The following is a 57,671-nucleotide window of genomic DNA, read 5'->3' on the forward strand; positions in this document are numbered from 1 at the left end:
AACGATCTGTTTAACGAAATTTGGGGAGAGCTTGATGACTCCGGAGGAAAGGGGTGATCACGCATAATGGAAGCAAAACCGTGGGAAGCAACTCATGAAAAGGCTCAGGAAGAGCAATGGATTCAAAATATTCATCTTCAGCACAAGAAGCGGAGAAGAAGATGGAGAAGATATGTCAGCCTAACGCAGATTGCGATTCTTATCATGATGTTTTTGTATTGGGAAATAGCGGGCAGATTAAAATGGATTGACGTGCTCCTGTTCAGCTATCCTTCCAAGATTGGTGCACAGCTGTGGAAGGATATGGTCAGCGGCGAAATTTGGCTTCATACCTCAGTTACTGTGTTTGAAACCATTGTCGGCTTCCTGCTGGGCACACTGCTTGGTACGCTCATCGCTGTGCTTATCTGGTGGTCCTCTTTCTTATCGAAGGTGCTTGACCCTTATTTGGTAGTACTTAACAGTATGCCGAAGGTGGCACTTGGACCGATATTTATCGTAATGTTTGGTGCTGGCTTCACAGCGATTGTTATGACGACCATATCGATTACCGTTATTATTACAACGCTTGTTGTGTATAACAGCTTCAATGAAGTGGACGCTAACTATATAAAGGTTGTACGCACATTTGGAGGAAACCGGAAGCATATTTTTCGCAAAGTGATCTTTCCTGCATCCTTCCCTGCGATTGTCTCCACACTTAAGGTGAATGTAGGTTTGGCTTGGATCGGGGTCATTGTGGGAGAATTTCTGGTCGCGAAGGAAGGCCTGGGATATTTAATAATATATGGTTTTCAAGTGTTTAATTTCACACTCGTTATGTCGAGTCTCATTGTCATTGCTGTAGTGGCGACGGTGATGTATCAGCTGGTTGCCTGGCTCGAGCGTAAGCTGATGAGTGGCAGGGAGCATTAATTCATTCTTATTTGAACTATTAGTGTATCCCGGCACAAAACAATATGTCTGTGACATGTCACATTGTTCCAGAAGGAAAAATCGTGTACGATTGATACCTACGATCTGATTGGGCACTAATATAATGTAATTGTTATTTATTGTACTCGCCTTATAGAGAGAAGAGAGGGTTATCATACATGGGTTTCCGCGTTATTAAAACAGCTATTGCTGCCTTAATGGCCGTGCTAATAGCTGATGCTATGCACTTGAAAGGTCCGACGTCGGCAGGGTTGCTTGCTATTCTGGGTGTCGATGTTACACGTAAAAGAAGCCTTAAGACGATCTCGGCGCGATTTTTTGCGTCCGTAGTAGGGCTTCTTTTTGCTTCCGTACTTTTTTTTCTCTTTGGATTTCATTACTGGGTGCTTGCGATTTATATTCTGACGGCATTTCCAGCCATTGTTCGGTTTGGCTTTAAGGAAGGTATTGTCACAGGGTCTGTCGTCGTATTCCGCGTGTTTAGCGGAGGAGAGATGAGCCTTGAAGTGATTTGGACACAAATATTGCTGCTCATTGTTGGGCTTGGTTCGGCCATGGTTGTCAATTTAGCCTATATGCCTAAATCGGATAACATGCTCTCGAACATCCGTCATGAGATTGATGAGCTGTTTTCGGTTATTTTCACACAGTTTGGACGAACGCTGAGGGATCCCTCTTTCGTGTGGACCGGTGCTGAATTGATGGAAGCTGAGAAGTCAATTGATAAGGGAGTCGCGGCCTCTAAGCTGTATCTTGAGAATCAAGTGATCCATCCGAATGAGGAGTGGACTGCGTATTTTTATATGCGCAAAACCCAGCTGGATTCTATTCAGCATATGATGCATCTGATATCTCAGGTATATACGACCATGCCGCATGCGGAAATGGTGGCCGATTTGTTCGAGCAGCTAAGTGATGATGTACGCAATGAATTCTATACTGGACGGACCGAGAAACTTCTAAGCATGGTAGAGCAAGAGTTTAGAACAATGGATCTGCCCACAACAAGAGAAGAATTCGAGATTCGTTCTTCGATCCGGCAGCTGTGCCGAGAACTCGCTTTGTACTTGAAGATAGCGAAAAAGGACAAGGCTCCGTTCCCTGTCCCTGCTAAAGGAAATTAGCTTGATTAACATCTAAGCCGTCTTAAATTAAAAGTTATCTTTTTCAATTATATTTATCTTTAAATTGGTAACAAACGCCCATGTCCTGCATACATATAAATGGAATGATTGTATGGAGGAGGTTCAAAGATGTCATTGAGTCATAAACATCAATGTAGAGAGATTATAACAAAGGCGATCTGCGGCAAGGGTCGTAAGTTCTCTACCGTAACACATACCGTGACTCCGCCACATAATCCTACCAGTATTTTGGGGGCATGGATTATTAACCACGAGTACGAATCGGTCCCGGCAGGAGACGGAATTGAAGTTATTGGTACTTACGATATCAACATTTGGTATTCCTATGACCAAAACTCTCAAACCGATGTTGCAAAGAAGACGATATCCTATGTAGAGAACATTCCACTATCTTATCTGGATCCTAAGCATCGTGCCTCCACTGTAGAGGTCTCTGCGGATGCAACGCAGGAGCCGAGCTGTGTAGAGGCGACGGTAGCTTCGGGCGGAGGCAGTGTTGTCATCCGCGTGGAACGTGAATTTGCAGCTGAAATGGTTGCCGAAACCAAGGTTCGTGTCGTCGTGTGCACGAACAACTGCAGTGAAGATGCAGACAAAGATTATGATTTCGGCTCGCTTGACGGTGATTTTGATGAGCTTGATCCTGACTTGCTGGATGACGAGATCTAAATGGTGAGCTTCACTTATATGGCAATATATGCGCCGAACCCTTCGGCGTAGAGGGCGGCAGCCCTCCTTTTTTTTATTTCTTTTTTGGCGGAAGGACGGTCTAGATGCCATGGTTATAATTCGAAATCCAGAGCATTATGAGTCGATGACAATGGAGGAGCGTGAGGCAAGATTGACCCGCTCAGGACTTCGTTCTTCCCTAATTCGTCCTAAGGAGAACATGCTTCAGTTCCATGTGACTTACGAAGTCTTGATAAGCCAGCTACGTGCGTTAAGAATCGTCAAAAAAAGCTTTACCGGAATTCGGGAAGGCAACAGGACTGTACTGCATAGAGAGGACAACACTTCGCTCTACAATCGGATTGAACGAGCTGCAGTTCGTGCGGCATATGCACTGAATCTGGAGCATGCGGAGGTTGTGCTGCAGGCAGGCGGGCAGGAAGGAATTAACGTAAGCAGCGTTCATACACAGCCATGGTTAATTAGAGAAGGAGTAGCTGATTTGTACGAACAGGCGATGATGGAGAAGCATCTTGCACTCGAGGCGGAGAGAAATTTGCACACGTCTCCCGTACTCGGTATGGATCCCGAATTTCTGCTTGTGAGTCAACAGGAGGACAGAGTTGTTCCTGCTTCCTTATTTCTGGAACGAACAGGCGAGGCGGGGTGTGACGCCATAACGCGAGGCGGTAGAAGATCTTATCCTGTCGCGGAACTTAGACCCATGCCAAGCTCAGAACCTCGTGAGCTGCTTGCTCATTTGATGCACGCATTCTTAACCGCTTCAACGCTTATTACCGATCACACGCTGTTATGGAGAGCAGGCGGACTTCCTGTGAAGGGGCTTCCGCTGGGCGGACATGTCCATTTCAGCAGAGTGGTGCTGACCTTTGATCTCTTACGTGCACTGGATAACTACTTGGCGCTCCCGATTGCCATATTGGAAGATCCTCGCAGCAGTGGACGAAGACCGAAATACGGCTACTTGGGTGACTTTAGAATTCAGCCCTATGGCGGATTCGAATATAGAACACTTCCGAGCTTCTTGGTATCCCCAATGATCGCCAAAGGGGTGGTCTCCATTGCTTATCTCGTAGCTGCAAATTACCGGCTGCTCCGACGTAGACCGCTTGATCTCACCGAGAATCATGAAGCATTCTATAAGGGGAACAAAGAAATTCTTCGCGGACTGGTTCATCCCTTGCTGCAGGAATTGACAGCTCTGCCTGATTACAACCGGCATCATAAATATGTGAATCCCTTGATCAGGGCGCTTTATCAAGGGAAGACGTGGGATGAATCCAAGGATATAAGACCTCTATGGAATATTCAGCAAAAGCCATGAATATGAGGTCTCTTTTTGATATAATAAGCGGATGAATCCATTACATTTGCAATAATGAGTTAAGACATGGATTCGGTTAAACTTAATATATGTTTTACTCGAAGTAAAATGTGTGGCAGGAGTGGTATAATTCATGGCTCAATACACGCCAATGATTGAACAATATTTGAAGGTAAAAGAACAGGCGCAGGATGCGTTTCTTTTTTTTAGACTTGGTGACTTTTATGAAATGTTTTTTGAGGATGCAACCCTTGCTGCAAAGGAACTGGAAATTACGTTAACCGGCCGTGAAGGCGGTGGCGGAGAACGTATTCCGATGTGCGGCGTGCCTTATCATTCCGCCGATAACTACATCCAGCGATTGATTGAGAAAGGGTATAAGGTTGCGGTATGTGAACAAATGGAGGATCCGGCCGCAACCAAAGGAATGGTACGCCGTGAGATCGTGAGGGTGATTACGCCTGGCACCGTGATGGAAGGCAAGACGATTGGCGAGAAGACGAACAATTATATGATCTGCTTGACGCAAACAAGCGGTATTTTGGCTATTGCTGCCTGTGATTTATCCACAGGAGAGCTGTATATTACCTCTGCTCCATATTCAGAAAAGTGGCTGAAGGATGAAATCGGGATCTATGAGCCTTCCGAGCTGCTCGGAGATGCTGATCTCCTTCAAACGGTGCAGTCCGAAAAGCTGGCAGGCAACCGAAAGATAACCTATACGGCTTTTGATAAGAGCAAAGCTGAGCTTGTTATAACCCAATTTGGTGAAGCTGCATGGGCGCGTCTAGGGGAAGAGCGCAGACATTGTCTCGCGACGCTGTTTGCCTATCTGCATGAGACCCAGAAGCGTTCTTTGTGGCAATTGACACAAATCCAGACGTATGAGCCGGATCATTATATGATTCTGGATCCTTTCACCAGAAGAAATCTGGAGCTTGTGGAAACCGTACGTGACCGCTCCAAGAGGGGCTCTCTTCTATCTCTCATAGATAAGACAGAGACCTCCATGGGTGCGAGAATGCTTAGACGCTGGATTGATAAGCCTCTGCTCCAACGACAGAAAATTGAAGAACGTCTTGAAGCGGTAGACAAGCTGTACAATCAGTTTATTCTGCGAAGCGACATTCGTGAGCAGCTGAAAGAAATTTATGATCTGGAACGACTCGTTGGTCGGATTGCATTCGGCAATGCCAATGGACGAGATTTAAATGCGCTCAAGGTGTCCCTTGATATGATCCCTGCGCTTGCCAAGCTGTGTGCAGATTCTCCATCAAGTACCTTGCGCCATATTGCAGAATCGATGGATGATTGTCGTGATTTACGCGATATGATTCAGCATGCCATCGTGGACGAACCGCCTGTATCCGTCAGGGAAGGTGGAATGATACGTGAAGGATATCATGAGCACTTGGATGAGCTGCGTTATGCAAGTGTGAATGGTAAACGCTGGATCGCGGAGCTGGAAGCACAGGAACGCGAAATTACGGGGATCCGCTCTCTCAAGATCGGTTATAACAAAGTGTTTGGCTACTATATTGAGGTGACCAAATCCAATATTTCCTCCCTTCCTGAGGGCAGATATGAGCGCAAACAAACTTTGGCTAATGCAGAGAGGTATATTACTCCTGAACTGAAAGAGAAAGAGTCTCTTATTCTGGAAGCTGAAGATAAAATGGTGGGGCTTGAATATTCATTGTTTATCGAGATTCGTGATCAGCTTGGCAAGGAAATTAAAAGATTGCAGAAATTGGCTGAGCAGGTCGCAGAGATTGATGTGTACCATTCGCTTGCAGCTGTCAGTGCAGAACGCGGTTTTATCAAACCAAGCATCACTGATGGATTTGACATGAGGGTTATTGAAGGGCGGCACCCCGTTGTAGAATCAGTTATGCGTGATGGTGCATTCATGGCAAATGATACGGTGTTAACACAGGAGGATCCGAGAATTCTTTTGATTACCGGGCCGAATATGGCGGGTAAGAGCACGTACATGCGTCAAGTGGCGCTAATATCCATTCTGGCTCAAATTGGCTGCTTCGTTCCAGCAGTGGAGGCAGAGGTTCCGATCATGGATCGAATATTTACGAGAATTGGTGCCGGTGATGATTTGATCGGCGGTCAGAGTACATTTATGGTAGAAATGGCTGACATTCAGGTCATGACGGAAAAAGCAACCCCGCGAAGCCTGATTATTATTGACGAGCTGGGGCGCGGAACCTCAACGAGTGAAGGCATGGCGATTGCTCAGTCTGTCATTGAATATGTGCACGATCATATCGGATGCAAAGCTCTGGTCTCCACTCATTTTCATGAGCTTGCCCATCTGGAGGATAGTCTTCCTTCCCTTCGAAATTATTCGATGGCAGTGCAGGAGAAGGAAAATGAAGTGCAGTTTCTGCGCAAACTGATCCCTGGCGCGGCAAGCAGCAGCTATGGTATTTATGTCGCAAGACTAGCTGGACTGCCGAGCTCCATCATTGACCGTGCCAGCAGGCTGATCCATACCATTGAGGAGCACTCGATTGACATGGTTGCTGAAGGACATAAGGAGCCGTTCAAGGCAGATTATCATCAGGCCGAGAAGGAAGCAGCAGCTGCGTCAGATGAAATGATCACGAAGGATAAAAAGCTGGCTGAGATGTCGTTTGAAGAAGCACAAGCGGATGGGACAGCAGCTTCTTCTAATGAAGTTGTGCAGCTATCAATATTTGGTGATGAAGTACCTGAGCCGAAGAAGAAAGGGATTCAGGAAGGTCGTGAATTGGACCCTGTTGTCAAACAGCTGATTAAACGGCTTAAGAGTGCGGATTTAATGAATATGACGCCTCTTCAAGCGATGCAGCTTGTCAATGAACTGAAAATGAAAGTAACGGATATGTAATATGATCTGAACCTATATAAAGGGAGGGGTAAAAGGTGGCTAGAATTCATGTGCTGGACGAGCATATTGCCAATCAGATCGCTGCCGGTGAAGTGGTGGAGAGACCCGCTTCTGTCGTTAAGGAGCTTGTGGAGAATTCCATTGATGCAGGAAGCACTCGAATCGATGTATCCATACATGAAGGAGGACTTCATAGCATCCGGATCACCGATAATGGAGGCGGAATTGATGCAGAGGATATGGAAACCGCCTTTTACCGCCATGCTACGAGTAAAATTGCAAATGGTCGAGATTTATTTGAAATCACTAGTCTTGGTTTTCGGGGAGAGGCATTACCGAGTATTGCTGCCGTATCCAAAGTAAGGTTGATCAGTGCAACCGAATCCGATGGACGTGGCCGTGAGATTGTCATTGAGGGCGGCAAGCTGATTAAGCATGACGATATTACTGCCTCTCGTGGGACTGATTTTTTGGTTGAGGAGTTGTTCTACAATACCCCGGCCAGATTGAAATATATGAAGACGATCCAGACCGAGCTGGGGCATATTTCTGATGTCCTGTACAGAATGGCGTTATCCCACGCAGATATCGCGTTTACGTTAAGGCATAATGGCAACCTGATCTTGCAAACCCTTGGCAATGGAGACTTGCTTCAGGTCATTGCTGCGATTTACGGAACATCAGCTGCCAAATCAATGCTTCCCATCAGCGGTGAAAGCCTGGACTACCGAATCAGCGGTTATGTAAGCAGGCCTGATCTTACCAGAGCTAATCGCAATGGTATTTCCACCATCATTAATGGCCGTTATATTAAAAATTATGGGCTGAACCAAGCGCTGTTTAAGGCTTACCATACGCTGCTTCCTATCAACCGGTTTCCACTTGCCGTATTGCAGCTGGACATGCATCCGTCATTAGTGGATGTTAACGTCCACCCGGCAAAATTGGAGGTTCGATTCAGCAAGGAGCCTGAGCTGTATACTTTTGTGGAGGAGCACACTCGCGCTGCACTTAAGCAGGAAGTGCTCATTCCCCAAGTAATTAAACAGAGCATTGGGAAGCCGGAGAGCAAATCGTTTATTCAGGAGCAATTCCATTTTTCGAAATCGAAGTCGCATGAGGAGCAGGTCGGTTCAGCGAATTCGGGAGTCGCTGAAACTGCAGGAACGGTGCAAACTTCATCGTTATCGAGCCCTGTAAAGAACGTGCATTATTCAGGGGACAAGCAGGGGGGTGACCGGCCAGAATATGGGATGAATAGCTCCAAGATGCAGCCCCGGCCATCCGGTGCCGAGAATTGGAATACTTCAGTTACAGGGAAAACGGGAGGAAGTTCTTCCACTGTTCCAATTGAAGATTTGGATGAAAATTACACTGCGCTCGATTCTTCCAAGAATTATGGAGCGGATCAGCGAAATGTTAATCGTACTCAGGACAGTCGTACTTATGTGCCTAGTGAGAAGGACAAGCAGCAGGTTATTCGAGAAACGAGATCGAACCTTGCAAATGGGGATTATTACCGGGACAGCGCTGCGCTTAAGGCAAGGAATGCACAAGGAATGAGCAGAGATCATTATGCACAGCTTGCTGGTACAAAGGCGGAGCTGCCACAGTTCCCTGAACTGGAGCTGATTGGTCAGCATCACGGGACTTATTTGATCGCACAAAATGAGAACGGGCTGTATCTGATTGACCAACACGCTGCTCACGAGAGAATTAATTATGAATTTTACTACAACCAATTCGGAAATCCGGTTGAAGCTTCTCAGGAGCTGCTGCTCCCTATCACTCTGGAGTTTACACCTTCAGAGACAGAGCAGCTGAAGAACAAGCTTCATTGGTTTGAACAAGCGGGGGTCTATCTGGAGCATTTCGGTGGACAAACCTTCCGTGTTACATCGTATCCTTATTGGCTACCTAAGGGCGATGAAGAGTCAATTATTCTGGAAATGGCCGAATGGGTGCTTTCAGAGCGGGGGATTGACTTGTCCAAGCTGCGAGAAGCATCATCCATTATGTGCTCATGCAAGGCATCAATCAAAGCCAATCAGAAACTGACAGAGCAGGAAGCGGTCGTGCTATTGCAGCGGCTTGCGAGCTGCAAGCAGCCTTACACCTGTCCACATGGAAGACCTATTGTCGTCTCCTTCTCAACCTATGATCTTGAAAAAATGTTTAAAAGAGTGATGTAATGTGGAAAAACTTGAAGTAGTTGAACGAAATCAGATGCTTATGATTAGGAGAAATTAAATGATAATTACAACTGGCGATACGAATGCAAAGACGCTTGCGGAGCGTGCTGTTCGTCTCGCCGAGCTTACCAATTCAAGCTATGTCCAGAGAAATAAAGCTTCCCTGACCAAGCTATCGGAACAATATGGCGATGAAGACATTATCGTGGTAGTGACAAATGGCGTTCGTTTGATTAGTCCAGGGGAGCCTGTGCTTGAATTTCATCCAAGCATGGGGTTCGTTCGGGCTAAGCGCGTATTAAAAGGAGAAAGCGATCCTATGCTGGAAGCTGCGAATTTCCAAAAGGGCGACTCTGTGCTGGACTGCACTGCAGGTCTTGGTACGGATTCGCTGGTCTTCGCAGTAGCTGCAGGAGGAGAAGGACATGTCACTGCTTGCGAGAGCTCTCATGCTTTGTACACCGTATTGCTAGAAGGTATGCGGTATTACCAGAGCGGGAACAGCTGTGTGGATGAGGCACTCAGATCAATTCAGGTGAAGCACAGTAACCATTTAGAGCTGCTTCGCAGCATGAACGACAATAGTGTCGATATCGTATATTTTGACCCGATGTTCCGTGAGCCTGTTATGGATTCGAACGCGATTCGTCCTTTGCGCAGATACGCGAATAGTGCGCCCTTGGCACTGGAGAGCATCACAGAGGCCAAGAGAGTAGCTAGAAAGACAGTCATCTTGAAAGAAAAAAGGGACAGTGGCGAATTTGCCAGACTCGGTTTTAGTGCCGTGAATCGTGCCCATTCAAAAACAGTGTACGGAGTGATTGAACTTGACAGAAATTCAAAAGTCTAAGCTGCTTGTACTGGTGGGACCTACCGCCGTAGGCAAGACAAAAATGAGCATTGAACTGGCGAAGACCTTTCAATGCGAAATTATCTCGGGAGATTCCATGCAGGTCTACAGACGGATGGACATTGGGACGGCAAAGATCAAGCCAGAGGAAATGGAAGGCATCCCTCACCATCTTATCGACATTCATGAGCCGGATTACCCATATTCTGTTGCGGAATTCCAAGAGGAGAGCCGCAGGCTGATTCGAGAGATCCATGGGCGAGGCAAGCTGCCATTTATTGTAGGAGGGACCGGTCTTTATGTAGAATCGGTATGCTATGATTTTCAATTTTCTGAAGCAGGCTCCGATGAACAATTTAGAAAAGCCCAGTTCGATTATGCGGAAGCAAATGGAGCGGAGGCGCTGCACAATAAGCTGCTTGAAGTAGATGCTGAAAGTGCAGCAAGACTTCATCCAAACGACGTACGCAGAGTGGTGCGATCCCTTGAAATATTTCACATGACCGGAGTCAAACAATCAGAGCAGCTGGCTGCTCAGAATAAGCAGTCTCCCTATGATCTCTGTATCGTCGGTTTGACAATGGATAGAGAAATGCTATATAACCGTATTGAAGACCGAATTGACGAAATGATGAGGGAAGGGCTGGTAGAGGAGGTTGCTTCACTTCTTAGCCAAGGGGTGGGTCCCGGCTCTATTTCCATGCAAGGCCTCGGTTATAAAGAGATTGCTGCATACCTGCGTGGAGAGGCACCACTGGATACAGCAGTAAGTGAACTAAAGAGGGATACGCGTCGCTTCGCCAAACGACAGCTGTCCTGGTTCCGTCATATGAAGGATATTCAATGGGTGGATATGACGGACACAGCAAATTTTTCTACGAACTTCGCTACTATACGTGATATAATAGCAGATAAGCTGAATTTGGAGCATGATTATTCTTCAAATCAATCTAATTGAACTTATTGGGGGTACGGCTAATGACCAAGTCCATCAACATCCAAGATACGTTCTTGAATCAAATGCGCAAAGAAAATATTCCAGCCACCATTTTTCTCGTCAACGGTTTTCAAATTCGCGGGACTGTCAAGGCATTTGATAATTATACCATTGTTGTCGACAGTGACGGACGCCAGCAAATGATTTACAAACATGCCATATCCACCTTTACACCACAACGGAATATTTCTCTTATGCAAAATGGCAGTGGTGAAGAATAAATTATCAATGAAACTTTTAAAGAGTCCATTTCGTTAAATACGTATAGGATTGAGGCGGAGCAACCTGTAAAGGTTGTTCTTTTACTTCTCAGGAGAAAAGTTTACAAATTGGTTTCAAATCTACTAAAAAAGACTTAAAGACTAGCATAAAGATGCTACACCTAAAAGGGAGTCAGGAGGTACCATGTCAAACGATACACTATCTAGGTCTGGGAATCGTAAGAATAATCAAAAAGAGAAGAAACCAGGACCTAAGAAAAAGAAAAAAATATCGGGTAAACGTTTAGCCTGGACATTATTTTTTACAGCGGCTTTTGCCATCTTTGTTGCGCTTGCCGGCTATCTGTTTATTATGGTCAGCGGTGAACGGATCTTACAGGCCAACTTTGACAAAATGTCAGTAAATGAAACATCCAAGGTATATGACCGAAATGGTGAGGAGATCAGTGAGCTGTCGATTGAGAAGCGTGATCCTGTCGACGAAGAGGATATTCCTCAAATATTAAAGGATGCGTTTATAGCGACAGAGGATAAGAGGTTCTACGAACACAATGGTGTAGACCTGTGGGCGATCGGCCGGGCAGCAGTAACGGATATTATGGCCCGTTCTCTGGTTGAAGGCGGAAGTACCATCTCTCAGCAGCTTGCCAAGAACGTCTTCCTGACACGGGACAAAACGTTCTTCCGCAAAGCGACAGAGATGTCTATCGCGCTCGCGATTGAACGGAACTATTCAAAAGATGAAATTTTGACGATGTATTTAAACCGTACTTGGTTCGGGTACCAGAACTATGGTATTCAAACCGCTTCGGAGTTTTATTTCGGCAAGAGTGATCTGAATGAGCTGGAATTATGGGAAGTTGCTACGCTAGCCGCGATTCCTAAGGGCCCATCTGCTTACAATCCGGCTGGTAATCCCAACGACTCCAAGGAAAGAAGAGGGGTTGTCCTTCAGTTAATGTATGATCAAGGATACATTTCGAAGGAAGAGATGGATGAGGCGAAAGCCGTGGATTACGCTTATGAACGCCCGGAAGAGGAGAAGAAATACGTTGCTTATGTCGATTACGTGCTGAAAGAGGCGGAGCGTGTAACAGGCAAAACGACGGACGATCTGAACATCGGTGGTTATAAGATCTTTACAACGATGGCTCCTGAAGCACAAGAAGCTGTAGAAGCAGCCTTTAAGAATGATGAATTGTTCGAAGAAAGCGCATCTGATCAGAAGGTACAGGGTTCGATGGTTATCATGGATCATGCAACAGGCGGTATCGTTGCGATGCAGGGAGGCCGTGACTATCAGCGTCAAGGCTGGAACCGGGCGACAAGCAGTTATCGTCAGCCGGGCTCCGCGTTTAAGCCGATTGCTTCCTATGCACCAGCTCTTGAAACCGGTGAATTTACGGCGAATACACCGCTTAGCAATTCACAGCAGTGCTTTGGTGATTACTGTCCTCGAAATCTGCATGGTTATTCGAATACGATTGGGATGGCTGATGCCATTACGACGTCTGAGAATATTCCTGCCGTGTGGCTTCTGAATGAAATCGGTGTAAATACGGGATATGAATTTGCCGAGAAGCTGGGTATTTCGATGACGGATGGTGACCGAAATCTGTCCATGGCGCTTGGTGGCTTGGATAAAGGCACCAATACGCTTGAGATGGCTGCGGCATACAGTGCTTTTGCCAATCGTGGTCAATATCAGGAAGGTCACGCCATTACGCGAATTGAGAACAGCGATGGCAAGGTAATTTATGAGTACGAGTCAGATGCTGAGCAAGTAATGAGCGAGCAGACTGCATATCAAATGACAGAGATGATGAAGGAAGTTGTCAATAGCGGTACAGGTACAAGTGCCAGTCTGGATCGTCCTGTGGCAGGTAAAACAGGAACGACACAGAGTGGTTACGAAGGAAACAGCGCAAACCGTGATGTGTGGTTTGTGGGCTACACACCTGAATATACCGCCGCAGTCTGGATGGGATATGATAATCCGGATCAGCAGCATCTGCTGAAGAACAGTAGTCGTCTTGCAGCCACATTCTTTAAGACGGTTATGGAAAAGGCGCTTGAAGGAGTGGAGCGCAAGGAATTCTTTGTGCCGGATAGTGAAATTCCAGAAGTGACCGAACCGCCAGTAGAAGAAGAGGAACCGGAAACGGATCTGACCGTTAGTGGCCTAAGTGTCTCTTATGATAAAGAGGCTCAGGCGGTATCACTTAGCTGGAGTGGTTCATCCACCGAAGGCGTGCAATACCGAATCTATCGTAAGGAGACGTCGGAAGGAAGCTTCAGTCGAATCCAGGATCAGATCTCGGGCACATCGGCAACGGATACGGGTGCGTTGCCGGGTCTGACCTATGAATATTATGTTACCGTTATTAATCCGGAGAATGGGGAAGACGCAAGTGAGTCCAACCATGTGTCACTGTTCATCGAACCGGAAGAGGAAGCCCCAGAACCTCCTGAGCAGCCGGAAGTTCCTGAGGAACCTGGTACAGATCCGGGTCAAGGCGAAGAGAATCCGGACAACAGCGGCAGCGGTAACGGAGAAGGGAACGGATCTGGTACCGGTGAAGGTAACGGCTCCGGTAATGAAGGTAATGGTGAAAATGGCTCTGGCAATGGAAATGGAAATGGCGAGGGTCAAGGAGGTAACGACACTGGCAATGGTGGTAATGGTACGGAACCTCCTTCAAGCGGAGGGGAAGGTAATAACGAAGGTGGAGAAACTCCGCCTGAGGAGACCACACCTCCAACTGGTGAAATCTCACCTCCAGGTGAAGAAAGCCCTCCGACTACAACAGTTCCAGGTACAACTTCACCCTGATGTATTTTAATGAAAGGCCTGCTGTCACAACTATGGCAGCAGGTCTTTTTTTGCGTACTGGTAATGATTTATTTTGTATATACGTAAATTTTGAGTGTATAACTTAAATATGGTAAGCTGTTTTTAATAAAGCGGATATTGGATGAGTAAAGAGGGATGAGGATGAAGAGAAAATTTGGAGATAGGGCGAACTGGCGACGGATTACGAACCGGCAATTCACCTGTCGATATGTTGAGAGCGAGGAGTTTACTGGCTATTTATCCCTTTATACCATCCATGAGTTAAAGGAACCACTATGGAAAACCTATGGAGGGTATACATTCTGCACAGCGGATAAAGGGTATTCCTGGCTTCAGTATTTTCCAAAAGATGAACACTTTGTGGTGACGGCGATGTTTGATGACCAGGAACGGATAATTGAGTGGTATATTGATACTTGCCGCAGTCAGGGAGTCACAGACCAGGGGGTCCCGTGGTTTGATGACTTATACTTGGATGTAATTGTTCTCAAGGATGGAGAAGTATTTTTGCTGGACGAGGATGAACTCGACGACGCTTTGGATAAGGGGCATATTACGACCACTGATTACGAATTGTCCATGCGGACAGCACAATACTTATTGCATTCGATTGATGCACATTCGTTCCCTTATTTCCAAATGTCATTGGAACAACGTTCCACTTTGTTCGAGAATGGAGAATTCAAGGAGTGAGCTATGACATTTGAGCAAGCAAAACCTATGAATAAAAGACCAAGGGAAACGAATTTTTTTCGATATGCATTTAGAATATTAGCAGCAGTAGTGATTATTGGGTTGATCTGGGTCGTTTATGTACAGTGGAAGATTTTCAATCCGAATGAGACAACTGAAATAGCTGATCCTGTTGACGTGGGCATTGTACTGGGGGCGTCGCTGTGGGGCGACGAGCCCAGCCCGGGTCTCGCTGAACGATTGGACAAGGCACTTGAGTTATACAACGCCGGAAGCTTTCGATACTTTATCGTCACAGGTGGATTGGACAGTCCTCAGCATCGACTTACCGAGGCCGAAGGAATGCAGCGCTATCTTGTAGAGCACGGTGTGGAGGCCTCTCGTATTTTTTTGGAGAACGAAGCTACCAGTACTTACGAGAATTTGCTGTTCAGTCAGAAAATTATGACAGATGAGGGCTTAACCTCATCCATCATTATAACGCATGATTTTCACGGAATGCGATCACTTGAAATCGCCGAGTTTCTTGACTATGAAGCACCCGCAGTCTCACTTGCTGAATCCGTGGTGATGCCTTTTTTGCCAAGCCAAATTCGGGAAACGCTTGCTTATACCAAATGGAAGTTGGACGCCGCACTCCTGTTCCTTCAGTAATATTTTTTAAGGGAAACTTCTAATAACATTGAACTAACTAGAATACTTTAGATAGAGAAGTTAGCCCCTTATGGAGTTGAGGTGAGCGTTTATATGAACGGAAGAGCGATGGCAGCAGGAGAGCGGCCGGAAGGTAGACCTTCCAGGCAAATTAATGTTGTTTTGCGTAATCAGACAGAAGGCTATGGTCTGAATAAAGAGTCCATATCAGATCCGGAAGAGACTGCTGCCTCTTTGAAGAACAATCCCCAGTTTGCGATGTATCTGGATATTCAGAAGGAATTGGATCAGCTGGTGGGCCTGGAGAGTATTAAGGATTTTGTATTTGAAATTTATGCATTTCTGCAAATTGCACAGATGAGATCTGATGCGGGACTCATGAGCGGTTCTCATGTGTATCATATGGTGTTCAAAGGCAATCCCGGTACTGGCAAGACAACGGTTGCTCGTATCGTCGCCAAGCTGTTCCAGAAGATGGGGGTCTTGGCTAAAGGTCATCTCATTGAGGTGGAGAGAGCTGATCTGGTTGGCGAATATATTGGTCATACTGCTCAAAAAACAAGGGATTTGGTTAAGAAGTCATTAGGCGGCATTCTGTTTATTGATGAAGCCTACAGCCTGGCACGCGGCGGTGAGAAGGATTTTGGCAAAGAAGCAATCGATACGCTGGTTAAAGCGATGGAAGACCACAAAAATCAATTTATATTGATACTTGCCGGCTATTCAGACGAGATCGATTTCTTTATGCAGACCAATCCTGGTCTGCCGTCCAGGTTTCCGATCCAAATCGAATTTCCTGACTATTCAATTGATCAGTTGATTCAGATTTCAGAGCTTATGGCGAAGGATCGAGATTATATTTTGATGCCTCAGACCATACTCAAGTTAAAGCAGCATCTGCTTGATGAGAAGAACGAAACGTCACAAGCCTTCAGCAATGCAAGGTATGTTCGAAATTTGATTGAGAAATCAATTAGACATCAAGCGGTCCGGCTGCTAAATCAGTACTCCTCAGGAAACCCTGGCAAATTGGAACTGATGACGCTTCGGGTCGAGGATTTGAAGCTAGACAAGAAATAAGCGATAATAGATATTCACTTACAATCCATAGGGACTGAAATTGTAGACGATACCTATATTTGAAGGAGCTTAAGAAATGACGAACTCCACACACGAGACATCCACGGAGATGAAAGATAAGGCTGTATTAGTCAGCTTAGTGACAGATGAAGTTAAGCGGTCAGGCTTAAATCCTGAGTATTCGTTAGAAGAGCTCGTTAAGCTTGCTGAAACAGCAGGTGTTGAAGTGCTCAGCGTGATATCTCAGAATCGGGAGACACCGGACTCCAAATGGTTCATTGGTAAAGGAAAGGTGGAAGAGCTTCGAGCAGCAGCAGAAGAGCTTGGCGCGACTACCGCTATATTTGACCAAGAGCTGTCTGGAGCACAGGTTCGTAATCTCGAAGAAAGCCTTGATCTGAAAATTATAGATCGAACCCAGCTGATCTTGGATATTTTTGCACAGCGTGCTCATACGAGAGAGGGTATCATTCAGGTTGAGCTGGCACAGCATTCTTATCTTCTGCCAAGACTGTCTGGACACGGCAAGAACCTGTCACGTCTTGGCGGGGGAATTGGTACAAGGGGGCCCGGTGAGAGCAAGCTGGAGACGGACCGCAGACATATTCGCGGACGGATTAACGACTTGAAGCGGCAATTAGAAGAGGTAACCCGTCACCGCAAGCTACACCGGGAACGCCGTAAGAAAAGCGGAGTTATTCAAGTGGCGCTGGTTGGTTATACAAATGCCGGCAAGTCTACACTGCTTAAACAGCTGACTTATGCTGATGTTTACATTGAGAATCAGTTGTTTGCAACGCTTGACCCCACTTCCCGAACGATGGAACTGCCAAGTGGAAAAGAAATTGTGTTAACAGATACGGTTGGTTTTATACAAAACCTTCCGCATGAGCTGGTCGCTGCTTTTAGAGCGACGCTCGAAGAGGTGAATGAGGCAGATCTGATCCTGCATGTCGTTGACGCTTCTTCTACGATGAGAGAGGAACAAATGAATGTCGTTGAAGAGCTGCTGCAGGAGCTGGGTGCTTCCGATAAACCACAAATCGTGCTGTTTAATAAGAAAGACGCTTGTTCTCCGGAACAGCTGCAAATGCTTCCTACAGGCAAGGGATACAGAAAAGTCAGTGCCTTTGATGAGCAGGATTTGCTAAGTATCCGTGAATTGATACAGGAGGAACTGACAGGAGATACGGTTAAGTTTAGAATTCCTGCCGATCGCGGTGATATCACCTCTGTCGTTTATCGAATCGGCGATGTGATCGAAACGGCATATGATGAGAACGATGTTATCTATGAAGTACAGGTCCAAAAAGGTGAATATGAGAAGCATGGATATTTGTTAAACGATTTTATTGATTCGTCAGATTGATGTGATTTTGTATACTAATAATGTAACGCACTAAAGTAATGTTGGTGTTAGTTTTGTGAGGAGAGAAAAACGAGAAATGGGTGTTTTTTCATCAGACATTGTTAAGCTTCAGCATATGATCGAGCACAAGATTGAATCACGGCTGCGAGAAGTAGACCTAGTCATTGACAGCAACCAATGGAAGGTAATTAATGCGTTTCAGAGACATCAAGTAAGCGACTTCCATTTTGCTGGATCTACAGGCTATGCATATAATGATCGCGGCCGAGAAGTGTTAGATGAAGTGTATGCCGACGTTTTTGGAGCGGAGGCGGCTTTGGTGCGTCCACATTTTGCATCGGGAACGCATACGATTGCCACCGCTCTTTTTGGTGTGCTAAGACCTGGAGATGAGCTCCTGTACATTACAGGCAGGCCTTACGACACGCTTCATAAGGTGATTGGCAAGCCGGATGATGGAACGGGATCATTGTACGATTTTGGTATTACATATCGTGAAACGGATTTGAGTCCTGAAGGACTGGTGGACTTTGCAGCGGTAGAACAGGCCATTCATTCCAATACCAAGGTTATCGGCATTCAGCGTTCAAGAGGATATGACTGGCGCTCATCCTTTACAGTGCAGCAGATCAAAGAAATGATTGAAAAAGTAAAAGCAATCAAGCCGGATGTGATTGTATTCGTAGACAATTGTTATGGGGAATTTACGGAGGAGCAGGAGCCAACTGAGGTAGGGGCAGACCTGATTGCAGGCTCTCTGATCAAAAATCCTGGTGGAGGTATTGCTGAAACAGGGGGCTACATTTGTGGTAAAGCAAAATATGTCCAGCTGGCTGCATACCGCTTAACTGCACCCGGTATTGGGGGAGAAGTAGGTGCAATGCTGGGTACGACAAGAGGGATATATCAGGGTTTGTATCTTGCTCCATCTACCGTGGGACAAGCCATAAAGGGTAGCATTTTTGCTTCAGCTATGTTTGAAGCAGTCGGTTTTGAAACGAAGCCGGCGTGGAATGAAATACGAACAGATCTGATTCAGGCTGTTTCCTTTAGCGGACCAGAACATCTGATTGCGTTCGTACAAGGTATTCAGCGTGCCGCCGCTGTGGACAGTCATGTCGTGCCGGAGCCATGGGATATGCCGGGTTATGAACATCCGGTTATTATGGCAGCAGGAACCTTTATTCAAGGAGGCAGTCTGGAGCTCTCCGCCGATGCGCCGATTCGTGAGCCTTATATTGGATATATGCAAGGCGGACTTACTTATTCTCATGTGAAATACGGTGTGCTCATGGCGTTACAAACGATGAAAAATCGTAATTTACTGTAAGTTTACCTAACACATCATTGACACTTAGTATCATAAAAATGTACAATGATGATATCTTAGAATACTTGGAAGGTAGATGAACGAGATGGGTGACGAAATACGCAGAAATATGGCCTTATTTCCAATTGGTATTGTGATGAAGCTTACTGATTTGTCTGCACGCCAGATCCGCTACTATGAACAGCATAATTTGATCGTACCTGCACGTACTTCGGGCAATCAAAGAATGTTTTCTTTTAATGATGTCGAACGATTGCTCGAGATTAAAGCCCTCATTGAGAAGGGTGTAAACATAGCTGGAATCAAACAAGTAATGAATCCTGTCACGAAAGAGTCAGAGGAAGCAACGATCATTACGGCGGACACAGAAGTGAAGCGCAGAGAGCTGTCAGATTCACAGCTCCACCGTTTACTTAAGCAGCAGCTGGTATCTGGCGGCAAACGCCCAGGACAGGTTTCTCTGATCCAAGGGGAGCTGTCGAGGTTCTTTAACAAGAAGTAATGTTAGTTAACGAAGGGGAGCGGGTATAAGAAAAACAGGATAGGAATGCCTTAAGAGCTCGTAATCGCTTTCTTGACATCTTATCCTTTGCCTGTGACAATGAATGAGACCCATCATTTCTTGCAGCTCTGTAGTGGCGTTATCTGCGGTATACGATTAACCTGCAATAGCAATACTTGTTGAAGCTGATACTTTTAAGAAGAAGAGGGAGAGGATATAGTGAGTTATACAAAAGATGACATTCTCCGCATAGCGAAAGAAGAAAATGTACGTTTCATTCGTTTGCAATTTACAGATTTGCTTGGAACAATCAAAAACGTTGAAATTCCCGTAAGCCAGCTGGAAAAAGCACTCGACAACAAGATGATGTTTGACGGCTCTTCCATCGAAGGCTATGTTCGTATTGAAGAATCAGATATGTACTTGTACCCGGATCTGGACACATGGGTTATTTTCCCATGGGTAACAGAGAATCGTGTTGCGCGTCTTATTTGTGATGTGTATATGCCAGATGGAACTCCGTTTGCTGGGGACCCGCGTGGCATCCTGAAGCGTGTGCTTACAGAAGCAGAGCAAATGGGCTACACTTCTATGAACGTAGGACCAGAACCCGAATTCTTCCTGTTCCGTACGGATGCCAATGGTAACCCAACGGAAGAACTGAACGACCAAGGTGGTTATTTTGACCTTGCTCCAACGGATCTTGGAGAGAACTGCCGTCGTGAGATCGTACTGACGCTCGAGGAAATGGGCTTCGAGATTGAAGCCTCTCACCATGAGGTTGCTCCAGGGCAGCATGAAATTGACTTTAAATATGCAGACGCAATCAAGGCTGCTGACCAGATCCAGACATTTAAACTGGTTGTCAAAACGATTGCTCGTCAGCATGGACTGCATGCGACCTTTATGCCTAAGCCGCTCTTCGGTATGAATGGTTCAGGCATGCACTGTCACCAATCTCTATTCAAAGACAATGTGAATACATTCTATGATGGATCCGATACTTTGGGTCTCAGCAAAACAGCACGCCAATACATGGCTGGTATTCTCAAGCATGCACGCGCTATGGCGGCAATTACGAATCCGACAGTGAACTCTTACAAACGTTTGGTTCCTGGTTATGAAGCGCCTTGCTATGTTGCATGGTCTGCAAGTAACCGTAGTCCGATGATCCGTATTCCGGCTTCCCGTGGGCTAAGTACTCGTGTAGAAGTACGTAATCCGGACCCTGCTGCGAATCCATATCTGGCACTGGCTGTGATGCTCAAAGCCGGACTGGACGGAATTAACCGTGAGCTGAGTCTTCCTGCTCCGATTGACCGCAATATTTACATCATGTCCGAAGAAGAGCGTATTGAAGAAGGTATTCCTTCACTCCCAGCCGACCTGAAGGAAGCATTGCATGAGCTGATCCGCAGCGAAGTTATTACTGAGGCGCTTGGTGATCATGCGCTGGCTCACTTCTATGAGCTGAAAGAGATCGAGTGGGACATGTATCGTACACAAGTACATCAATGGGAACGCGATCAATATTTGACGCTTTACTAAAACCGGAAACCCTTGGCGCTCTAAGAGCTCAAGGGTTTTTCTTTATGGGAGCATATTGTAGGATTATGAGCATACACATCTAAAGTAATACTGATGCTATGATGACCTATTCTTTCTTGTACGTATCTCAGCACCAGCTTTAAAAAGGAGTACTGCATGTGTGTTGCAAAGCATGAATGGCTATTACCAGTAAATTCGCTTTTGACTTTAATCGCGAACAATTCGGAAGATATTGCTAAATTTGATTAAAGACAAAGACTATCAAAGATCGAAGCAGCTGACTAAATGAAAGAGCCCTGTTCTCATGGACAGGGCTTTATTTCTAATTCATCCTCTTTTTAATTATTTTGAATATATAATATCTTCGTTCTTATTCTAAATTATCAATAGCGTATTGTGCTTCTTCCTCGGTGAATTTTTCCCCGTATTCTGAAATCAATTGATCATAAATAGCCGAATTTGACATACTCATAGTTTCTGCATATGTTTGTGCCTTTTTTAATGCATTTTCTTTCCAATCAAATACAATGTTATCAATAGCATATCGAGCGGCTTCTTCTGGGAAGTTTTCTCCATATTCAGAAGTCAACTGATCGTAAATTCCTGCCTTTGACATATTCATAGTTTCTGCGTATGATTCCGCTTTTATTAATGCCGCTTTATGTTCTCTAGGTATACTTTCCTCTTTTGCCGCTGCTTCTTTTTTGGCTGCTTCTTCAGTAGCTTTTGCTTCTGCTTCCTTTTTAGCTGTATCTTCAGCAGCATTTGCTTCAGCCTCTTGTGCGGCCTTCTCTTGTTCGTCTGGTTCTTCTGCTTCTTCAGTAGGAGCGTTTGAAGACGCTGTCGTAACATTTGTTTCTACGACTTCAGTAGATGTTTCATCTGATTCAGCTGTCTCGGTTTGAGTGCTTGGATCTGCAGATACCGCAACAACTACTATTATGAAAAGCACCAAGCAAGTTAAGAATCTTTTCTTAGCAAATCCATTCTTTTTGGCAACCGAAATCAAGCCTAACACTAGGTAAATAATAAATCCTACAAAACTAAACAAGCCTATAACTGCCCACATGTAGATATACCCTCCTAAAGTATCAATTCCAAACAAAACATAGTCTAACAGATATAGGAATATATATCCATATAGTTTTGCAAAATAATGCACAAAAGAAGATTACTGACTATGGAAAAGCCCTATTTTCTTGGACAGGTCTTCATTTCTATTTCATCATCTATTATCTCGGAAATAGCGGGTTACGCTTCTCACGGCCTTGGTCAGCTTAGCCACCGCAATAGTCAACCTCCTCGTAGCCCTTTAACGATAGGTAGGACTTGAGAGCCACACGGTCAGTTAATCTCAACGACCGACCGTGTGAGTTCCTTAATCTTTCTCTTCAATTTATAGCATACCGCGAAAAGGGCATGTTAATCATGAGTATGTCAAAAAAAACTAAAGCAACTTTGATAATTAGCTTACTTTCATTGGATTCAGCATTGTACAATCGTAATATTAATTATGGGGTGATTTGATGGAACGGGATGAAACTGATCCGTATTATTAACGAAAATGTGCTGACATCGGCTGAAGCAGTGGAAATGCTTGGAGGTTCAAAACAGAATCTTTCTTCCTTGATGAAGCGTCAAAAGCTTTTGCCGATTAAGGAATCTGGGTCAGTTTGTCTCTTCCTTAAATCATATGTTGAAGCGAGAAAAAAGGAAGCTGGGAATTACGTGAAAAGTATCGACCATACGAATAGTTTTAAATAGTGGGCTCTCTTGCAATTTGATATTGCATAACGTGGTAAAATTCTAACTAAAACGAAAAAGGCTTTTCTACAGGGGACAGCAACGGTTTATGCAATCGCTGAATTCTTACGTCCTTCTTTATACCGCAAAGATAGAGAAGACCCTATCTTGGTGTTTATTGATAAGGAGCTTGTTTGTAGTTGTGCGATTGAAGGATATAACAGAGTTAAGCGTTAAAGTAAAAGGAGGACATTATGTGCGCGAAGTCTGTATGTTTAAGTATGCAAATTAAGTTAGGGTTTAAAATAAAGGCCAGATTACATAATTAGAGTCTAAGTTCTAAGTTCTAAGTTCGAAAGAGTGCTTACCAGTTTATCTGCAGGTAAGGCACTCTCTTTATACCAACGTGCCCCGAAACAGGATACAAACCTCAGTTGAGTAAGAGATTGTTGCAACAAAATATAAGTCAGTTGACTACAAAAAAGCAGAGGTCTTCTCGCGAAGATCTCTGCTTATTACTTACTATACAAAAAATAAAAAAATGGCTAATTAATGAAGGAAGTCACGGAACAAGCCTATGACCTTACCTAGAATTGTTACTTTCGTAAGCCGGAGAGGTTCATATGTAGGATTCTCTGGCTGCAGGCGAATATGGTCTTTCTCTTTATAGAAAGTCTTAACGGTAGCTTCGTCATCTTCAGTCATCGCGACGACGATATCTCCGTTATTCGCAGTTTGCTGCTGGCGGACGATGACATAGTCACCATTCGAAATTCCCGCTTCAATCATACTATCTCCGACAACGGACAACATAAACACTTTCTCATCACCAACATACTGCATCGGCAGTGGGAAATAATCTTCAATATTCTCTGTAGCTGTGATCGGAATACCTGCAGTAACTTTACCCACTACAGGGACGCGAGCAACCGTCTGAGTAAATTGAACTACATTATCATCATCATCTTGACCGAGCAATTCAATAGCCCGTGGCTTGGTAGGGTCTCTACGAATTAACCCCTTCTTCTCCAGACGATCCAGGTGTCCGTGAACGGTTGAACTGGAGGCTAGGCCAACAGCTTCACCAATCTCTCTTACGGACGGAGGATATCCTTTCAATCGGACTTCATTGCGTATAAACTCCAGAATGGCTAACTGTCTGCTGGATACCTTCGACATACCGTATCAACTCCACATAATAACGTTTGGGAAAATTATAGCATAGAACCTCCGTTCGTACAAACATTAGTTCTAAAAAAATGCAGAACAATTGTTCTCAAAAACTATTGCCCAAAACACATGTTCGTGTTATAGTGAGTTTATAAGAAATGAGAACAAACGTTTGGAGGTTGGAATAATGCTTAGATACAGCACTTATAACAGCATACATCCTAGAACAGATGAATCGACTAACAATACCTTGGGTGAAACGATACATATTATAATGAAGAAGAACAAACAGAGAACAATCCGCTTGATATTGATCGTGGCGATTCTGTTTCTGAGCTTGACTGGGTTCATGACTGTTTTTGCAGATGCGGGACAAGAGATGACATATGAGAAGGTTGTTGTAAATCCGGGCGATACCTTATGGGCAATCGGCACAGAATACAAACCAGAAGGTATGGATATAAGAGATTATGTGAATCAAATTCAGCGAATTAATGGGTTATCAAGCAGCGACATACAAGTGGGCCAGATGCTGAATCTCCCTTATTTTGATTGATATGTATAATTCATTCATATTATTTAACATGCTGAGGACGCGGCTTGATCTGCGTCTTTTTTCTGTTCTGTATTAAATACAGGCTATACAGGTATTTACCTTGACAACCCTTTCTAATCATGTCAAAGTTAAAGAGACTATGCATTTTGGAGGGGAACAACAGTTGGATATTGAACGTCTAGTTGCGAGGATTAATGAGCTTGCACGCAAGCAGAAGGAATCCGGGCTTACTGAAGAAGAATTGGCTGAACGGGCTGAGCTTAGAGAGATCTATTTGAACAACATCCGCAGCAACTTCCGTCAGCAGCTGGAATCCATTGAAATTGTGGATGATGTAAGCGGCGACACTTATTCAAAAGGAAAATGATTTATTAAATAGGTTAATGCTTTTGTTATAGATTGAAGGAGGATACTCATGGCGAGTTCATTTGAAAGATCGGTAAAGAAAAACCAGCAGAAAATTAATAAAGATCGTAGAAAGAGAGGCCAGCCATCCATCGGATCTGGTGTTGAACAAGAAGATGTGTTTAAAGGAAGAGCCTTTTTGTTCCCATTTGTACTTGTTGTGCTTTCATTTATGTTCCTGACCCTTAGTGGTTTGACGACAGATGGAGTAGGTACATTTGACTGGGTCGTATTCGCGCTTTATCTTGGACTGGCAATAATGTATTTTATGCGTCGACCTTATCTGAAAGTCGGCAAGAAGCGTATCAAGACGATTAAGCTAAGCAGAGAACGTTCCATGGGTGTAGAGGATATTAAGAAAATTGTGTTGGAAAAGGGATCTGTCATTGTTGAGCGCAATGGTAAAGGTGGTCCTTGGGTGTTCAGCAAATTGCTTAACCTATATGATGTAGAAGCGATGGGAGCACGACTTGTACAGTTTGCCCAAAATCATCAAATACCTGTCGAAGATAAGAGAGTAAAGTAAGAAGTCTAACATACGATACCATACATTCGGGGGAGAGAGAGAAGTATGTCAATCAAAGCAGTGCTATTCGATTTGGATGATACACTCTTATGGGATGAACGGAGTGTAGAGGAAGCTTTTTATGAAACATGTCTAATTGCATCAAATCAAACAGGAGTTGATCCTCATGAGCTGGAGACTTCTGTTCGCAATGAAGCAAGGAAGCTGTATGAATCGTATGAAACGTTTGCTTTTACAAAAATGATTGGCATTAACCCTTTTGAAGGATTATGGGCTAATTTTAACGGGAGTGACAGGGCTGAATTTAAGCAGCTCGAACAGATTGCTCCTGCGTACCGCCGAGATGCTTGGACCAAGGGTCTTCTTGCTCTAGGTATTGATCAGCCGTCACTCGGAGCGGAACTTGCAGAACATTTCGGTAAAGAGCGCCGAAGCCGTCCCTACATGTACGATGAAACAATTGAGACACTAGCTGAATTGCAAGGTAAGGTGAAGCTTCTATTACTGACAAATGGTTGTCCTTCTCTGCAGCAAGAGAAGCTAGATGGGGTTCCTGATCTTGTTCCTTTCTTTGACCACATCGTAATCTCAGGTACATTTGGCAAAGGGAAGCCGGATCCTTCAATCTTCAAGCATGCTCTGGATTTGCTGGATGTATCTCCAAATGAAGCACTGATGGTTGGTGATAAGCTGACCACTGACATTAAGGGAGCCCTTGCAGCAGGAATCAGAGCGGTTTGGATTAACCGAAATAATAAGCTGAACGAGGAAGCTTACGCTCCTGACGTAGAAATTAAGCATTTATCTGAAATCAAAAAAATGTTATAATCTTCCATGTAACCGCATCTGCTGCAGAGCAGCGGCGGTTTTCTTTTTACACAGAGTTAAGGGAGGAAGCTGAAGATCTTGAAACCCTTCTTACAATTGAACGGAGCAAATCCTTACCGGCAGCGGATCTCGATGGGCTTCATTATAATAACTTTATGTATTCTAATATCAGGCTGCTCATCTGATGCTTCTTCAGAGCCGGTAGTTCTCATGGAACCGATTGAAGTCAAGCTTAGTGCTTCAAGTGAAGAGATAAACCTGAACGAAACCGTACATATGGAGGCTGTGGTGACTCAACAAGCAGATGTCGTAGATGATGCAGATGAAGTGATGTTCGAGATTGCTACATTGGACGGTGTCGGCATGCAGTTTGAGGCGACACACCAAGGAGAGGGGGTATACGTATTTGACTATCAGTTTAAAGCTGCAGGAAAATACAAAGTCACTTCCCATGTCTCAGCAAGAGGTTTCCACTCGATGCCATCAGTACAAATAGTGGTGAAAGAGTAGAGTCAATTATGAATATCAGACAAGCTAGGACAACCTCATCGAGGTTGTCCATTTTTAATGTATTCCGGGTCGGGGTAGGGAGATACGGTCCAACCGTTTTCTTTAATAGTTAGCCGAACGGCTATGACCTCCTTGTTCTTCATTAGAGCAAAGGAATGTGGGGTATTCTCAGGAATAGCAATGACATCTCCTGCTGTTAGCTCTATATCAATATAGCCTGTTTCTTCATCAGCCTTCATGCTGAGAATACCGTTTCCTGACAGAATTGCATGCGCACCTTCATCTCCATGTGTATGCATTTCTTCAAGTTCAGCCAGCTCGGCTTCAAGGTCGGCAGTGGCATTTGACAGTGAAATGACTTCCCATTGTTGATAGCCATGACGTCCTGCCATATCAGAAATTTCTTCTTTATAGAGGTTCAAGACCTGCTGTTGTTCTTCGTCAGACAGCAGATTGTTTTTATTAAGCTCTGCCGGCAGCTTGGTTGAATCCCATTGCTCATAGAGCACATTATAGTCTTTTAGAAAATTACGAACATTCTCCATTCCGCTAATTCTTTCATTCGTGTTTCTGATCAAAATTTCTGGCATGATTATTCCCTCTTTTCTAATTGGTTTAATGAATGAATTACCTTCCCAATAGGGCTCCTTTCTGCTAAACTAAGACTTAACGTTTTGCGGGAGGTATGACAGTGATCAAGAGTGACTTAAAGGATACGTTGAATAAACGAATATTAATTCTAGATGGCGCTATGGGCACCATGATCCAGCAAGAGAATCTGACTGCCGAGGATTTCGGCGGTGAAGAGCTGGATGGCTGTAACGAAATACTTGTGCTTACGAAACCGGAATTGATTCAAAATATACATGAACGTTATCTCGAAGCTGGCGCTCATCTTATTGAAACGAACACCTTTGGGGCCACTTCTGTCGTGCTAGCAGAATACGATATCCAAGATCGAGCAAGAGAGATTAATCTCGCTGCAGCGAAACTGGCTAGAGCAGCTGTGGATAAATATAACTCACCGGAATCTCCACGATATGTCGTAGGAGCTATGGGACCGACGACGAAGACCTTGTCAGTTACAGGAGGCGTTACTTTTCAGGAGCTGATTGACAGCTATGAAGAGCAAGTTCTGGCTTTGATCGACGGTGGTGTTGATGTACTACTGCTAGAAACTTCTCAGGATACACTCAATGTCAAAGCTGGCAGCATCGGGATCAGACAAGCATTCTCCAAACGCAGCATCGAGCTCCCCATCATGATTTCTGGGACGATTGAGCCGATGGGAACAATGCTAGCAGGTCAGAACATTGAGGCGTTTTATGTTTCCTTAGAACACCTTAACCCGATATCGGTCGGGCTAAACTGTGCAACAGGTCCAGAATTTATGAGAGATCATATTCGTTCCTTGTCCTCCATGGCAGGAACGGCGGTCAGCTGTTATCCCAACGCAGGTTTACCGGATGAGAATGGTCAATATCATGAATCACCAGATTCTCTGGCGACCAAGATTGCTGCTTTTGCTGAACAAGGCTGGATCAATATTGCAGGGGGATGCTGCGGGACTACACCGGATCATATCAGGGCTCTTGCTGAAAAGCTGGGTACAATGAAGCCTCGTCCGCTTACTGGGGAACATCCTCCGGCTATTTCGGGTATTGACCCTGTGTATGTAGAACAGGATAACCGCCCTTATATGGTTGGTGAACGAACCAACGTGCTGGGTTCCCGTAAATTTAAACGTCTTATTGTGGAAGGCAAGTATGAAGAGGCTTCTGAAATTGCTCGTGCTCAGGTCAAGAACGGTGCTCAAGTTGTTGACATTTGCGTACAAGACCCTGATCGGGATGAAGCTGAGGATATGCGCAAGTTCCTGGAGCTCGTAGCTAAGAAAGTTAAAGTACCGTTAATGATAGATACAACAGATAGTGAAGTCATTGATCTTGCCCTGCAATATTCTCAAGGAAAAGCGATAATCAACTCCATCAATTTGGAAGATGGCGAAGATAAATTTGAGAACGTAACGCCGATCATTCACAAATATGGAGCAGCTGTCGTTGTCGGAACGATAGATGAACGAGGCCAAGCTATCAGCAGGGAGGACAAGCTTGAGGTCGCCAAACGATCCTATGATCTTCTCGTGAATAAATACGGTCTTAAGCCCGAAGATATTATTTTCGATACGCTTGTATTTCCCGTCGGTACAGGTGATGAGCAGTATATTGGATCTGCTGCCGAAACGATAGAAGCCATTCGGATGATCAAGTCGGCATTACCAGGGACACATACGATACTAGGAGTCAGTAATGTTTCGTTTGGTCTGCCTGAGGCAGGACGTGAAGTGCTTAATTCAGTCTTTTTATATGAGAGTACCAAGGCAGGACTAGATTACGCGATCGTTAATACGGAAAAAGTAGAGCGTTACGCCTCAATACCGCTTGAAGAACGGAAACTTGCCGAAGATTTAATCTATCGAACAAATGATGAAACCTTAGCTGCTTTTGTGGCAGCATTCCGTAATAAAAAAGTGGAGAAAAAAGTCCAAATCTCAACTCTGACCTTGGAAGAACGTTTAGCTGCTTACGTTGTTGAGGGCAGCAAGGAAGGACTCATCCCTGATCTGGAGCTGGCGAGAGAGAAATACAGTCCACTTGAAATTATTAACGGACCGCTAATGAAAGGGATGGAAGAGGTTGGAAGACTATTCAACAACAATGAACTCATTGTTGCTGAGGTACTGCAAAGTGCAGAGGTAATGAAAGCTTCTGTGGCACATCTGGAGCAATTCATGGAGAAGAATGAATCCTCGGTGAAAGGTAAGATCATGCTCGCTACGGTGAAAGGTGATGTGCATGATATCGGTAAGAACCTTGTCGAGATCATTCTCGCGAACAATGGTTACCAGATCGTTAATTTGGGTATAAAAGTACCACCAGAACGTATCATTGAGTCTTATCGTGCAGAGAAAGTAGATGCAATCGGTTTATCCGGCCTATTAGTTAAATCAGCGCAGCAAATGGTGCTCACCGCACAGGATTTGAGGAATGCGGGAATTGACGTTCCCATTATGGTAGGTGGAGCAGCACTGACGAGGAAATTCACCAAGACTCGAATTAGACCTGAATATAGCGGAATGGTTGTATATGCGAAGGATGCCATGGACGGATTGGACATCGCAAACAAGCTAATGAATCCGCAATCCAGAGAGCTGATGCTGAAGGAAATGGAGCTCGAGAAGGAAAAGGATGCAGCAGCCGATAATAAGGTAATTCCTTTACCTGAGTTGACAAGAGTGGAACGCTCCAAAATTTCTCAAGAGGCACCTGTATATTTGCCACCTGATCTAGCAAGACATACCATTCGGAATTATCCAATTAGTCATATTCTTCCTTATGTAAACATGCAGATGCTGCTTGGGCATCATCTGGGAGTGAAAGGGAACGTAGAGCAGCTGCTTAAATCAGGTGATTCCAAGACAGTTCAGCTCAAAGAAACCGTCGATCAAATTATGGATGAGGCGATCAAAGACGGAATCATCAAGGCTAATGCAATGTATCGTTTCTTCCCAGCGCAGTCCAGAGGAAATGACATTATCATATATCATCCGGAAGATCATACTCAGGTATTGCATACCTTCACTTTCCCTAGACAGAATGTCGATCCCTATCTTTGTTTAGCCGATTTCCTGAAACCGGTTGAATCGGGTGTTATGGATTATGTAGGATTTTTAGTGGTTACCGCAGGACATGGCATTTCAGAGCTGGCTGCAGAGTGGAAAGAGAAGGGGGACTATCTCCGGTTTCATGCACTCCAATCCATTGCGCTTGAAGTGGCTGAAGGTTTGGCAGAACGGGTTCACCATATGATGAGAGATACCTGGGGATTCCCTGATCCGGCAGATATGACCATGAAGCAGCGTCTTGGGGCTAGATATCAAGGAATCCGAGTTTCTTTTGGGTATCCAGCATGTCCGGATCTGGAGGATCAAGAACCGTTATTTCGCTTGATGCGTCCGGAAGATATTGGTGTGGAACTAACGGAAGGATTTATGATGGAGCCAGAGGCCTCAGTATCGGCAATGGTATTCAGTCATCCAGAGGCTCAATATTTTAACGTAGAGAAGGCGTAATAATAAAGTATTGAAATGACCTTTTCCTCCGATTCCAAAATCGGAGGATTTTCATTTATAATCATAGGATTAAAGGTTATAACTAGAATGTGCTTCATGCATGGTTCCTTCCTTTTCTTTTTATACTAGAATCAATTTCATCGTTCTAATGAGTTATGAGATTGAATCACTATTTAAATATAACGAGGTGATAGATCGTGGAACTTTATTTTTTGGGGACCAATGCGGGTGTTCCATCATTGCAGAGAAACGTAACGGCTGTTGCGCTTCGCATGCTGGAGGAGCGGCGTTCCATCTGGCTATTTGATTGCGGAGAAGGTACACAGCATCAATTCTTGAAATCTCCCCTCAAATTGAGCAAACTCGAGAAAATATTCATTACTCATTTGCATGGCGACCATCTGTTCGGACTTCCGGGTCTCTTATCCAGCCGTGCTTATCAGGGAGGAACGACTCCGCTCACTTTATACGGCCCCCCGGGGATTAGAAAATATGTGGAGACATCACTTGAGCTTAGTCAATCTCGAATCAATTATGAGCTGAGCATTATAGAGCATGAGGGCGGTATTATTTTCGAAGACGATACGTTTATTGTGGAATCTGCTCTTCTTGAACATAGAATCGATAGTTATGGCTATCGGGTTATGGAGAAGGATCGTCCGGGCAGTCTCGACCCGAATAAGCTGGCAGTTCATGGCTTAAAGCCAGGTCCGCTATTTGGCAAGCTGAAGCGTGGTGAAAGTGTGGATCTTGGCGACGGTCTGGTGCTCCATGCCCATGATTTTTTGGGTGCGCCAAAACGAGGGAAAATCGTTACTATTCTTGGGGATACTAGGCCGAACGCTCATGTAGTGCCCTTGTCGGCTGGAGCTGATGTCATCGTCCATGAAGCGACTTTTCTGCATGACTTGGCCTCTACAGCGCATGAATACTATCATAGTACTTCTAGACAGGCAGCGGAAGCGGCAAAAGCAGCAGGAGCGCAGAAGCTGATCATAACGCATTTCAGTTCTAGATATAAGGATGAGGAACAACTTCAGCCCCTATTAAGCGAAGCGCGTGAACTATTTCCAAACACGATTCTGGCAGCCGAGCACGAACTGATTCAGGTCTAATTAGAAAGTAAGAAAAGGCCCTTTTATTCACGTTTTGCAATCTACTTAAAAAGGTTGTACGATGGGCATAATGCTTATCTAACAGCGTACATACAAAGGGTTTTATTCTTTTTTGGAAGGAGTGAAATAAATTGTCACAACCGAAAGCCTACCTGCTGGATTTGGACGGAACAATTTACCATGGGAAGCACCGGATTGATGGAGCAGATCAGCTCATTCAGCACTTGCGAAATTCGGCAATTCCGTACTTATATGTAACAAACAATTCTTCAAGAACTCCGGAAGGAGTCGCTGAGCATCTGAGATCCTTGGGGATTGAGGCGATCGGTGAAGAAGTATGTACCTCGGCAGTGGCTGCAGCTGAGTATGTAGCTAAGGAATCACCAGGAGCCAGAGTAGCGTATATCGGAGAGAATGGATTGTATCAAGCCATCCAAGCTGCGGGTCTTGAAATTACGGAGTCGAAGCCTCAGTATGTGATACAAGGTATTGATCGTGAATTTACATACGATAAGCTTACACAGGCACTGCGATGGATCAACGGGGGAGCCCGGTTTATATTGACTAATCCTGATTTGCAGCTTCCTGCCGATGATGGTCTGACTCCAGGTGCTGGAACCATAGGGGCTGCGATTGAGGCGGCTACGCAGGTGAAGCCAATTGTCATTGGTAAGCCTTCAAGTATTTTGATGAAGCATGCGATTGACAGATTAGGACTGCCCGCAACTGAGGTTGCCGTCATTGGAGATAATATGCGTACGGATATTGCAGCTGGAGCAGCAGCCGGCTGTTTATCTATTTTAGTGCTGACGGGTGTAACGACCAAAGAGAATCTGGATGCCCATGTTCGTGCGACAGGCATTAAGCCTGATGAAATTTATGAAGATTTGTACAAACTGGTGAGCAGCATCTAGTGAATGACGTATAATGTAACATGGACAGCAACAAGTGAAAGGAAGAATGCAAAGATGCCGGAACTACCGGAAATGGAGAATTACAAGCAGCTATTATCTGATCGAATATTAGATATTCCAATAACACAAGTGACCATTAATCGTGAAAAATCCATAAATGTCACTTCAGATGAATTCATTGCGTCACTTCTAAATACACGAATCGTATATATTGAGCGCCGGGCTAAGCATTTGATTTTTCACCTGAGCACGGGCCGCAGATTGGTCTTGCATCTCATGCTTGGCGGTGTTTTATATTTAGGAACAGAAGATCAGCGTCCGGATCGTAATACCCAGATTGAAATTCAGTTCGGCGATATAACCTTATATTTTATCGGGCTCAGACTAGGGTACTTACATTTGCTAAGTGCGAAGGAAACCGATGAGGCCATGTCAGAACTTGGGCCAGAACCGCTTGATTACCGCTTCACTGAGGATAAATTCAGAGCTGTGCTGAAAGGGAGAAGAGGAACAATAAAATCCACTCTCGTTAATCAGGAGGTAATCGCTGGTATCGGCAACTGTTATTCGGATGAGATTGCTTTCGCAGCGAGTCTCACACCAAGCACGAAGATTCAAAAGGTATTGGAATCCGAAGAATTAACAAGCAGGCTGTACCGGTCGATTCAATCTGTCTTGCGTGAAGCGACTGCAGGTGGCGGATATATGGAAATGCCGCTGTATGAAGGCGATGAACTCACCGGTAAATATAACGAACAGTGCAGAGTATATGATCGCGAAGGCGAAACGTGTACTCGCTGCAGTAAGGGGATTATCACCAAAACACTGATTACGGGCAAAAAGGCTTTTTACTGTCCGGAATGTCAGCAGGAAGAAGCCTGATTTGTATATAGGGGGACATGTAAGCACGCGGGGAGGATATAAGCAGGCTGCAATGAGGGCGTATGACATGGGAGGAACCTCATTTCAGTATTTTCCAAAGAACCCTCGTAGTCTCGGGACCAAGGCATACGATCAGACGGAAGCTGCAAGGTGTAAATTGTATTGTAACGAACATCATATCCAGTCTATCGCACATTCCCCTTATCCTACGAATCCAGCTGTAGGAAAGTTAAAAGGAACGAATCTGTACGAAACGATGGTTGCTTCTCTCAAGAATGATCTTGAAATTGCAGAGGCTTGTGGATCAGCAGGCGTGGTTGTCCATTTTGGACATGCCAAGACAGAAGATCCGCTTCAGTCCTACCGCAATGTAATCCAGTTTATGGATGAGGTATTGTCCGGCTGGTCCGGTAAGGCCAAGCTTCTCATTGAGAATCAGGCTGGGGATCATGGTCCCATGGGCACGACGATGGAAGAAATCGTCCAGATCCGAAGCTTGTCGAAACATGCGGAAGCGATCGGTTTCTGTCTCGATACATGCCATGCTTTTGCGAGCGGATTATGGAACGGGGCCGCAGACCATCTTATGATTCAAAAAGGGCATGATACGGGGTATTGGACTCAGCTGGTTGCCGTCCATGTCAATGACTCGAAATATGGCTTCCGGTCGTTTAAAGATCGGCATGAACGGGTCGGCAGAGGACAAATCGGCGTGGAAGGACTGTCATGGTTGTTAAACCGCAAGGAGCTCGCAGAGTGCATCTGGGTTCTCGAAAGTGAAAAAGGAGACGATGGCAGTCACAAGGACGATATTAAGCAGATTCGTTCCTGGCTAATGAACTAACGAGGAGAGGAGAGCAGTTCATGAACATTTTTTTGGATGATTACCGGGCTTGCCCTCCAGGATTCACACTCGCCCGCGATGCAGAGGAATGTAAGCTGCTACTAAATGAATATGGAGTCAACATTTTGTCATTAGACTATGATCTAGGTTATGGCAATCCAACAGGGCTTGAAATCGCTTCTTTTATTGTCGAACGTAAGCTGTATCCCGAGAAAATATACCTTCACACCTCGAGTGACTATGGAAGAAGAGCCATGTATGAATTACTGTATCTGAACAAGCCAGAAGATGTGGAAGTGCATAACGGTCCCATTCCTTATGAATTGCTTGAGCGCATTGGGCGGACAGTTGGGCAGGATTAGACATGATTGAAGCTACTGAACAGGAAATTTTAAAGATGGCTTGGAAGGGACAGGCTTTCGCCTTGTATGTCTATACTCCGCTATGCGGCACATGTCAAGCAGCTCGCCGTATGCTGGAGGTGTGTGAGCATTTATTGCCTTCAGGCGTTCTATATGAAGCGAATATAACCGAGATTCAAAGCCTCGTGCAGCAATACCAGATCAGGAGTGTACCGGCCGTATTACTGTTTAGCGGTGCCAAAGAACTCCCTAAATCGATATATCGAATGGAATCCGTAGAGCATCTGCTCTCTCAAATCAGGAGGGTAATCATATGATCGAAATGGAGCACGTCAGTCTTCGCCGGGGAGACAAGCAAATACTGAATGATGTTAATCTAGAGATGAAGAAGGATGAAAATTGGGTCATTCTTGGTAGAAACGGCAGCGGAAAAACGACCATACTTGAGATGATCATGGGATATATGTTCCCCTCTGAGGGCAAGGTGAAAGTGCTGGATTACTTGTATGGTGAATGCGATGTGCGCGAGGTACGCAAGGAGATTGGCTACATCAGTCAGACGCTGATTGAAAAGCTCGCACTGAAGGATCCGGTATGGGAGGTTGTAGCCACCGGTGCATTTGCATTTTTGCGCTTCTATCAGCATATTCCTGACGAAGTAAAGGCTGAGGCGCATGCTCGGCTTGCTGAGATTGGATTTGCTCATTTAGCGGAGCAGCCTTTTGGAACACTGTCCCAAGGGGAAAGAAAAAAAGTGCTCCTCGCCCGCTCGCTTATGGCAAAGCCCAAATTGTTAATTATGGACGAGCCGTGCTCAGGTCTTGATTTATTCGAAAGAGAAAAAATGCTGTCAGCGGTTGATGAAATCGGGAAAAAAGATATTTCGGTCGTATACGTCACTCATCATATTGAAGAAATTATGCCCTTATTTACTCATATTGCACTTATTAAGGATGGCAGGGTTGCGGCTGCAGGGCCTAAGAAGGAAGTACTGACAAAAGAAACAATAATGCATACCTATGGTGTTGCTGTAGAGCTGGATTGGTTCGAGGACAGACCATGGATACGGGTATGCAGTGGAGGTTAACATATTTTGACGAATCAAGAACAATACGCAGAGGCACATTCTGCAAGATTCATTTGTACCGCAAATCATGGGTTTGCCCCATATGCACAAGAGGAGCTGCGAAGAGTATTCGGCAGTGTAAAAAGCTCGGTCATTGTATCGAGTGAAGTCTTCCTGGCGACCCTTCCACGGGAGCAGGCAGCAGTCAGCGAATTGCTCATGAGGGAGCCGCTCATATTTTTGAGACATGTGTTTCCTGTTCAGTTTGAAGAGAATGTTGAGGATCTAGAGGCGTCATTCTCGCAGCTGTATCGCTATTTGCTGGGGCATTCTGACCTTCAAGAAGGGACTTTTGCCTTGCAAGTTCGTAAGACCGAAGATAGCGCATGGACGGAAACCTCGGGTGCATTAAAGCAGCATATTCTTGCTGGCATTGAAGGTTTGCATGCAGAGCATGCGGTTCAAGATGCCGACAGGGTTGTATCTGTTTATCTAACAGGAGATCGTCTATATGCTGGTATTTCTGCTCCGCAGGATAACCTGTCTGACTGGAATGGAGGCGCAGTTCGTTTTCAGAAGGAAGAGGGACAAATCTCAAGAGCGAAGTTCAAGTTGTTGGAGGCGGAAAAAACGCTTGGCATTCCCTTCTCGTCATTTCATAGCGCACTCGATATCGGCGCAGCTCCGGGAGGCTGGACTTCATTTCTTCTGGAAAGAGGCCTTCATGTCACGGCGGTCGATCCGGCAAAGATGAATCCCTCCCTGCTAGATCATCCGAATCTGAACTATATCTCCAAGAATGCGGGTGACGTCAAATTCAGAGATAACGAGTTTGATCTGCTCGTTTGTGATATGAGCTGGAGTCCGAAACTTATGGCCAGACTGGTTACAGGCTTACTGGATAGTCTTCAATCAGGTGGAACGGCGGTCGTAACCGTTAAACTTATGCATAAGAAACCGATGGCCCTAATACGGGAAGTCATCGAAGTGTTCGAGGATTCTCGAATGCAGGTGCAGAGAGCCAAGCAGCTGTTTCATAACCGTGATGAAATCACACTTTACATGATTAAGTACTAAGATGCATTATCTTATATAGAGGGTCCGACTAATATAGCCGTGATCCTCTTTTGCTATATAAAGCAAAAAAACACTTTACATATCCCTGTCTATGTCATATAATTAATCCAAAATTAACCAGCACGGAAATGGGAAAGCATCCCTATAGCGAAGGATCAGCAGGATACTGCAGATCGCTATAGGGGCTTTCCTTTTTTTGTGCCTGTTAGGGGGTTTTTGATGAAGCAACCTTTCCGTTTAGAACGAGGTTCTGTCCTCGGAGGGAGATATCGAGTGATCCGAAAAATTGGAACCGGCGGTATGAGCCATGTTTATTTAGCTGAGGATCTGAAGCTGCCCGGCAAGAAATGGGCCATCAAAGAAAATGTGACCCTCCCGGAATTCCATGGGAGTATCGTGTCAGAAGCAGAGACTTTGATTACATTGCAGCATCCCAGACTTCCGCAAATTGTAGATTTTTTTGCACCGGATGAGGCTGGATACAGTTATTTGGTTATGGACTTCATTGATGGAATAACGCTTCAGGAATATCTACATAACAAGCAATTTCAGATACCGGTGGACACGCTGATCAGAATCATTCATCAGATTATGGAGGTGTTAGATTATTTACATGGGCTTACACCACCGATGATCTATCGTGATTTGAAGCCCAGCAATATAATGATTGTCGAGCAGGATGAGATTAGATTGATTGATTTTGGAATCGCGAGAAAGTATAAGCTTTCTGGTATTGAAGATACGGTCAAGCTGGGAACTATCGGATTCGCAGCTCCTGAACAGTTTGGTGCGGGTCAGACAGATGCCAGGTCCGATTTGTACAGCCTGGGAGCATTGTTTTTGTACATGACCACAAGAGGTGCACATAGTGAATGGATCTCTGGGGTAGAGCAGCTGCTTAGAAACGATAGCATTCGAAAATATATACCCGTTATGAGACGGCTGCTAAGGTATGAACCACAGACCAGATATCAATCGATTAAAGAGCTTAGAGAAGAAATGTACAGATTATCTGAACACTATGAGCGTAGGAATGAGACAAGAGCGTCTGATGGGATGATGCAAGGAACTCGAGTTATCGCTCTCGTCGGTACAGGAGCTGGAGCAGGTGTAACCCATACTGCAATTGCGATTAGCCATTATTTAGCCAGACTTGGATCTAAGGTGGCGATCGTCGAAATGTCGAAGCGGTCTGTTGCTTTTTCCAGGATAAAGTCGATTGCTTACCGTGATTCTGAGGAGAATCAGGCAAAGAGCTTCGATATTGAAGGGGTTCATTACGTTCAGAGAAGCAACAAATACGAGATGGTTGAGCTGCTGGGAGGCAGCTATCAATATGTCGTTCTAGATCTGGGGAGCGAGAGGGACTACAGTCAGATGGAAGAGTTCTTTAGAAGTGATCTGCCTATCGTCGTAAATGCTGCTGCCGAATGGAAGCAGGACGACATGGCAACGTTTATGCAATCGTATCCTAATCAGCCGAAAATGAAATGGACTTATCTGCTGCCGCTCGCCTCGAAGGAAACAGTGAACAGAATGAGAAAAAGGATGAATTCAGCAAGAGTATACAGTGTTCCCCCACATTTTGATCCTTTTGACCGTACTGAGGATATGGATGTAGTATTGCATGAATTGTTAAACACGATTAAACCCATTAGCAAGAGAAGAAGGTTTCTATTCAAATAAGCACAAGAAGAGTTCAGTAAAGGAGACCCATGAGTGTCTAAACTTCGTAAACAGAGCAAGAAAAAAATAGTTGCCGGATTAATCGGGGCCGGAGCAGCAAGTATTTTGTTTAGCGGATTGCTGTTGTACGACTGGAAAATGGACAAGGACTCTGCAGATTCACTTGAGTCGAGGCATGAGCTGGAGCTTCTGGAGATAAAAAAGCAGCTCGTATCCGAACAGAAGGATAGCAAGACAGGCTATGTAATAGTACACGATATCCCAGCAGGTACTTTAATCAAAGATACAGATGTAAGAGCGGTGAAGGTACCGCAAGGACAAGCTCCTGTCAATTTGATAAGTGAGTTAGACGAGATTGCAGGAAGTGTGACGAAGATTGAGCTAAAAGCCGGAACTTCGCTTACTGCCGCAATGCTATATGAGGAGGAGCCGACACCGGATGATTTACGGAATCGTGAGATTTCCGTTATATCACGACCCTCACTATTGAATTCAGGAGATATGATCGATGTCCGGATTCAGTTCCCGACAGGACAGGATTACATCGTATTATCCAAGAAGAAGGTTCACGATCTAGATGGGGCAACCATGTGGATGACATTAACCGAAGCAGAGATACTCACCTTATCCAGTGCAATGGTAGATGCCTATCTTCATAAAGCCTCACTATATTCTCTTACATACGTAGAACCTGAATTTCAAAATCGTGCAATTCCAACCTACCCGGCCAATGAGGAAGTGCTGACCCTGATTGAATCCAATCCCAATATCGTAGATCTAGCCGAACAAGCACTTTCTACTCAGCTGCGCAGTTCCTTGGAAAGGGCATTAAGTGAGCCTTCCTCATCAAACTACATGGTGTCTGAATCCATTGAGGAAGGGCTTGCTCGTACGAATGACAACAGAACTCCGACCTGGAACAATGCCTTGGGCGAGCAAGCAGACAGTGGCAATAGTTTACTAAATTCATCAAATGATGAGGAGACCATATGGAAGGATTCGAATACAGGTATAGGACTAGAAGGGGGAACCGAGTGAAAAGCTATGTATTTGCCGGGCCGTGCAACAAAACCGATCTGCTGTTAAATTTGAGCAAAATTTTGTCTGTCAGCGGGTTTCGGGTCATCTTAGTCGATGGCACTGCAGATGGGCGATATCGATATTGTATTGAGGAAGGTCATTCAGCCCCAGCTGTCATAGAGTACGAAGGCTTTGATGTAGCAATTGGATATCGGCAATTTAACGAGGTAGAGCAGGCCTTATTTGAGATGAATGAAGATGTCTTCTATGACTTTGCGATCTTTGACATAGAGCTTAAGGAGTTCATAAATATGGATCAATGGTTATCCGCTTCTGCAAGAGTGTGGGCCACGGATTATTCGCGTATGACTCTCGAGCGCGGCAAAGCATGGATCGAAGAACTATGCAGCCAGCTGTCTGTGAATCATCTACCGCCGTTCTACAAGCTGTATATAGATGCGGTAGAAACGCATATCGAGCCGTATATCTGGTCTTATTATGAGGACAGTCCGATTGAATTTCAGGGCAGCCCGGTATGGATTCGCTCAGATGAACTGGATACGGCTGTCCGACTCGAGAACGAGCATCATCGAAGACGAAGCTTTAAGCATTACTCTAGACATTACAAGAAGTCACTTGCCGAGCTAATGGAAATGATTGCTGGCTTTGAGCCTGCCGAAACGAGGCGGGCAATACAATCGAGAGAGAGGAAGAGAGCATGAGTACTGTTGTATTTTGGAGCCCGGTAAACGGAAGAGGTACATCTTCTCACCTTATTTTGTCTGCGCTGATGATTACGCTTACCCACCATGTACGTGTGTTGTCCATGCATATGAATAAGAACGGAGACAGTATAGAAGCAGCACTGCCGGTTAGAGAGGAAAGCATGGACCATATGACTAACATATTTACAATCACCGGGTGGGACGCGCTTCTACGACTTCATTTAAGCGGCAACCTTACGAGAGACAAGTTCAGAGATTATACAGTGCCTTTGTCAAGACAGCTGGATTTGCTGCCGGGAGCCAGAGTGCAGAGCAGTTTAGATGTAAATGAAGAATATGCAAAATATATACCTTCTGTATTAAAAACGGCAAGTGAGGTCTACGATCTTGTGATGCTGGATGCTGGAAATAGAGACAGAATGGAGCGAGATATGATGAAGGATGCGGATGTGGTCGTAGTTAACCTGGATCAAAATTTGAGAGTGCTGGAAAACTATTTTGGAGATACAGAATTAAAAGAACAGCTGGAGAGCAAAAAAGTTATTGTTACGGTTGGACAATACGACGCCGATTCCCATTGTACCGTCAATAATATTAAGCGACGCTTTAATTACAAACATCCCGTAGTTGCTGTACCTTACTGCACTGAATTCAAGGATGCCTGGAATCGGCGTGATGTACCTTCCTACTTGCAGCAGAACATGAATTTAGACAAGAAAAACGGTCAACGAGGAGAGCATGCCTCGAGCATTAGAGAGCTGGCCAAATGCATTATGGACAATGCGGGGTTACGCACCATCTTGAAGCAGCTGGAGAGGGGAGCATAAATGCGAGGAGAGGCAGTAGTTAATGCTCTTCTTATTAGCCTGGTCTGCATATGTATGATACTCATCATGTTACGAATCAGAACGAGAAACAAGGCTTATTCTGGAATAATGCTAGGAGCTCGTCATGAAGCAAGTACAATCGAATATTTGACAGAGTATATCAAGCAGTCGCTCCATGAACTCAGTCATAGCCAGCTTGCAGATGCAGGACTGCATGAAGAGGAATACAAGCGGAAATTAAATCAGCGGGCTGAGATGAGACGCGCACTCAAGGAGTGTATTTCCGGAAGTGTCAGTGATAAAGCATTTGTCAAAAATTTAATTAAGGATCTATTGCTTCACAGCTACGGACTAAACGAGAAGAATATCAATGAAGCGATCCCTTTTGATCTCACTCTAAACTTAACCGTTCAGGATCAGTTCGAAATCGTATTTTATTTGTATAAACAGCAATTTGGAACCGAGGCACTTTCTACCCTGATTGATACATATGATTTGGCTGAACTGAGATGGGATCAGGAGGAAACCGCAGGCTGTTACGCGATAACAGATGAAGATATAAGACACATCTTCACAAGTGAGTACAGGGAACTCTCTTTTACCGATAAGCTGAATATTGTCGTTCAGCGTATTTATCAGCAGTATAAGGGATTTTCTGTAGTTGACGAAATTCGCGACCAACGGATTGACGGCGTAAGTGGAGGAGTAAGCGGGATGCTGAGTACAGATCTGCCGTCGTTAAACACAGATGGATTCCATATAAATATTCCGATAACAACGGATGTTGAAGATGTAGATCCTGATCCTTTAAAGTCCATTGAGAGTGTCTGGATATTTTACAAAGGCAAATCTATCCATCTATCTTTTCTGTCTTTTGGAACAGAACGGGAACTGAGAAGGGTCTGCCAAAATATTTATAAATATAATCATCCGGGACAGTTGTCGGAATCAAAAGGCTACAAAGTAAACGAGATGAAGGACGGCTCAAGGGTAGTCGTTGTTCGTCCGCCATTTTCCGAGTCTTGGGCATTCTTTGTCCGTAAATTTGATCTGCAGAATACAACTCTATCTAAATTGATCGTAGGTGAAAATGCAGAACCGGTTATTGAATTCATCGAGTATCTCATGAAGGGTAGCCGAATTACCGCCGTTACTGGAGCACAAGGATCAGGTAAAACAACATTATTAATGGCGATGATCAAGCATATCTATCCTTATCACACGCTTCGTGTACAAGAGATGGCCTTTGAATTGCATCTAAGAAAACTATACAGCAGGCGCAACATATTAACCTTCAGGGAAACGGATTATATTCCCGGGCAAGAAGGTCTTGACCTTCAGAAGAAGACGGATGGAACGGTCAATATTCTTGGGGAAGTTGCGAGCGACGAGGTTGCTGCATGGATGATACAGATGTCTCAGGTTGCCAGCTTGTTTACGATCTTTACTCACCATGCCAAGACATTCCCTGACCTTATCTTCTCCTTAAGAAACTCACTATTAAAGGCCGGAATGTTCAGCCAGGAGCCCATAGCCGAGGAACAGGTAGCAAGTGTTATCAATTTTGATATTCATCTGAGAAAGGACGGAGACGGTAAAAGATATATCGAGCGGATCACAGAATGTGTGCTTGTTCCCGGACATTTGCGTTCGGGGCATCCCACTTTTACATATAAGAATATTGTTGAGTATAGAGCAGGAAGATATTTCATCACATCGGATATATCTGAGGCTAACAGAGCAGAAATGCTCTCGCACATGAACAAGAAAGATGCTGAATCCTTTGAACGCTGGCTTCTGACACACCGAGGTGAAGCTCATGTCTCTTAAGGAATGGCTGCTAATTCTCTTGTTTATCTCTCTAGCCGCCTTTTTGGCTGTGATCGGATTGATTTCTCGTGCCAAGCGTCAGCAAGAACAGCGAACAGTATCGATTCCATACAATTCCAATACAACAAGTACATCTGCGCAGCTAACCGTATTCTTTAATGTTTTATTCACTAAATCTTATTTGGTATGCATCAAGATTCCTGTGCTATCGGGGTATATTCTGCTGGTGAGGAAGAAATTAAGCTATCAGCAGGGGATGAGCGAGTATTTGCTTCGGTGTCAGACGATGAAGCTTACATGGACAATATGGATCTCATTTCTTACAGTAGGAGGCATCTTGTTCTCCCTACAGCCAGGCATCAGCTTTCTGGTATTGTCCTGCCTTGTTGGAGTTATCATTAACAGCTTGTTCTTAGATATGACGGTAGCAAGGCAAGAGAGGAAGCTCTTGTCTGAAATGATTGAATTGTTCGCAGATGTGCGTCACAGGTATCATCAGCACGGCATGGTTGAAGAAGCGCTATATGAAGCTGCAGAATTCATGAATGGAGAAGCTGCCCGGCATGCGATGCATATCTATGCGGCATTAACCTCTGTTAACCCGGATGAAGCGCTTGAGCGTTATTATGAAACAGCTCCCAATCGCTTCTTGAAAGCTTTTGCCGGAATTTCATATATGGTCATGGAATTCGGTGATCAGCATGCGGATCAGAGCTCTATATATTTAACAGGGATCAGTAGTTTGACTCAAGAGATCCATCTTGAGATTTTGCGGCTGGATAAGCTTGATTATCTGTTAAAAGGACTAAATATGATAAGTCTAGTTCCGGTCTTTTTTACAAAGCCGATCGAAAATTGGGCCAGAAGCAGCTTCCCGACCATGAATGAATTCTATGACAGCAAGATGGGGTTCGTCATTCTATTATCTATTTACGTCATCATTATTGGTTGTTATCTCATGCTTCAGCAGCTGCAGCGTAATCAGGAGACAGCATTTCGGGTCACTCAGCAAAAAAGAATCGTCGAAAAACAGATATATCGCTGGAAATGGATTCGACTATTAGTTTCAAGCTTTGTTCCCCAGCCAGCTACGAAACGATATCATTCGATGGTCAAGCTGCTCCGCGAAACCAGTACGCATTTGAAAGTAGAGTGGTTTGTTGTACGGCGGCTTATATGTTCCAGCATTTGCTTTTTTGTAGCATTAGGAAGTGTTCTGTACTTGCATCATGTTGAGAAGCAGCACATTCTGACCAAGCCGGTGACCCAAACGACAATCTTTGGAAAGCTGCCTGATCATGAGCTCGATGAAGCACGCGCATGGAGTGAGCTTGATGAGAAGGTGATGCGTGATCTGAATATGGATGCTGACAGCTCCTATGAAGAAGTTGAGCGTTCACTGCTTTCAAATTCTGAGAAGGAGCAGGATCGCGAAACAGTACTCACTGCCGTACCTCGTATTATAGACAAGCTCCAAGCATGGAATAACGAATTTTTCAAGTGGTGGGAACTGGTTCTCTGTTTTGGCTTAGGGTATGTAGGATTCCAACTTCCGTTACTGCTCTTATACATGCAGCGAAAAGTTCGAAGTATGGATATGAAGCATGAAATATATCAATATCAGACCGTCATTTCTATTCTAAGAGAGATGGATCGAATGTCGGTAGAAGAAATATTGGAGTGGCTGAACCGTTTTGCCGTCATATTCAAAACACCGCTTCAAAAATGCCTGCTTCATTTTGAGCACGGACCAGAAACAGCACTTGAACTGCTTAAAGAAGAAGTGACTTTGCCTGAATTTCAACGAATGATAGATAAGCTCATACTGTCTCTTGGTTCAATTACGATCAAGGAAGCTTTTGATGATCTGGAAGGGCAGATGTCCTTTTATTTCGAACAGCGAAGGCAAGAGTATGCACAAATGATCGACAAGAAAGCGGAGTGGGGAAAAATGATCGGGTTTACGCCGATGTACTCGCTCATTTTTCTATATCTGGTCATACCGCTTATCACGGTAAGCTTTGCACAAATGAATATCTACTATGAGCAAATACAGAAGATTTGAGCTGAAGTCTCAATCCTGAATCAATTTCATAACTCATTAAATTAAATTAAATTATATCGGAGGTATTACCATGCAAAATGCATCATCTGCTCTTAAAGTAGCTGCAGGTATTTTTCTTACCATTGCACTGATCACGATTGTCGTTATTCTGTTTATTTCAGCTCAGGAAGCAACGAAGACGGCCCAGAACAATTTTGCCGATATCCAGACCGAGCTGTCACAGGCTGCTTTTACAGTGTATGACGGAACAACAATCAGCGGTTCCCAAGTGACGAATGCGCTTCGCAAGTTTGCAGGTAAAGATCAATTTGGTATCTATATTAAAACAGGTAAGAATCCACAAGGTCAATGGTATGGCTATCCTCTAAATATCAACTCCGACACGAATAATGGATACGGGGAAGTGGTTAATCCGGAGGGCGGAACTAGCGGAATATTAAACGACACGTTGAATGAGCGTTTGAACGAATATGTTAATCCTAGCGGCAGATTTAAAGCAACGGTTGTTAAGGACAACTCCAACGTAGTGAGAGGCTTGTTATTTGTACAGTCCTAAGCAGCTGCATTATTTGATTAGAGCAAGTATTTGGAGTTGTTTAATCACAGGAAGAAAGAAGGGATCGTGATCTTTGGAGAACATACGAGGACGATGCTGCATATAGCTGTGGCCGTTACGACTTGGGTTGGAGCTTGCGTGCTTGCTGTATCTCTTATATCCACTATGGAAACAGCGGCTTCAGCAAGACACATTCATCAATCAGAGCAGGATGGGCGGATACGGACCATTCTTGGAGAAGCGGTAAGGCCCAAGGTAAGCGGTGCTTATGTACGTAGCGCAATACAGTTTCCGCAGGAGAACGTTATGCTATATGTTGACGGGAAGATTCCGGCTGAGGTCATTCAACTGAATGCCGGAGATCAATATAGCGTGGAATATATAAGAGGGCCTGCAGGCGAACTCAAGCAAATTCATTATCGAAAGGCGGCAGATGCTTTGTGATTAACAGTGTCTCCAAAATACTTGCAGCTCTGCTTGCCGTTCTGCTTCTCTATGTGTACCCGGCAGTTGAAGCAGCTGGAAGACAAGATGATCTGTCCCGGCTGACGACATATAACACAGTGACCAAATTTGTGGATGCCGTGCGGACGAAAGGGTATATTACGCCGACCATGTACGAGCAGTTCCAAGAAGAATTGGCGATTACCGGGAACACGTTTGAGGTTAAGCTTGAGCATATGCATAAAAAGTACGTTCCTGAATATACAGACCCTATGAATCAAGGGACGTTTACAGGAAAGTTCGAGGCAGTGCTTGATGGTTATTACGATGAACAGATCATGGGAGTTTTGTTTCCGGATAATGAGCTGTCTAGGAATGACCCAGCCAGAATATACAAACTTACAGCAGGAGATTTTTTTCGTGTAACTTGTATGAATACGAACAGAACGCCAGCTGACCTATTCAAGGAATGGTTACTGCTGGATCATGGAAATGGAAGCTCGATTCATGTGAATTACGGAGGGATGGTCATTAATGAGGATTACTGATTATGCCATCCTCTTCGTCCTCATTTTCTTTCCCGTATTCTGGTTCTATAGCTTGGGCATTAAGGAGGAAACTGATGCTGTTAGGCTGGAGCAGCAATATACTCAGGCTGTTCAGACAGCGGTTCAGGATGCAAGCAGCGTGATGAATCTAAATGAAGATCCTTTGCTTGAAACTAGCTATGCCTCATCCAAATTTACACGAGTAGATAAAGATCTCCTGCTAGATACCTTCATACATACGATCTCCATTAATTTTGGTCTGGATGAGGATCTATCAGCACAAAGAGCTTTCTTGACCTATTTGCCGGCCCTGCTAGTCATTGATTATGACGGCTATTACATCTATCAGAGTGCTCCCTACACGAATCAGGAAGGCCAGAATGCAGAAGAACATTTATGGACTGAGAAAAAAATGTACATATATGCTGACGAGCTGGGGAATACGGTCCGATTTACTTTGGATGACTATGTATATGCATATGAGCACAGGACGGGCCAGTGGGTAGAAGGATATTTGGATGAAATACGAGCTCTTATCAGTATTCCACTTCTACAGGATGCTGAAGCTTTTGATCAAGTAAGAAGACAAACGATTGTCAGTGAGATTCAGGATGGGATTGCGCACGCCATCCACATTCATAATGAGAAAGCTTTGCACAATGGCTACGCATATCAATTTACTTTACCGGTTATTCCGCAAGAGGAATGGTATAACACCATTGATGATGTGGGAGTGATGGCATTCATTCAAGGCATTCCGGTTGGAACCGGATATTATAACAATTATGCATTTTCGGGTGGAAGGCTGGTTAAGACGACTCCTATCGTAGGGGGAATTGATGCAGAGACAGGGATTAAATACTATTATCCAAGCACCTGTAATCTTGCTTTTGTGCCGATGGAACGATTTACAACGTCTAAGGAAGCGGCAGCTGCGGGTTATTTTGAACATGGATGCATTAATAATGCATATCGGTAGACAAGTAGAAAAATGGGTTTTTTTATAAAAAATGTATATCAGTTTTCCGATAAAATACTAGAACTATAGCTACTATTTATAGTTAGAAATCGGAACAAGTATACGCAGCTGGAGTATGAAGACAACAATACATAACAGGAGTGATGTGTGAATGAAAATGCTGATAAGCTCATTATTAGCGGGAGCCCTTGTCTCCGTTAGTATATTAGGGAGCTCACTGCCAGTCAGTGCAGCTAACAGTAAGTTTAGGGATGTTCCTTCTACTTATTGGGCAAATCAATCCATTTATACTGCGGTGGAAAAAGGTTATTTCAAAGGCTATTCAGATGGTACGTTTCGTCCTAAAGCCAATATTACTCGTGCTGAATTCGCAGCGTTGATTGCAAGAGTGGCTGACTATGAAGGGGTTCAGAGTTCAGCTGATTTTTCGGATATGAAAGGTCACTGGGCAGAATCTGCGGTAAATACAGCGGTAGGTATGGGTTTTATCAAGGCTGCTGACTATCCTAACGGATTTCAGCCTGGAAAGGCTTTGACCAGGGAAGAGATGGCAAAATGGCTGAGCTCCGGACTAGCAGCTAATGATACAGAATACAAGCAGGCTTGGACAGATACCAAGACTACCGTTCTGCCAGTGAAAGAATACTTCCAAGGTCAGATCAGTCAGACGAAGGCTCCATTCATTGCGATTGTGATGGGGACGGGCCTTATGAAAGGATACACCGATGGAACCTTTGGACTTACAAAGACGACAACCAGGGCGGAAGTATCTGCGATTGTCCTTCGTTTGGAAAATGTGCTTAGCAAATCGGCAAATTCGTTCGCAGATTTAACAGAGCTGCGCGCTGTAGGTACTGAGAAATCTAACTTGGAATTAGTAACTCCGTTTACTACAGGAAATAATGGTTTTGCGGATATATCCGATAAAAAATTCACTTTTAAGAATGGATCGGGAAGTCTGGTTTTTCATAGAGCAATCGCAGTGAATACACAAGATTGGAACAATAAAAAGAGCATTTACTCTGATGTTTTTGTTTCTGATACCGATAGAAAGTTTTTAACTAGTGTTGACGAACTATACCCAATTTTTATACAAATCACAATATACCCAGAGGCTGATGGGTTTTCGTTAGACCATTATTTTAATGGGAGAGGAAATTTATTAACTGGTTCAAGAATAGTGAACACCAATCCAACGAAATTTGGATACCAGACACTTCCATACTTAGAACCGGTTGAATTTTTTAAGAAATATAAGAAAGGCGTAACAATTTGGGTTCAAAAGAATTTAACTCCCGAAACATTATTTTCTACAAATATGGATGATGGTTCATTTGTGCAATTACAAAAAAAATGAGGAAGTAAATAGATGAGAAGAATAACATTATACCTCCTAGCATTAATTATATTTTTGCAAATGAATGCTAATCTTATCTATGCTAACTTTAGTAATGGGTATCCTCCTTTAAGTCAAGAAGAAGAAATCAAAGTAACTCCAGAAACGTGGCCAGAACCGGCTTATAAAAGACAGAGTATTAAGGTAACTGTGACTGGAGAGAGTGAAGCAAGACCAAAAGTTGTCTGGACTCAAGGCGATGGTGAAATATGGTCAGCCACAAGAAATGAGGGTACTCAGCGCGTAACCACTACAACACATTGGAATGAAACCGGAAGAATCGGATCTCCACTAGCAGGAGATCCAGTAATAGATAAAATTAATACCAGCCAGTACGCTCCTAATACGATGAGGGATAAAGAAGGTAATCCGTTTCAACAAGAGTATATTAAGGATCTTGGTATAGAGGACATCTCTTATGTACCTGATAATACGTACACGCCTGCAAATGCTAAGCCAGAGTTTCAAAAAGGTGATATTTTTGCAATTATTTCCACTATTACAGGTTGGAATCATGCAGAAAGTTCACGTGTGGATTACGGTGACAGGCCAGATTCTAAAGATAAATATCAAGTCTCTTATAATACACCATTAACTATAAAATATTCGGGATATGTAACTGAAAGAAAAGAGTTAGAGGTAAGTGAGGATAAGACACTTAACGTCGGTGATCGAGAATCACTTAAAGCAAAAGTAAAAACTACTCAGTATGATGGTTCAGAATCAAGTTGGGTAGACGTTTCATATAGAGAAAATACCGAGTGGAGTTCTAATAGTCAAAGCGTTGTTACAGTAGATGATAGCGGGAGAATCACTGCAATCGGTGAAGGGACCGCTAGAATCACAGCTAAGTGGAAAAATGACACTAATGGCCCATATCATCTATATGACTATGCCACAGTAACTGTTGGTGAAGATCCAGATAATGAGACTGAGCAACCAGGGGGTCAAGCTGCGTGTACATATACGATTAATCCGCCTTCACAAGGCTCCACCCCGACAACGATTTTTATGGACCCTGGGGCTCAAGGTCATATTCTAGCGGATGACGACGCGAACGGTATGCATTTTGATGCAACCATCGGAATTCCCACTTCAGAGCACTTATACGCCAATGCATGGGCTTATCATTATTTATACCAGCATACGTTTGGGCAGCAGAGAGGTACGATTACTTACGATTGTAACGCAGTGGTTACCTATGTTCTAAAATGGGAGGAGGCTCAGGACCCCGTTCCTGATGAGGAAGGGAATATGGTTGAAGTACCTCCTGAACCGATGTCCGTATCAGAAACGGTCAATTATGATTTCTCATTTGAACGGAATTATTCTTATTGGACTGTGAATAACCTGGCAGTCTATGGAATTAATCAAGCGACAATGTCCAACTATGCATTACCGGGAAAGACTGTTACGTTAAGTCCCAATGGATATACTCTACCTTCTGTAAGCTTGGAGAGGTCCGAGAATGTAGAGGAACATGTCATTCCAAAAGACAGCGGCGATATTAGCTATACCCCAGATGTAGTGGATGGCGGAGACAGTAAACCTTCACCGCCTGATGATACTTCTACACTGCTTGGACTGGCTGAAGCTCAGACTGGACCACCTAATGTGAAAAATGATTCTCTCGATTTTACTTGGAAAGGGACAACCACCAATGTTATGGATGGGGGTACTGTGAGTCAAGATGGACCTAACCCGACCCAAATACCTCAAGCACCCAAGATCAGGTCCCATAAGGATAGCGGAGAGACAATATTGTATGAAGATCAGCTTCTCATTAGCCAGAGCTTGCTGAATGAAGCAGATAACCCATCGTCTGGAACCATCGACTATACACTCATTCAGCCTGCGGTGGGAGGTGGAGGAACACAGAGCTTTCCCATTAACCCAATCAATGATGTGACCGTACATACTCCTGTTGTGAACTACTCCTTAGTCTCGGACGATCAGGCGCATAATCAGAAGACGAAACCGAACAATGATCGTGCGGCCTTGATTCTGGAACGTCCGTTTAGTGTGAGAATTCCAACGGAAGGTCAGCACACGAGTTATCCTGGATACGGCGATCGCAACTATGCGAAGTATTATCGGATTAAGCAGGTGAAGTTTCCATTCGATGTCTTTAGCCAGGACAAATCTCACTTTTATCCGCAAGGCACATGGATCAATGTTCCGGTAGCGCAGCTGGATACTACATTTTATCTTCCTGTATGGGTAGACGAAGGTGACTATCAGGTTGAATTCAGGAATATCGCGGAAAATGCACCTTCGAATTATAATGCTCAAGATGAGCCAGATGCCAACCTGAATCTTGTGCATCATATTGCAAGTGATGAGGTGTCTGTTGAAGTCATTGGCCGGCTGTACGATTTTCGAATAACCGATATTGCAGATTACAGCTGGGAAAATGTGTTCCGAACAACCGAAGGGAGCAGTCCAACAGGCGTCTCTTATTGGGTAGGAACTCTGGGTATTGATGGTGATCCGAGAGGTATTGAGGAGAGGTTTACGACACCAATTCGTCCGGGAAGCCATCCCATCGAAGGGCACAGAAATGTGGCCATCAAGACAGGATATCACTTCAAATTTGACTTCAAGACCAAAGGGAACATGTTTGGCCCTGAAGATGGGATTCGGATTACTCCGAGTTTCTATTTCGTAACGAAGGATGGACAGAATAGAGTTCCTGTGGATCTCTATTACCATACGAAGGAACAGAACTTCGTCCAGATCGGATCAGATGAAGATCAGGTTCAGCGTTATGTCATCCTAAACGAACGACTGCGGAATGTGCCAGCAGTACAGCTCGAGGATACGGCGAGATATAAATATTATCATGATGGAAGCATTCATACAGAAATGATTACCGAGAATGCATACCAGAACTATTATCAAACGGTATCCACCAAAATGAAGACCCCCGTCGGCGGATGGGATCTGCTGATGCTTCCAGAACAGCTGCGGACCTTTATTGGCCCTAAGACGAATATACCGACAAGCGCTAGTAGTGATGTGCTTCGGGCAAATGCCTCCATTCAGCAGTGGTATGGTGAGTATAGCCTCCCTGCCGAGCCATATGTGGTGAAACAAGGAACGAATATCGCTGAATATGCACGGACTAATGGAGGATTAGACAAGAATTCACCACTCTTCCTTACGGACGGGTATATTATTGTAAACTTTAATCTTGAATCGATTCAGGCAGGAAAGGTCGGAGATCCGTATTTACAATATATTCATGCTCCTCTAATGAATCAGTGGGAGATGGAAGGATACCAGAACAGGGTCTTCGATGCATACGGTCATGCCTTTACCTTACTGGACGGAGATGTTGTGTTTTATCATGCGGATCGATCGAGCCGGGATGATTTCAGCCCACAGGTACCGCATTAATTCTAACAGGAGAAGACCCGATCCCGGGTCTTTTTTTCATACATTATCCAATATCCACCTTCAGGCTGTCTCCATTTAGCTTCATTTCTAACATAGAGCGTTGGTTGAAATGGAGAGAGTATTTTATTTTTGCTCTCACTCCCAAAATCTTAGTATCAGTGAGTCTTCAAATTATGCTAATATATCATATTAGATGGATTGAACTTGTGATATTACAGCAAGCAGCAATGATTGCTTAAGTTCTCGTCCTCATTGAATTTTGGATTAAATAACAGAGACTAAAGGCTAAAGCCATACAAGATAGGGGTAACTGCATTATATGAGTTTATTGACTGTAGAAAATGTCAGCCACAATTTTGGAGATCGCACATTATTTAAAAATGTTTCCTTCCGTTTGCTGGCAGGAGAGCATGTGGGATTGGTCGGTGCAAATGGCGTAGGTAAATCAACGCTGATGAATATTTTGACAGGACAGCTGCTGAAGGACAGCGGCAAAGTGGAGTGGACACCGAAAGTCCGTTATGGATACCTGGATCAGCATACCAAGCTGACACCGGGCAACACGATTCGTGATGTTCTGAAGGATGCATTCCTGCCTTTGCTCGAGCTGGAAAAAGAGATGATGGTCATTACCGAGAAGATGGCAGATGCATCTCCAGAAGAACTAGAGCTGCTGCTTGAAGAGATGGGTGAGATTCAGGAGCAGCTGGATATTGGCGACTTTTATTTAATTGATGTAAAAGTAGAAGAGATGGCCAATGGGCTCGGCCTGAATGCGATAGGTCTTGACCGGGATGTGTCTGCCCTAAGCGGTGGGCAGCGGACGAAGGTACTATTAGCCAAGCTGCTTCTAGAGAAGCCGAATGTTCTTCTCCTGGACGAGCCTACGAACTATTTGGACGTTGAGCATATTGAATGGCTGACTCGTTATTTGAAGGATTATCCTTACGCATTTATGCTGATTTCACATGATACCGAGTTTATGAATCAGGTCGTGAACGTCATCTATCATCTCGAATTTGCGAAGCTGACACGTTATTCGGCGAACTACAACAAGTTCCTTGAGATGGCGGATATCAACAAGAATCAGCATATTGATGCTTACGAGAAGCAGCAGGAGTATATTAAGAAGCAAGAAGATTTTATCCAACGCAATAAGGCTCGATATTCAACCTCAGGACGGGCGAAGAGCCGTGAGAAGCAGCTGGATCGTATTGATCGCATTGATCGTCCTGAGGAAGCGGCCAAGCCGGTGTTCGGTTTCAAGGATGCTCGCGCAAGCGGCAAAACCGTATTTGAAGGCATCGATTTTGAGATTGGTTATGACTATCCGCTGCTTCCCAAAATGACAATGACGATTGAGCGGGGAGACAAGATTGCGATTGTCGGATGTAACGGCGTCGGTAAATCTACGCTTCTTAAGACGATTCTCGGAAAAATCCCTGCGCTCAGCGGGAAGACCTATCTAGGAGATTTCCTATTCCCGGCTTATTTCGAACAGGAAGTCCGTCCTGGCAAAATTACGCCAATTGATGATGTATGGAATGAATTTTCTCATTTGAATCAGCATGAAGTGCGTGCTCATCTTGCGCGCTGTGGTCTTAAGAATGAACATATTACAAGACCGCTGAACATGCTGAGCGGGGGAGAACAGGCGAAGGTGCGTCTATGCAAGCTCATGATGCGAGAGACGAATTGGATTCTATTCGATGAGCCGACCAATCACTTGGATGTTGTAGCCAAGGAAGAGTTGAAGCGTGCACTGAAAGAATTCAAAGGGACTGTATTGCTCGTTTCCCACGAACCGGATTTCTACGAGGATTGGGTAACCAAGACCTGGAATGTAGAAGAATGGTCAGCTAAAGTTTAAATCATAAGTAAAGTTGAGACTTAGGACGAGGATCAAGGTGTTTTTTCTTAAGTACTTCTTCAAGAGAGAGTCTTAGATAATAAATGTCTTAGAATTATTGCTTTCCAAATCCTTGCTTTCCAAATCCTTGCTTATGTGCTAACATATTCAACGTAATTCTACAACTGAATAGTATTTTCACTAGGGGGGCCGCGCGTAAGCGGCTGAGATGGAATGAATCGATTCCGGACTCTTTGTACCTGATCTGGATTATACCAGCGTAGGGAAGTGGGAACTGATATGAGGCATGAACGTAGGTTTCGTAATTCAACGAATGCGATATTTTGCGTAAATCTCATCCATCAGTAGTTGCATTTCTAAATGTAATCATGACCACTTCCTTTTGGGAGTGGTTTTTTTGTTGCTACGGCTGCGCTAGGAAACATGTGAGGCTTGTATCCACCACTTATTCATCTGTTCCAAAAAGGAGTTGATCTGTCATATTAGTGTCTGAATTTGAACTGCATGTGATCTCATCTCACTCCCCATCCTCCGCTGACTGGATTCAAGTATTCTCTAAAATATGGTCATATGCGACCGCCGTACATATCCGAGATAAAAAGTGCACGGTTAAGGAAATCGAGCAGTTTATTGATATCCTGGCGCTTAATCAGATTCCAATGAGTAGATTGGGACTGAATCGTCAAGCGGAGCTGGTATGCAAGTATGGCGCAGCCATTCTCCAAATCGGGATGAAGGAGCTTCATCACATCCAGTGTCTCAAGAACTCAATGACAAACAGGGGGATGTCAAAAACACGAATTGGGGTTTCTGTCCATTCCCTACAGGAGGCACAACAGGCCGAGCACCAAGGAGCCGATTTCATAATGTACGGTCATGTTTATCCTTCCTCTAGTAAGCCGGGTGCTGCTCCAAGAGGAATTGCCTCATTACGGCAGGTCTGTACAGAGGTACATGTTCCGGTCATTGCTATTGGAGGGATCAAGCCGACACATATTCATGAAATTGTTAATGCTGGTGCATCAGGTATTGCTGTGATATCAGGAGTGATGAATGCAGCCGATCCACTTGGTGCAGTGCTCGAATATCATAATGCACTATGTCGTTATAGAGAGGTTAAGTAAATGAGGAGGACGGATATGCAACATTACGAACAGAACGTCGATACCAGTCGCAGGTCAGAATTTATCGTGGTGGGCGGGGGCATTATCGGTTCAGCCATCGCTTATTATTTGGCGCGGGATGGTAAGGATGTTCTGCTGTTGGAGGGAGAACGTATTGCATCTGGAGCTTCAGGAGCTGCCGCAGGCATGCTGGCCCCGCATTTAGAATCCTTCTCGACTCCTGCCCTGAAAAACTTGGCTGAACGCAGTCTTGAGCTAATCCGATCACTTGTAGATGATTTATCCATTTCAACTCCTATCGATGTCGCTCTATGCAGTGCAGGATTTGTCTCACCGTTTAAGGATCTTCCTAAGAAATCAATGAACATAGGTCAACAAGAATATTGGAATCGATCCAGGCTTAGAAGTGAAATTCCAGCGATCTGTGACCAAGCCGAATGCGCTTATTATTATCCCGATCAGCTTCAGCTGTTACCGGGCCAATTAAACAGAGCTCTCATTGATGCTGCTAGAGCCAAAGGAGCGCGTTATCTGGAACAACAGCCAGTGGTTTCACTAGATATCCAGTGTGGCACCGTTCGTGGGGTTGAGACATTAACAGACAGTTACTCCTGTAATAACGTCATTATCGCATCAGGACTCGGACAGGGTATGGGGGATGTGCTGTCCAATTTGGGAATAAATCTTCCTACAGTGCCTGTCAAAGGTGAAATCATTGCCGTTTCCTTACCTGAGATCAGATTGGATTATACCATTTATACGCATGATGTTTATCTTGTGCCAAAGCCAGGGGGAGAAATATGGATTGGGGCGACGAGCATTCCTTTTAATCATGACAAGAGGGTATCCATAAAAGGAATGCTTCGGCTGCTTCACGAGGGAAGCATGTGGATTCCGCAGCTTGAACACGCTGCTTATACTCGTTCCTGGGCAGGACTCAGACCGCAAACGATAGATGGTTTGCCTTATATCGGACAGTACAAAGGAGTTACAGGACTATACATTGCAGCCGGGCATTATCGTAATGGAATTCTTCTAAGCGCAGTAACAGGAGAAATTATTAGCAGACTTGTAGCAGGTGAGAGTGAAGAAGAGCTCGGAATTACCGAGTTCTCACCTATGCGAATCTTGGAGAAGGGCAGGTTGGTTCATTGAAGCTAGTCATTAACGGACAACATAAACCAATTGATGATTCAGTTATTTCAGTTAGCGATTTAATATCGTTCCTTGAATTAGGTGTCAAAACGGTCGTGGTTGAGTGGAATGATCAAATATTATCGAAAGACCTACATTCCACTACAAAGCTTGCAGATGGTGATAAGATCGAGATCGTTCATTTTGTGGGAGGCGGTTAATGATGTTGAACATTGGAAGTTATAATTTTCGTTCACGGCTGTTATTAGGTACTGGAAAATTCGATGATCTGTATGTTCAGCGCAAAGCGGTAGAGATCTCTGAAACGGAAGTGCTTACTTTTGCGGTACGCAGACTGAATCTGGACAAGAAGGATGAGCCGCATTTTCTGGATCATCTCGACTTATCCAAGTATACGCTGCTGCCCAATACTGCTGGAGCAAGAACGGCGGAGGAAGCTGTAAAAATAGCCAGACTCGCAAAAGCTTCTGGACTATGTGATATGATTAAGGTAGAAGTGATCGGGGATCAGATTACACTTCTGCCAGACCCACTGGAGACCTATAATGCCTGCGAAATACTGCTTGCAGAAGGATTTATTGTACTGCCATACATCTCAGATGATGTGATGCTTGCAAAAAGATTACAGCTATTAGGTGTTCATGCGAT

Annotated in this window: 53 protein-coding genes and 1 riboswitch (2 of these 54 running past the window's edge); of the genes, 50 read left to right on the forward strand and 3 right to left on the reverse strand. The window is 44.5% G+C overall.

Annotation, left to right across the window (positions count from 1 at the left end; genetic code table 11):
* The 18 genes from ACFQ3J_RS03155 to glnA all read left to right on the forward strand — a co-directional run.
* Positions 1–57 carry the 3' portion of an ABC transporter ATP-binding protein gene (locus ACFQ3J_RS03155; protein ID WP_251581110.1) on the forward strand. 717 nt of this gene lie to the left of the window's left edge, so the window shows 57 of its 774 coding nt (coding positions 718–774); the start codon falls outside the window, past its left edge; the stop codon is at positions 55–57.
* A gap of 9 nt (positions 58–66) precedes the next feature.
* Positions 67–915 (forward strand): ABC transporter permease, encoded by an 849-nt coding sequence (locus tag ACFQ3J_RS03160; RefSeq protein WP_251581112.1) that lies wholly within the window; start codon positions 67–69, stop codon positions 913–915.
* 179 nt (positions 916–1,094) lie between these two features.
* Complete coding sequence (locus tag ACFQ3J_RS03165; protein ID WP_091157764.1) at positions 1,095–2,060, forward strand: aromatic acid exporter family protein; 966 nt, start codon at positions 1,095–1,097, stop codon at positions 2,058–2,060.
* 129 nt (positions 2,061–2,189) lie between these two features.
* On the forward strand, positions 2,190–2,750 hold the full coding sequence (locus ACFQ3J_RS03170; protein WP_091157762.1) for an outer spore coat protein CotE: 561 nt from the start codon (positions 2,190–2,192) through the stop codon (positions 2,748–2,750).
* Between the two features lie 109 nt (positions 2,751–2,859).
* Positions 2,860–4,095, forward strand: a complete 1,236-nt coding sequence (locus tag ACFQ3J_RS03175; protein ID WP_251581114.1) for a putative amidoligase domain-containing protein — start codon at positions 2,860–2,862, stop codon at positions 4,093–4,095.
* 133 nt (positions 4,096–4,228) lie between these two features.
* Positions 4,229–6,979: a DNA mismatch repair protein MutS gene (gene mutS, locus ACFQ3J_RS03180; RefSeq protein ID WP_251581116.1), complete on the forward strand. Its 2,751-nt coding sequence runs from the start codon at positions 4,229–4,231 to the stop codon at positions 6,977–6,979.
* A gap of 35 nt (positions 6,980–7,014) precedes the next feature.
* Positions 7,015–9,171: a DNA mismatch repair endonuclease MutL gene (gene mutL / locus ACFQ3J_RS03185; protein WP_251581118.1), complete on the forward strand. Its 2,157-nt coding sequence runs from the start codon at positions 7,015–7,017 to the stop codon at positions 9,169–9,171.
* A gap of 58 nt (positions 9,172–9,229) precedes the next feature.
* A complete protein-coding gene (locus ACFQ3J_RS03190) occupies positions 9,230–10,021 on the forward strand; it encodes a class I SAM-dependent methyltransferase (RefSeq protein ID WP_251581120.1) in 792 nt (263 codons plus the stop codon).
* The gene (miaA, locus tag ACFQ3J_RS03195; RefSeq protein WP_251581122.1) at positions 9,999–10,979 is read left to right on the forward strand and encodes a tRNA (adenosine(37)-N6)-dimethylallyltransferase MiaA; all 981 of its coding nucleotides are present in this window, start codon (positions 9,999–10,001) and stop codon (positions 10,977–10,979) included. Before ACFQ3J_RS03190 ends, miaA begins: the two co-directional genes overlap by 23 nt.
* A gap of 20 nt (positions 10,980–10,999) precedes the next feature.
* Complete coding sequence (gene hfq, locus ACFQ3J_RS03200; RefSeq protein WP_047910668.1) at positions 11,000–11,239, forward strand: RNA chaperone Hfq; 240 nt, start codon at positions 11,000–11,002, stop codon at positions 11,237–11,239.
* 184 nt (positions 11,240–11,423) lie between these two features.
* Positions 11,424–14,072, forward strand: a complete 2,649-nt coding sequence (locus ACFQ3J_RS03205) for a transglycosylase domain-containing protein (protein WP_251581124.1) — start codon at positions 11,424–11,426, stop codon at positions 14,070–14,072.
* Positions 14,073–14,234: 162 nt separating this feature from the next.
* On the forward strand, positions 14,235–14,786 hold the full coding sequence (locus tag ACFQ3J_RS03210; RefSeq protein WP_091157746.1) for a DUF402 domain-containing protein: 552 nt from the start codon (positions 14,235–14,237) through the stop codon (positions 14,784–14,786).
* Positions 14,787–14,789: 3 nt separating this feature from the next.
* The gene (locus ACFQ3J_RS03215) at positions 14,790–15,440 is read left to right on the forward strand and encodes a SanA/YdcF family protein (protein WP_244533210.1); all 651 of its coding nucleotides are present in this window, start codon (positions 14,790–14,792) and stop codon (positions 15,438–15,440) included.
* Between the two features lie 93 nt (positions 15,441–15,533).
* Positions 15,534–16,520, forward strand: coding sequence for an AAA family ATPase (locus ACFQ3J_RS03220; RefSeq protein WP_091157745.1), 987 nt, complete (start codon positions 15,534–15,536; stop codon positions 16,518–16,520).
* A 76-nt stretch (positions 16,521–16,596) separates the two neighbouring features.
* Complete coding sequence (gene hflX / locus ACFQ3J_RS03225; protein ID WP_251581126.1) at positions 16,597–17,889, forward strand: GTPase HflX; 1,293 nt, start codon at positions 16,597–16,599, stop codon at positions 17,887–17,889.
* A 76-nt stretch (positions 17,890–17,965) separates the two neighbouring features.
* Positions 17,966–19,219 (forward strand): methionine gamma-lyase family protein, encoded by a 1,254-nt coding sequence (locus ACFQ3J_RS03230; protein WP_251581128.1) that lies wholly within the window; start codon positions 17,966–17,968, stop codon positions 19,217–19,219.
* Between the two features lie 85 nt (positions 19,220–19,304).
* On the forward strand, positions 19,305–19,721 hold the full coding sequence (locus ACFQ3J_RS03235; RefSeq protein ID WP_047910662.1) for a MerR family transcriptional regulator: 417 nt from the start codon (positions 19,305–19,307) through the stop codon (positions 19,719–19,721).
* 219 nt (positions 19,722–19,940) lie between these two features.
* Positions 19,941–21,269 carry a type I glutamate--ammonia ligase gene (gene glnA, locus ACFQ3J_RS03240; RefSeq protein ID WP_091157738.1) on the forward strand — a complete coding sequence of 443 codons (1,329 nt, stop codon included), beginning with the start codon at positions 19,941–19,943 and terminating at the stop codon, positions 21,267–21,269.
* Between the two features lie 370 nt (positions 21,270–21,639).
* On the opposite strand, the gene ACFQ3J_RS03245 is transcribed toward glnA, so the two are convergent.
* Positions 21,640–22,338, reverse strand: a complete 699-nt coding sequence (locus ACFQ3J_RS03245; RefSeq protein ID WP_091157736.1) for an Ltp family lipoprotein — start codon at positions 22,336–22,338, stop codon at positions 21,640–21,642.
* A 467-nt stretch (positions 22,339–22,805) separates the two neighbouring features.
* Here ACFQ3J_RS03245 and ACFQ3J_RS03250 point away from each other — a divergent pair, with 467 nt between their 5' ends.
* Positions 22,806–23,033, forward strand: coding sequence for a DNA-binding protein (locus ACFQ3J_RS03250; protein ID WP_244533209.1), 228 nt, complete (start codon positions 22,806–22,808; stop codon positions 23,031–23,033).
* A gap of 528 nt (positions 23,034–23,561) precedes the next feature.
* Here ACFQ3J_RS03250 and lexA read toward each other — a convergent pair.
* Positions 23,562–24,191: a transcriptional repressor LexA gene (gene lexA, locus ACFQ3J_RS03255; RefSeq protein ID WP_091157734.1), complete on the reverse strand. Its 630-nt coding sequence runs from the start codon at positions 24,189–24,191 to the stop codon at positions 23,562–23,564.
* A 178-nt stretch (positions 24,192–24,369) separates the two neighbouring features.
* Here lexA and ACFQ3J_RS03260 point away from each other — a divergent pair, with 178 nt between their 5' ends.
* The 5 genes from ACFQ3J_RS03260 (at position 24,370) to ACFQ3J_RS03280 (ending at position 27,007) form a co-directional block, all read left to right on the forward strand.
* Positions 24,370–24,738 (forward strand): LysM peptidoglycan-binding domain-containing protein, encoded by a 369-nt coding sequence (locus ACFQ3J_RS03260; RefSeq protein ID WP_091157731.1) that lies wholly within the window; start codon positions 24,370–24,372, stop codon positions 24,736–24,738.
* A 163-nt stretch (positions 24,739–24,901) separates the two neighbouring features.
* Positions 24,902–25,105 (forward strand): DUF896 domain-containing protein, encoded by a 204-nt coding sequence (locus ACFQ3J_RS03265; RefSeq protein ID WP_091157729.1) that lies wholly within the window; start codon positions 24,902–24,904, stop codon positions 25,103–25,105.
* Positions 25,106–25,153: 48 nt separating this feature from the next.
* Positions 25,154–25,669: a hypothetical protein gene (locus tag ACFQ3J_RS03270; RefSeq protein WP_091157726.1), complete on the forward strand. Its 516-nt coding sequence runs from the start codon at positions 25,154–25,156 to the stop codon at positions 25,667–25,669.
* Positions 25,670–25,714: 45 nt separating this feature from the next.
* The gene (locus tag ACFQ3J_RS03275) at positions 25,715–26,497 is read left to right on the forward strand and encodes an HAD family hydrolase (RefSeq protein ID WP_251581130.1); all 783 of its coding nucleotides are present in this window, start codon (positions 25,715–25,717) and stop codon (positions 26,495–26,497) included.
* 78 nt (positions 26,498–26,575) lie between these two features.
* Positions 26,576–27,007, forward strand: a complete 432-nt coding sequence (locus tag ACFQ3J_RS03280) for a FixH family protein (RefSeq protein ID WP_251581132.1) — start codon at positions 26,576–26,578, stop codon at positions 27,005–27,007.
* A 35-nt stretch (positions 27,008–27,042) separates the two neighbouring features.
* Here ACFQ3J_RS03280 and ACFQ3J_RS03285 read toward each other — a convergent pair whose 3' ends face one another.
* Positions 27,043–27,597 (reverse strand): cupin domain-containing protein, encoded by a 555-nt coding sequence (locus ACFQ3J_RS03285; RefSeq protein WP_251581134.1) that lies wholly within the window; start codon positions 27,595–27,597, stop codon positions 27,043–27,045.
* A 161-nt stretch (positions 27,598–27,758) separates the two neighbouring features.
* On the opposite strand from ACFQ3J_RS03285, the gene metH reads away from it, so the two are divergent.
* The 26 genes from metH to ACFQ3J_RS03415 form a co-directional block, all read left to right on the forward strand.
* Entirely contained in the window at positions 27,759–31,139 is a 3,381-nt protein-coding gene (metH, locus tag ACFQ3J_RS03290) for a methionine synthase (RefSeq protein WP_285849996.1), read from the forward strand.
* 197 nt (positions 31,140–31,336) lie between these two features.
* Positions 31,337–32,254: a ribonuclease Z gene (gene rnz, locus ACFQ3J_RS03295; RefSeq protein WP_251581137.1), complete on the forward strand. Its 918-nt coding sequence runs from the start codon at positions 31,337–31,339 to the stop codon at positions 32,252–32,254.
* 131 nt (positions 32,255–32,385) lie between these two features.
* Positions 32,386–33,168, forward strand: a complete 783-nt coding sequence (locus ACFQ3J_RS03300; protein ID WP_251581139.1) for a TIGR01457 family HAD-type hydrolase — start codon at positions 32,386–32,388, stop codon at positions 33,166–33,168.
* A 54-nt stretch (positions 33,169–33,222) separates the two neighbouring features.
* The gene (locus ACFQ3J_RS03305; protein ID WP_251581141.1) at positions 33,223–34,050 is read left to right on the forward strand and encodes an Fpg/Nei family DNA glycosylase; all 828 of its coding nucleotides are present in this window, start codon (positions 33,223–33,225) and stop codon (positions 34,048–34,050) included.
* Between the two features lies 1 nt (position 34,051).
* Entirely contained in the window at positions 34,052–34,894 is an 843-nt protein-coding gene (locus tag ACFQ3J_RS03310; RefSeq protein ID WP_091157705.1) for a deoxyribonuclease IV, read from the forward strand.
* A gap of 20 nt (positions 34,895–34,914) precedes the next feature.
* Positions 34,915–35,256: a cyclic-phosphate processing receiver domain-containing protein gene (locus tag ACFQ3J_RS03315; protein ID WP_091157703.1), complete on the forward strand. Its 342-nt coding sequence runs from the start codon at positions 34,915–34,917 to the stop codon at positions 35,254–35,256.
* Between the two features lie 2 nt (positions 35,257–35,258).
* Positions 35,259–35,573, forward strand: coding sequence for a thioredoxin family protein (locus ACFQ3J_RS03320; RefSeq protein WP_091157701.1), 315 nt, complete (start codon positions 35,259–35,261; stop codon positions 35,571–35,573).
* Positions 35,570–36,343: an ABC transporter ATP-binding protein gene (locus tag ACFQ3J_RS03325; protein ID WP_251581143.1), complete on the forward strand. Its 774-nt coding sequence runs from the start codon at positions 35,570–35,572 to the stop codon at positions 36,341–36,343. The genes ACFQ3J_RS03320 and ACFQ3J_RS03325 overlap by 4 nt, the downstream gene beginning before the upstream one ends.
* Positions 36,344–36,346: 3 nt before the next feature.
* The gene (locus tag ACFQ3J_RS03330; RefSeq protein ID WP_251581665.1) at positions 36,347–37,399 is read left to right on the forward strand and encodes an SAM-dependent methyltransferase; all 1,053 of its coding nucleotides are present in this window, start codon (positions 36,347–36,349) and stop codon (positions 37,397–37,399) included.
* Between the two features lie 219 nt (positions 37,400–37,618).
* Positions 37,619–39,085: a serine/threonine protein kinase gene (locus tag ACFQ3J_RS03335; protein WP_251581145.1), complete on the forward strand. Its 1,467-nt coding sequence runs from the start codon at positions 37,619–37,621 to the stop codon at positions 39,083–39,085.
* A 33-nt stretch (positions 39,086–39,118) separates the two neighbouring features.
* On the forward strand, positions 39,119–40,123 hold the full coding sequence (locus ACFQ3J_RS03340; RefSeq protein ID WP_251581147.1) for an SAF domain-containing protein: 1,005 nt from the start codon (positions 39,119–39,121) through the stop codon (positions 40,121–40,123).
* On the forward strand, positions 40,120–40,827 hold the full coding sequence (locus ACFQ3J_RS03345; RefSeq protein WP_251581149.1) for a hypothetical protein: 708 nt from the start codon (positions 40,120–40,122) through the stop codon (positions 40,825–40,827). The genes ACFQ3J_RS03340 and ACFQ3J_RS03345 overlap by 4 nt, the downstream gene beginning before the upstream one ends.
* A complete protein-coding gene (locus ACFQ3J_RS03350; protein WP_251581151.1) occupies positions 40,824–41,657 on the forward strand; it encodes a hypothetical protein in 834 nt (277 codons plus the stop codon). The genes ACFQ3J_RS03345 and ACFQ3J_RS03350 overlap by 4 nt, the downstream gene beginning before the upstream one ends.
* Positions 41,658–43,487: an ATPase, T2SS/T4P/T4SS family gene (locus tag ACFQ3J_RS03355; protein ID WP_251581153.1), complete on the forward strand. Its 1,830-nt coding sequence runs from the start codon at positions 41,658–41,660 to the stop codon at positions 43,485–43,487. It abuts the gene before it with no gap.
* Positions 43,477–45,552, forward strand: coding sequence for a hypothetical protein (locus ACFQ3J_RS03360; RefSeq protein WP_251581154.1), 2,076 nt, complete (start codon positions 43,477–43,479; stop codon positions 45,550–45,552). Before ACFQ3J_RS03355 ends, ACFQ3J_RS03360 begins: the two co-directional genes overlap by 11 nt.
* Positions 45,553–45,622: 70 nt before the next feature.
* A complete protein-coding gene (locus ACFQ3J_RS03365) occupies positions 45,623–46,108 on the forward strand; it encodes an ABC transporter permease (protein WP_251581155.1) in 486 nt (161 codons plus the stop codon).
* Between the two features lie 66 nt (positions 46,109–46,174).
* Positions 46,175–46,552: a hypothetical protein gene (locus tag ACFQ3J_RS03370; RefSeq protein ID WP_251581156.1), complete on the forward strand. Its 378-nt coding sequence runs from the start codon at positions 46,175–46,177 to the stop codon at positions 46,550–46,552.
* On the forward strand, positions 46,549–47,100 hold the full coding sequence (locus ACFQ3J_RS03375; protein ID WP_251581157.1) for a hypothetical protein: 552 nt from the start codon (positions 46,549–46,551) through the stop codon (positions 47,098–47,100). The genes ACFQ3J_RS03370 and ACFQ3J_RS03375 overlap by 4 nt, the downstream gene beginning before the upstream one ends.
* Positions 47,087–48,079, forward strand: coding sequence for a hypothetical protein (locus ACFQ3J_RS03380; RefSeq protein WP_251581158.1), 993 nt, complete (start codon positions 47,087–47,089; stop codon positions 48,077–48,079). Before ACFQ3J_RS03375 ends, ACFQ3J_RS03380 begins: the two co-directional genes overlap by 14 nt.
* Positions 48,080–48,230: 151 nt before the next feature.
* Entirely contained in the window at positions 48,231–49,436 is a 1,206-nt protein-coding gene (locus tag ACFQ3J_RS03385) for an S-layer homology domain-containing protein (RefSeq protein ID WP_251581159.1), read from the forward strand.
* A 12-nt stretch (positions 49,437–49,448) separates the two neighbouring features.
* Positions 49,449–52,874: a DUF5704 domain-containing protein gene (locus ACFQ3J_RS03390; RefSeq protein ID WP_251581160.1), complete on the forward strand. Its 3,426-nt coding sequence runs from the start codon at positions 49,449–49,451 to the stop codon at positions 52,872–52,874.
* A gap of 319 nt (positions 52,875–53,193) precedes the next feature.
* Positions 53,194–54,744 (forward strand): ABC-F family ATP-binding cassette domain-containing protein, encoded by a 1,551-nt coding sequence (locus tag ACFQ3J_RS03395; RefSeq protein WP_091157664.1) that lies wholly within the window; start codon positions 53,194–53,196, stop codon positions 54,742–54,744.
* A gap of 172 nt (positions 54,745–54,916) precedes the next feature.
* A riboswitch (TPP riboswitch) is annotated at positions 54,917–55,027 on the forward strand.
* A gap of 202 nt (positions 55,028–55,229) precedes the next feature.
* Positions 55,230–55,868, forward strand: coding sequence for a thiamine phosphate synthase (locus ACFQ3J_RS03400; RefSeq protein WP_251581162.1), 639 nt, complete (start codon positions 55,230–55,232; stop codon positions 55,866–55,868).
* A 15-nt stretch (positions 55,869–55,883) separates the two neighbouring features.
* Positions 55,884–57,023 (forward strand): NAD(P)/FAD-dependent oxidoreductase, encoded by a 1,140-nt coding sequence (locus ACFQ3J_RS03405; protein WP_170862426.1) that lies wholly within the window; start codon positions 55,884–55,886, stop codon positions 57,021–57,023.
* The gene (gene thiS / locus ACFQ3J_RS03410; protein WP_251581164.1) at positions 57,020–57,223 is read left to right on the forward strand and encodes a sulfur carrier protein ThiS; all 204 of its coding nucleotides are present in this window, start codon (positions 57,020–57,022) and stop codon (positions 57,221–57,223) included. The genes ACFQ3J_RS03405 and thiS overlap by 4 nt, the downstream gene beginning before the upstream one ends.
* A 2-nt stretch (positions 57,224–57,225) precedes the next feature.
* Positions 57,226–57,671, forward strand: partial view of a thiazole synthase gene (locus ACFQ3J_RS03415; RefSeq protein WP_251581667.1) — the 5' portion only. It continues 322 nt past the right edge of the window; the window shows 446 of its 768 coding nt (coding positions 1–446); it begins with the start codon at positions 57,226–57,228; the stop codon falls past the right edge of the window.

The sequence above is a fragment of the Paenibacillus provencensis genome (genome assembly GCF_042678545.1).
GTDB lineage: Bacteria > Bacillota > Bacilli > Paenibacillales > Paenibacillaceae > Paenibacillus > Paenibacillus provencensis.

Coding starts and splice junctions, on each gene's coding strand:
- ACFQ3J_RS03160 (WP_251581112.1), top strand. CDS start 67: ATGGAAGCAAAACCGTGGGAAGCAACTCATGAAAAGGCTCAGGAAGAG.
- ACFQ3J_RS03165 (WP_091157764.1), top strand. CDS start 1,095: ATGGGTTTCCGCGTTATTAAAACAGCTATTGCTGCCTTAATGGCCGTG.
- ACFQ3J_RS03170 (WP_091157762.1), top strand. CDS start 2,190: ATGTCATTGAGTCATAAACATCAATGTAGAGAGATTATAACAAAGGCG.
- ACFQ3J_RS03175 (WP_251581114.1), top strand. CDS start 2,860: ATGGTTATAATTCGAAATCCAGAGCATTATGAGTCGATGACAATGGAG.
- mutS (WP_251581116.1), top strand. CDS start 4,229: ATGGCTCAATACACGCCAATGATTGAACAATATTTGAAGGTAAAAGAA.
- ACFQ3J_RS03190 (WP_251581120.1), top strand. CDS start 9,230: ATGATAATTACAACTGGCGATACGAATGCAAAGACGCTTGCGGAGCGT.
- hfq (WP_047910668.1), top strand. CDS start 11,000: ATGACCAAGTCCATCAACATCCAAGATACGTTCTTGAATCAAATGCGC.
- ACFQ3J_RS03205 (WP_251581124.1), top strand. CDS start 11,424: ATGTCAAACGATACACTATCTAGGTCTGGGAATCGTAAGAATAATCAA.
- ACFQ3J_RS03210 (WP_091157746.1), top strand. CDS start 14,235: ATGAAGAGAAAATTTGGAGATAGGGCGAACTGGCGACGGATTACGAAC.
- ACFQ3J_RS03215 (WP_244533210.1), top strand. CDS start 14,790: ATGACATTTGAGCAAGCAAAACCTATGAATAAAAGACCAAGGGAAACG.
- ACFQ3J_RS03220 (WP_091157745.1), top strand. CDS start 15,534: ATGAACGGAAGAGCGATGGCAGCAGGAGAGCGGCCGGAAGGTAGACCT.
- hflX (WP_251581126.1), top strand. CDS start 16,597: ATGACGAACTCCACACACGAGACATCCACGGAGATGAAAGATAAGGCT.
- ACFQ3J_RS03230 (WP_251581128.1), top strand. CDS start 17,966: ATGGGTGTTTTTTCATCAGACATTGTTAAGCTTCAGCATATGATCGAG.
- ACFQ3J_RS03235 (WP_047910662.1), top strand. CDS start 19,305: ATGGGTGACGAAATACGCAGAAATATGGCCTTATTTCCAATTGGTATT.
- ACFQ3J_RS03245 (WP_091157736.1), bottom strand. CDS start 22,338: ATGTGGGCAGTTATAGGCTTGTTTAGTTTTGTAGGATTTATTATTTAC.
- ACFQ3J_RS03250 (WP_244533209.1), top strand. CDS start 22,806: ATGAAACTGATCCGTATTATTAACGAAAATGTGCTGACATCGGCTGAA.
- lexA (WP_091157734.1), bottom strand. CDS start 24,191: ATGTCGAAGGTATCCAGCAGACAGTTAGCCATTCTGGAGTTTATACGC.
- ACFQ3J_RS03260 (WP_091157731.1), top strand. CDS start 24,370: ATGCTTAGATACAGCACTTATAACAGCATACATCCTAGAACAGATGAA.
- ACFQ3J_RS03270 (WP_091157726.1), top strand. CDS start 25,154: ATGGCGAGTTCATTTGAAAGATCGGTAAAGAAAAACCAGCAGAAAATT.
- ACFQ3J_RS03275 (WP_251581130.1), top strand. CDS start 25,715: ATGTCAATCAAAGCAGTGCTATTCGATTTGGATGATACACTCTTATGG.
- ACFQ3J_RS03285 (WP_251581134.1), bottom strand. CDS start 27,597: ATGCCAGAAATTTTGATCAGAAACACGAATGAAAGAATTAGCGGAATG.
- metH (WP_285849996.1), top strand. CDS start 27,759: ATGGGCACCATGATCCAGCAAGAGAATCTGACTGCCGAGGATTTCGGC.
- ACFQ3J_RS03305 (WP_251581141.1), top strand. CDS start 33,223: ATGCCGGAACTACCGGAAATGGAGAATTACAAGCAGCTATTATCTGAT.
- ACFQ3J_RS03315 (WP_091157703.1), top strand. CDS start 34,915: ATGAACATTTTTTTGGATGATTACCGGGCTTGCCCTCCAGGATTCACA.
- ACFQ3J_RS03320 (WP_091157701.1), top strand. CDS start 35,259: ATGATTGAAGCTACTGAACAGGAAATTTTAAAGATGGCTTGGAAGGGA.
- ACFQ3J_RS03325 (WP_251581143.1), top strand. CDS start 35,570: ATGATCGAAATGGAGCACGTCAGTCTTCGCCGGGGAGACAAGCAAATA.
- ACFQ3J_RS03335 (WP_251581145.1), top strand. CDS start 37,619: ATGAAGCAACCTTTCCGTTTAGAACGAGGTTCTGTCCTCGGAGGGAGA.
- ACFQ3J_RS03350 (WP_251581151.1), top strand. CDS start 40,824: ATGAGTACTGTTGTATTTTGGAGCCCGGTAAACGGAAGAGGTACATCT.
- ACFQ3J_RS03355 (WP_251581153.1), top strand. CDS start 41,658: ATGCGAGGAGAGGCAGTAGTTAATGCTCTTCTTATTAGCCTGGTCTGC.
- ACFQ3J_RS03360 (WP_251581154.1), top strand. CDS start 43,477: ATGTCTCTTAAGGAATGGCTGCTAATTCTCTTGTTTATCTCTCTAGCC.
- ACFQ3J_RS03365 (WP_251581155.1), top strand. CDS start 45,623: ATGCAAAATGCATCATCTGCTCTTAAAGTAGCTGCAGGTATTTTTCTT.
- ACFQ3J_RS03380 (WP_251581158.1), top strand. CDS start 47,087: ATGAGGATTACTGATTATGCCATCCTCTTCGTCCTCATTTTCTTTCCC.
- ACFQ3J_RS03385 (WP_251581159.1), top strand. CDS start 48,231: ATGAAAATGCTGATAAGCTCATTATTAGCGGGAGCCCTTGTCTCCGTT.
- ACFQ3J_RS03390 (WP_251581160.1), top strand. CDS start 49,449: ATGAGAAGAATAACATTATACCTCCTAGCATTAATTATATTTTTGCAA.
- ACFQ3J_RS03395 (WP_091157664.1), top strand. CDS start 53,194: ATGAGTTTATTGACTGTAGAAAATGTCAGCCACAATTTTGGAGATCGC.
- ACFQ3J_RS03405 (WP_170862426.1), top strand. CDS start 55,884: ATGCAACATTACGAACAGAACGTCGATACCAGTCGCAGGTCAGAATTT.